The sequence below is a fragment of the Fictibacillus solisalsi genome (assembly GCF_900103485.1).
GTDB classification, from domain to species: Bacteria; Bacillota; Bacilli; order Bacillales; family Fictibacillaceae; genus Fictibacillus_C; species Fictibacillus_C solisalsi.
Window position 1 is genome coordinate 840735 of sequence record NZ_FNHW01000001.1, and the last position, 56127, is coordinate 896861.

The window sequence follows — 56127 nt, forward strand, 5'->3', positions numbered from 1 at the left end:
CTTGATAATAAACTTTAAAAATCATTTTTTCGTCTCCTTACCGTGCTAGTATTAACAATATCTTCGTTCTATTATAAATGAAATAAGCATGTTTTTCATGTTTTTTTCATTATTGGCACGATGACTGCGGTAATACAGGGGATTTTTACGATTAACGGATGCAAAATGCGCGTTTATTTGGATTGAGGCAAGGATATTCATGAATGAGTTTTTTTAATCTGTTGATGATTCGCCGTTTCCTTTTCATGTGGCTATAACCGTCCTTTTTTTATAGTTGGTTATAGTATGCCGCCTGTTTTTTTCAGGTTGCGAGGAAAATAGTGGAATAAAATAAAGAAAAACCCTGTCACATGGACAGGGTTTTCTTTATGCACGGTTGAGGATCACAGTGGTTGGGGGTGTAAAAGGATTCTCCTTACTAATACGATCATAGAACATTATGCCGTCAAGGTGATCAATTTCATGTTGAAACACAATGGCGGGCATCCCTTTTAATTTTATATCGACTTGTTCGCCTTTTATTGTTGTTCCTCTGACGGTAACTTTTGCGTAACGCGGAACGTACCCGGGAACATCCCTGTCAACTGAAAGGCAGCCTTCTCCACCCTCGAGATAGGTCACTTTTACGGAGTGGCTGACAATTTTCGGATTGAAAAGAGCGTAACTGTATAATTCACCTTGTTCATCCTCCGTATGGACTGCGATGATCCGTTTGGAAATTCCGATCTGCGGGCATGCGAGCCCCACACCTGGCCGAAGGTTGTACTTTTGAGCCACCTCCGGATTCTGACTGTTTTTTAAGAACTCAAGCATTTCTTTCGCAATTTGAATATCCTCTTGCTGAGGAGGAAGTTCAACGTTTGTTGCCCTTTCGCGAAGAATCGGGTTGCCTTCTCGGACAATATCTTTCATGGTTAGCATAAGTTTTCCTCCCATTATGGTGATTTCTTTTATTCATATGACAATCGCTTTTTCTGTATTCTACCATATTTATGCGGCTAAAACGCTAGAAAAAGGAAGTGAGATGGCTTATTTCATGGGAAAAGCCTGATTTGAAACAGATGAATACAGAAAGTGATACAGTGCTTTATAATATAGGTGTAACAGCTATGGTGCAGAAAAAATAATTCAATAACTTACTTGATATTAAACAATTGACGGTCAATATACGAAGGTGTAAACTAATGATGTGTTTAAGATGATTGTATTACTCTGGTTTCAAAAAAATAGTAATACAGTTTATGAAAGCCCTTATATAAATGAAGGATGTACAAGTACAATGTTTACCCAGGATTAAATAGGGAAACAGCAATAATGATTTGTGCATCGGGACCATTCAAGGCTTTTTTATAAACCATGTCATGTATATGGTAAACTTTGGGCAATCTAATAGAAGCGCCTATTACATACATGGCGGATAACATTGGTGTAAGGAAGGAAGAGGTGAAGGTTAATGAGTTTGATTGAACAGGTTGAAAAACAATTTGAAACCTTTCAGATCTTATCAGAAGACGGGAAAGTAGTTAATGAATCTGCTATGCCTGAACTTTCAGATGAAGAATTACAGGAATTAATGACACGTATGGTATATACGCGCATTTGGGACCAAAGAGCAATCTCCTTAAACCGTCAGGGACGTTTAGGATTTTATGCGCCGGTTGCAGGTCAAGAGGCTTCCATGCTTGGATCCCAATTTGCGCTGGATAAAGAAGACTGGATTCTTCCAGGATATCGTGATATCCCGCAAATCGTGTTTCACGGACTCCCATTATATCAAGCTTTCCTATATTCCCGCGGACATTTCCAAGGCGGTCAAATTCCGGAAGGCGTAAATGTTCTTATGCCGCAAATTATCATCGGCGCACAGATTATCCAAGCAGCTGGTGTTGGTGTTGGACTTAAGAAAAAAGGCAAAAAGAATGTTGCTATTACCTACACAGGTGACGGTGGAGCTTCCCAGGGTGATTTCTATGAAGGTTTGAACTTTGCTGGAGCATACAATGCACAGACGATTTTTGTTGTGCAAAATAACCGTTTTGCAATCTCTGTACCAGTAGAAAAGCAATCCGCAGCAAAAACAATTGCTCAAAAAGCGGTTGCAGCCGGTATCGAAGGAATCCAGGTAGATGGAATGGACGTACTCGCTGTGTATTCTGCAGTCAAGCAGGCACGTGAACGCGCATTAAACGGAGACGGTCCAACATTGATTGAAACTCTTACTTACCGTTATGGTCCGCACACAATGGCAGGAGACGATCCTACACGTTACCGTACAGAAGACCTTGACAACGAATGGACAAAGAAAGATCCTCTTGTTCGTTTCCGTACATTCCTTGAAGGAAAAGGACTTTGGTCTGAAGAGCAAGAGAATAAAGTAATTGATCAGGCGAAGGAAGACATTAAAGCTGCAATCAAAAAAGCTGATGCTGCTCCAAAACAGAAAGTAACTGATCTAATCGGCTTTATGTTCGAAGAGCTTCCTCACAACCTTAAAGAGCAACTTGAAGAATACAAAGCAAAGGAGTCGAAGTAATATGGCTCAAATGACCATGATTCAAGCAATCACAGATGCAATGCGCACTGAATTGAAAAACAATGAAAACGTTGTTGTATTCGGTGAGGATGTTGGTCAAAACGGCGGAGTTTTCCGTGCGACAGAAGGCCTTCAATCCGAGTTTGGCGAAGATCGTGTATTCGATACTCCGCTAGCAGAGTCCGGAATCGGCGGTCTGGCGATCGGCCTTGGACTAACTGGTTTCCGTCCAGTTATGGAAATTCAGTTTTTCGGTTTTGTTTTTGAGGTAATGGATTCCGTGGTGGCTCAGGCTGCTCGTATGCGTTACCGTTCCGGAGGAGTGTACAACTCTCCAATCACAATCCGTTCACCATTTGGCGGCGGCGTAAAAACTCCTGAGCTTCATGCGGACAACCTTGAAGGTCTTGTGGCTCAAGCTCCTGGTGTTAAGGTTGTTATTCCGTCAACACCATACGATGCAAAAGGTTTGTTGATTTCCGCAATCCGTGACAACGATCCGGTTGTATACCTTGAGCACATGAAATTGTACCGTTCTTTCCGCGGCGAAGTTCCAGAAGAAGAATATACAATCGAAATTGGAAAAGCTGACGTAAAACGTGAAGGCAAAGATGTTTCCATCATTACTTACGGTGCAATGGTTCACTCTTCTCTAAAAGCAGCAGAAGAGCTTGAAAAAGAAGGAATCTCCGCAGAAGTGGTTGACCTTCGTACAGTTAGCCCTCTTGACATTGACACAATCATTGCTTCTGTTGAGAAAACAGGACGTGCCATTGTTGTTCAAGAAGCACAGAAACAAGCAGGTGTAGGTGCAACTGTTGTTGCTGAAATCAATGACCGCGCCATCTTGAGCCTAGAAGCTCCTGTACTTCGTGTCGCTGCTCCTGATACGGTATTCCCGTTTGCAGCAGCAGAGGACGTTTGGCTTCCTGATTATAAGGATATCGTTGAAAAGGCAAAGACAGTTTATAACTTCTAATGCTAAACAACAGGTCTGGAAAAGAAATCTTTCTGATTTCTTTTTCGGCTTTTTATCCAGATAAACATGATTAATTTTTTACTATAGGAGGCGTTGTTAGTGGCATTTGAATTTAAGCTTCCCGATATCGGTGAAGGTATCCACGAAGGCGAAATTGTTAAATGGTTTGTAAAAGCAGGGGATGAAGTCAAGGAAGATGACATCCTTCTTGAAGTGCAAAATGATAAAGCAGTAGTTGAAATCCCTTCTCCAGTAGATGGGAAAATTCTTGAAGTAAAAGTTGACGAAGGAACCGTCTCTGTTGTTGGGGACGTGCTCGTAACGATCGAATCTGACAGTGAGCCACCTCCATCTGCACATGGTGATGATACTCCGGAGCAGCCTAAAGCTGAAGAAGAGAAAAAGCCTGCAGCTGCTGAACCTGAACAAAAAACAGAAGCGGCTAAAACAGAACCATCTGCTGATGAATCTGTGGATGAAAACAAGCGTGTAATCGCTATGCCTTCTGTTCGTAAATTTGCACGCGAAAAAGGCGTTGATATCCGCAAAGTATCCGGTTCTGGAGACAATGGCCGTGTTATGAAAGAAGACATCGAAAAATACTTGAGCGGTGAAACGGCTACTCAAGATCAGGAAGCTGTAACAGCACCTTCTGAGGCACCTGTTGCGAAGGAAGCACCAAAAGCAATTCCTGCCGGTGAAAATGAAACGCGTGAAAAAATCAGAGGTGTACGTAAAGTCATTGCTAAAGCAATGGTGAACTCCAAACACACGGCTCCACACGTGACATTGATGGATGAAATCGATGTAACTGAGCTTGTGGCACACCGTAAGAAGTTCAAGCAGGTTGCAGCTGATAAAGGAATCAAGCTTACGTACCTTCCATATGTCGTAAAAGCATTGGTTTCTGCTGCCCGTGAATTCCCGGCAATTAACGCATCCATTGACGATGCAAATGAAGAAATCGTTTGGAAGCATTATTACAACATTGGAATCGCTGCTGATACAGACAACGGTCTAATGGTTCCTGTCGTAAAAGATGCTGACCGAAAATCCATCTTTAAAATTTCAGCAGAAATCAACGAGCTTGCTGTTAAGGCTCGTGACGGGAAACTTTCTGCTGATGAGATGAAAGGCGGATCTGTTACGATCTCCAATATCGGTTCAGCAGGCGGACAATGGTTTACTCCGGTTATCAACCATCCGGAAGTTGCCATCCTTGGAATTGGCCGAATTGCAGAAAAAGCAGTGGTGAAAAACGGGGAAATTGTCGTAGCACCTGTGCTTGCGTTATCATTAAGCTTTGACCACCGTTTGATTGATGGTGTAACAGCTCAAAATGCAATGAATCATATTAAGCGTTTATTGAACGATCCACAACTACTAGTAATGGAGGCGTAGAGAAATGGTTGTAGGTGATTTTCCGATTGAATTAGACACACTCGTAATTGGTTCCGGCCCTGGGGGATATGTGGCTGCGATCCGTGCTGCACAGCTTGGCCAAAAGGTTGCTGTTGCAGAAAAAGGTGAAATGGGCGGCGTATGCTTGAACGTTGGATGTATTCCTTCAAAAGCTTTGATCAATGCTGGACACCGTGTAGAACATGCCAAGCATTCCGATGACATGGGAATTTCAGCAGAGAATGTAACTGTTGATTTTGGCAAGGTTCAAGAATGGAAATCCGGTATTGTGAAAAAGTTGACTTCCGGAGTTCAAGGTTTACTTAAAGGAAATAAAGCGGAAATCATTCGCGGGGAAGCTTATTTCGTTAATGAAAACACTGTACGCATCATGGATGAAAAATCATCTCAAACATATACTTTCAAAAATTGCATCATTGCAACAGGTTCTCGTCCGATCGAAATTCCTGGATTCAAATGGAGTGACCGTGTCATTTCATCAACAGGAGCACTTGCTCTTCAGGAAGTTCCTAAAAAGATGGTAGTTATCGGCGGTGGATACATCGGTATGGAGCTCGGAACTGCTTTTGCAAACTTTGGCACGGAAATTACGGTGCTTGAAGGAAGCAAACAAATCCTTCCTGGCTTCGAAAAACAAATGAGCCAAGTGGTATCAAAACGTCTGAAGAAAAAAGGCAATGTAGAAGTGTTTACACAAGCTCTTGCCAAAGGCGTTGAAGAAACAAAAGATGGAGTTACAGTAACAGCTGAAATCAAAGGTGAAACAAAAACCTTTGAAGCAGATTATGTATTGGTTACTGTAGGACGCCGTCCAAACACAGAAGAACTTGGCCTTGAACAAGTAGGCATTGAAATGACTGAGCGTGGATTAATCAAGATCGATAAGCAATGCCAAACAAATGTTAAAGGCATTTATGCAATTGGTGATATCGTTGAAGGACCTGCTCTTGCTCATAAAGCTTCTTATGAAGGTAAGATTGCGGCTGAGGCGATCAGTGGCCATCCTTCTGAAATCGACTATCTCGCCATTCCGGCTGTAGTATTTACAGATCCTGAATTGGCTACCGTCGGCTATGATGAAAAAAGCGCAAAAGAAGCTGGATTTGAAGTAAAAGCTTCCAAGTTCCCATTTGCTGCAAACGGACGTGCTCTTTCCATGAACGAAACTGATGGCTTCATGAAACTGATCACTCGTGCTGAAGATGGATTGCTTCTTGGTGCACAAATCGCAGGTGGTAACGCCTCCGATATGATCGCTGAACTTGGACTTGCGATTGAAGCTGGAATGACAGCAGAAGACATTGCAATGACCATTCATGCTCACCCAACATTCGGTGAGATTTCCATGGAAGCAGCGGAAGTTGCTCTTGGTTCTCCAATTCATATTGTTAAATAAAAGTTCTTATAGAAAAAACCTTCCCGCTTGGGAAGGTTTTTTGTTTGTTTCATAAAAAAAGCGGTCCAGGGTATCCAGGAGCCGCTTTTTATCCTGTTTTATGGGTTGAATGCAGCTATGAAGCATAAAGTGGATAGGGGGGATGTCTATGAAAACCTTTAGTAAACTGTCTTTGCTTCATGTCCTCTTATGGGCAGGTTATTTTACAGTTATTGAACTGTCTCAACACGATAGGTCATTTTTTGAAGTGATTTTATTTTTCATGTTTTTGTACTTCTCTTATTTATTATCTGAACGTGTGTGTGAATCCACATCTTCAGCGCTAAAGAGTACAATATGTTCTTCCTTTTTGTTTCTTGCTACTAAAATATCAATGTTGTCATTTGCACTTTTGCTCTGCTTGCCATATTTGGGCGAGGTTTTCACTCAGTATTATACAAATTAGTACATCATCTATTAATACAAAGGCACTCGTCTGCAGAACTTCAGACCTCCTGAACAGGGCAGAATGGCAGATACTACATCCTGTTCATTACCCGGATGAGTTTTGCTTTGTGGGAGACTATAGCTTTTACAAGGCGTTTATTATTTTCTTTTATAGTAATACATAATTCTCCCATTAAATAAATGTAGTTCAGCATCCAGATGCTTGGCGAGGAACTTGCAGAATTCATTTGCTTTCCCTTTATCTCCATGGGTAAACCCTTCAGGAAGAGTGATTTGTATGTACGAAGCAGATGAATCATTTTCCGGGTCCTGATCTACTCCAACCATAATGTATTTAAACCGTTCTTTTTCCGGACTGCTTAAATAAAACCATTGGCCTTTTGCATGGCTTTTCTCTTCAATGGTATAGGGAAAAGCGGATTCCCCGTATTGCCAACCCAGCTGGGATCCGGTTTTACAAGTAATGTCTTTGTAATAGCGGAAAAGATCTTTAACTTCCTCGATCGTAATGGTTTGGTACTTTGAAGCCGGTACTAATTTAATATAAGCATTTTCCTGCAATGTAAATCCCCGCCTTCCTGTAAATTCTTCATTAATCAGCATAGTAAATCCCTATTAAGTTTATCATTATTTTAAATATTTTGACAATACGGGTTTATGAGTGGAGACAGAGGGGAAAAAGATATAAATTGGAAGATGTTATAAAACACATTTCAGCGAATATAGTTGTGATATATTGCAAGCATAGCAGCCCGCTTTACGAATGAATTTAAAGGAGGGGTTACTGTGGAAATTTTTGAAAAGCTATACGATGAACAAGAGAATGTGGGAGTCAGATTCGTTGGTTTTACAACGGAAGATGTTCGGTATGATTTTGGAATTGTTCACACGAATATGTTTTTCGGAAAGCCGCTGGTCATCTGTATGCAGACAGGGCGTTCTGCACTTTTAGATGCCAATGACTTGCAAAATTATGAATACTTGCAACGGGTATTCCAAATTCATTCTTTAAAAGAAGCAAAAGATCTGTCCTTATTTTTTGAAGAGTCGGTTCCCCACATACCTGCTTCAGAACAATACGATTAATTATCCTAATTAATGAATGTGTCACACTAATTAAGGGTTGACAAAATTAATGTGACATAATAATATGGATTTAAGAATAACAGCGCTTACATGAAAAGGAGATGTTTTGTGATGGGAGAAATCATTTGCCAAACATGTGATAACACTATCGAACATTTTGAAGACGAAAAAGTAACGAAACTATATTCCAATAAATGCCCGAACTGCTCAAATACAAACGAAGAAAAATAAGAAAGATAAAGGACCCGGCTTACGAGAAGCCGGGTCCTTTACTACCGAAAAACACCCGGATGTTTATCCGGGCGTTTGTACTTAGCGAATCGCGATATGCTCTTTAATGACTTTGATCATTTTTAATTCCGGATCTTCGGGCCCTTGTACAGGGAGACCGGCCTCAATCGTTTCTTTAACATAATTCAGGTTCTCTTGGGTGATAATTTCGCCCGGAATGAAAATCGGAATACCAGGAGGATACACCATCAGGAACTCAGCGATGATTCTTCCAGCGGATTCTTCAAATGGAATACTTTCCGTATCAGCATAAAAGGCATCGCGCGGTGACAAGGCAAGAACCGGGATATCGGGAACGTGGACCGGCAGTGGCTGAACCGGCTTACCGCCAGGAATTTTCCCGAAGTGTTCAGCCATTTCCTTTAATGCCTGAATAAGGACCATGATATTTCTTTCGTGGTCTGCGGTTGTTATCAAACAAAGGATATTATACAGATCGGAAAGTTCTACTTCGATGTTATGTTCCTCGCGGAGCCACACTTCTGCATCGTAACCTGTGATGCCAAGATCTTTTACTGAAATCAGCAGTTTTGTTGGATCAAGGTCATAGGTTGCTTCCTTTCCCAGTATTTCTTCTCCCACGCAGTATAGGAGGGGAATCTGATTGATTTTCTCTCTTGCCTCATTAGCCAATTTAATGGTTTTCTCAATAATGCTGTAACCTTCGGTAGCAAGACGTTTACGGGCTGTATCGAGTGATGCCAGCAGAATATAAGAAGTGGACGTGGTGGTTAGCATACTTAGTATGGTTTGCACGCGTTTTGCCGAAATAAGCCCTTCTTTTATATTCAGTATTGAACTTCCGGTCAATGAACCGCCTAACTTGTGAACAGAGGTCGCGGCCATGTCTGCTCCAGCCTGCATGGCTGACAGAGGCATTTTATCGTGGAAATGAATGAGTACACCATGAGCTTCATCCACGAGAACAGGAACATGATAGCTATGGGCAATGTCCACAATCTCGCTTAGGTTGGCTGAAATGCCATAATACGTTGGATTGATGACAAGAACTGCTTTGGCATCGGGGTTTTGCTCAAGCGCCTTTTTCACACTCTGAGGAGTTATACCGTGAGAGATTCCTAAATCCCTGTCAATTTCAGGATGAATGAAAACAGGAGTGGCTCCTGAAAAAACGATCGCTGTCATGATGGATTTATGCACATTGCGCGGGACGATAATTTTATCTCCCGGCGAAACAACGGACATAATCATTGTCATAATGGCGCCGCTTGTCCCCTGGACAGAAAAAAACGTATGATCCGCTCCGAATGCCTGGGCAGCAAGATCCTGCGCCTGCTTAATCATTCCTTTAGGCTGGTGAAGATCATCAAGTGGTGCAATATTGATCAAATCAATGGATAATGCGTTTTCACCGATAAAATCCCTGAATTCAGGATCCATTCCCTGGCCTTTTTTATGACCGGGAATATGGAATTGGTAAGGGTTACGTTTGGCATGTTCTTTCAGGCCGGTAAATAAAGGAGTTTCGTGTTGTGACAATTCAGACACCTCATCTATAATGAACTTAATACATTTTATTCGTACATAGTAAAACAAAAGACAGTATATCAGATTCTAACAGTTTTGTATGCAAAGAAAACCAAAAAAGATGGATAGGGGAGAAAAAGAGGATGAATACGAAAATCACGGAAATGCTGGGCACACGATATCCCATTATACAAGGAGGCTTGGCCTACCTTGCATATTCTAGGCTTGCTTCCGCCGTGTCCAATGCCGGGGGCCTAGGACAAATCACCGCCATGTCACTTGATACTCCTGCTCATTTAAAAGAAGAAATCAGAAAAACAAAAGAAATGACGCCGTTTCCTTTCGGGGTGAATTTTGCCATCGGTCAGCATGGCCGCCCCTACGGGCATATGGTGGAAGCTGCAGTTGAAGAAAGCGTCCCGGTCATCAGTATGACAGGCGGAAACCCTGCGGGAATTTTTCGGATGCTAGAAGGAATATCCGTTAAAAAACTAGTTCTTGTGGCCTCAGTCAGGCAGGCTGTTAAAGCAGAACAGCTTGGTGCGGACGCAGTTATGGCAGTCGGTCAGGAAGGTGGGGGGCATATTGGCAGAGACGATATCGGAACCATGGTCCTCATACCGCAGATTGTCGATGCGGTGTCGATTCCGGTTATTGCATCAGGCGGAATAGGGGATGGCAGAGGTTTGATGGCAGCGTTGGCCCTTGGAGCGGAAGGCATTGAAATGGGTACTAGGTTTATTGCCACAAAGGAATGTGAGCACGCCCATCCATCTTATAAAGAGGCACTTGTTAACGGCCATGAAACGGATACGGCCGTCATAAAACGAAAACTGGGGGCGCCTGGAAGGGCTGTCGCCAACAGCTGGACCAACCTCATTCTCACACGTGAGGAAGAGGGTGCTGCATATGAAGATTTGAAGGACCTGATTAGTGGGGAGCGGAATAAAAGTTATATCTATGAAGGAAAAGCAGATGAAGGATTTGGGTGGGCCGGCCAGGTAATGGGAAGAATTCATGATGTTCCTTCAGTGAAGGAACTGATGGACAGAATAATAGGTGAGGCAATCGATATACGCAGTAAATGGGCAAAGGTTGGACTGGAAAAATAAAAAACAATCTACCCAAACATTTTTTTTAGCCAACAATATAATGGTGGTAAGAAGAGGAGAAACCTTCTCCCCCTCTTGCCAAATCAACCTTCTTGGGAATATATTTTCTTTTTCAGCTGATACAGAGGCATAAGGGTCTGGAAAACAGAATCCGCTTTATGGATAAACGTGTCACCGTCCATCCGTATAGCTTCCTCTTTTGGAATATGTATTCCACACAGAAGTTCAGCTTTTTTTACATTAGCCAAGGAATTAATAAAATCAGAAAGTTTGCCGTTTTTCACATCAAGGTGTGAAAAGGCATCTGGCTTCATGTGATCTTGTGACCAGACAAAGTTATCAGGGATATTCTTATTTATTGAATCCATCTCTTTTTTTAATAACGCTGCAAATTCCTTTTTTACGGGAGATTCATAAATGACAGCAAACCAGATGAAAATATGGGTTTCAAAAAGCCCGATCTGGAAATGAGGAAGCTTTTTGTAGCCGCGGTTGCTGCTTGAGAAGGCCACCCACGTATCATTGGGAGGATTGACGGTTCTGCGGGCATGTTTAGCCACATGATAAAACATTTCTTCTCCAGTGGATGATGAAAGTTCCGCAGCAAAGTGTTTTCCCAGCTCCTCCAATTTCGGTCTGACCCGTTCGATCAGTTTCTCCATTCTCGCCTCTAGGCCATCAATGGCAAATACAGAAAAATCTTTCTCATTAAATCCATCAAATTGCATTGTCTTTCCTCCTGCTAAAAAAACGTAATTGTCATTCAGGTTAGTAGTTTACCACAGTTCGCAATATATGCTACTTTTATATAATTTTATTTTAAAAAGAGAATAAGGTTGCATTAAGCCAAAGTGAATCATAAGATAGAAGACAATATCCAAAATCAGAATATTTAGTATTCTCACAAAAGAAAGAAAGGATGTGGAAAGTGTATGAAACAAGTCATTCAAACCTTAAAACGAACGGATGCAGAACGCAGAATCCCTGTATTAAAACTTGAAATCGACTATGAATTGTCCACCCTTTTCGATGCGCTGCAAAATAAAAACACAAAACAAATCAATGAGTCGAAGCGCAAGCTGGAGAAATTACGTCAAGAGCTAGTGAGACTAGAGGCATGATCACAACTGACACAGGGTGAAAAAACGAACCTGATCTTATGCAGGGTCGTTTTTTTTGGTGTGGGGGCAGCCTTCTTTTTTCAATAAGCATTGTTTGGTTATGTTGGGGGCAAGTAGTGGTAACATATAGTAAAGGAAACACGAGACAAGGAGTGGATATAAAAATGGATAGCGCAAAGCTGACAGAACTTTATGAAACGGCAAAAAGCTGGGTGTTTGAGGCTGGTGAAGTCATTAAGCGTTCGTTTTCAAGCGAATTAAACATTACATACAAATCACATGCTGCGGATCTTGTGACGGATATGGATAAGGGGATTGAACAGTTTTTTATTGATAAAATAAAAAATAAATACCCGGATCATGAAATTTTAGGTGAAGAGGGTTATGGGGACAAGGTTAAAAACCTCGACGGCACAGTTTGGATTATTGACCCGATTGACGGTACAACAAACTTTGTTCACCAACAATTGAACTTTGCCATTTCGGTCGGCGTGTTTCATGACGGAGAAGAAAAGCTGGCGTTCATATATGATGTCGTTCGCAATGAGCTGTTTCACTGCAAGGCGGGGGAAGGGCTGTATCTCAATGAAGAAAAATTGCCGCGGCTGGAAGAAACCACACTTGATAAGTCGGTGATTGGCCTGAATGCGACATGGATTACCCCAAACCCGAAAATTGATCATCAGCTCCTCTTGCCATTGGTCAGAAAATCACGTGGAACACGATCGTATGGAACTGCAGCCATTGAGCTTGCATATGTGGCATGCGGACGCCTGGATGCATATGTGACATTGAGACTGTCGCCATGGGATTTTGCTGCTGGCTATATTTTAATTAAAGAAGCAGGCGGGATGATCTCCGATGTAAATGGGAAGGCAGTCAATGTGCTCGATAAAACAAGCATTTTCGCAGCAAAGCCTTCCTTGCATCAGGAAATTCTTGGTCTCATTTCACCAGGAACAAGTACAAATGGACAGTAGGCCGCTTGTCAAAGAAGATCTTCCTTTTTTTAAGAAAATGATTCTCTCTTCTCCTCGCTGGCTGAAGGAAGAAGGGCTGACAGGTAACGAAAGTGAATATGAGCTTGAAACCTATATGAAAACGTATGATCAGACGGGTGGGGAATGGCTGATCTGGGGTTTAAACGGAGAAAAAATAGGAGCAACGTATCTTGTATACGCTGCTCCTTCTAATGGAAAGCCGTGGCTTGGTACCCTTCTTGTTGACCCTGAAAAGAGAAACCAGGGTCACGCCCGGGAAATCCTGGCTGAATGCTGCAGAAAAGTGGAAACCCTAAGTTCTGTTCTTTTTTCTTCCGCACCTGTCTTAAACCAGGACTGGATTCTATTTTTAAACAGGAACGGTTTTGAGCAAATAGGTCTGGAAAAAGATGAAAGCGGAAAAGAATATATTAAGTTCGCTAAAACAGTTTCTCCGGCTTAAGCGTTGTTTCTTTCTCTGAACTTTTTTTTCAAAGAAAAGCCAAAGCCCATAAGGAAGAAGACAGCGACTATAGCTATAATGGCGATGAGCCAGCTGTTTTGTCCTATTGCCACACCGAGAAGTGCAATACTGAACGTCGTTAATACGGCGATCACTAAAAAAATGATATTTTCAACTTTCATGATAAACCCTCCAATCCTCCGCATTATATGTATAGTGTAACTAATTTTTCAAAAAAGAAAAAGATTGTTGTACTTTGTGGTATAATAGTAAAGTTGAAAACCAATAACCAAATTGAGAAAAAATATCCAGACTGGCACTGGGAATTTTATAAATAAAAAGATAGGATCTTTAAGGAGAGATTACTTTGGATTTAAGAACAGACATTAAGAACATCGCGATTATCGCGCACGTTGACCATGGGAAAACAACACTCGTGGACCAAATGCTTCATCAGTCAGGAACATTCCGTTCGAATGAACATGTAAATGAACGGGCTATGGACTCCAATGACCTTGAGAAAGAACGTGGGATTACCATCCTTGCTAAAAATACAGCCATCAATTATGAAGGTACACGTATTAACATTATGGATACACCAGGACACGCCGATTTCGGTGGAGAAGTTGAACGTATCATGAAAATGGTGGATGGTGTCCTTTTGGTGGTTGATGCCTATGAAGGATGCATGCCGCAAACCCGCTTTGTTTTGAAAAAAGCGCTTGAGCAAAAACTTACTCCTATTGTGGTCGTAAATAAAATTGACCGTGATTTCGCACGTCCTGAAGAAGTGGTTGATGAAGTGATCGACTTGTTTATCGAATTAGGTGCTGATGAAGACCAGCTGGAGTTCCCGGTTGTATATGCTTCAGCCATTAACGGTACCGCAAGCAATGACCCTGGTCAGCAGGATGAAAACATGAAAGCTCTCTTTGATTCCATCATTGAGAATATCCCTTCTCCAGTTGATAACAGTGCTGAACCGCTTCAATTCCAAGTCGCACTGCTGGATTATAATGACTACCTTGGTCGTATTGGAATCGGCCGTGTATTCAGAGGAACCATGCATGTCGGCCAGTCGGTATCACTTATGAAGCTTGATGGGTCACTGAAAAAATTCCGTGTAACCAAAATATTTGGTTTCTTGGGGCTAAAGCGCGTTGAAATTCAGGAAGCTAAAGCGGGAGACCTTGTCGCTGTTTCCGGAATGGAAGAAATCAATGTCGGCGAAACGGTTTGTCCTGAAGGCCAGGAGGAAGCACTTCCGGTTCTTCGCATTGATGAGCCTACGTTGAAAATGACCTTCTTAGTAAACAACTCCCCATTTGCTGGACGTGAAGGGAAATATGTAACAGCTCGAAAAATTGAAGAACGTCTTCGTTCCCAGCTGGAAACAGATGTATCTTTACGAGTGGATAACACAGATTCCCCGGATGCATGGATTGTCTCAGGACGTGGTGAATTGCATCTTTCCATCCTGATTGAAAACATGAGACGAGAAGGCTACGAACTTCAAGTTTCAAAGCCGGAAGTTATCGTACGAATGATTGATGGCGTTCAGTCTGAACCGGTAGAACGTGTACAAATTGATGTGCCTGAAGAATACACCGGAGCGGTTATGGAATCCCTTGGTGCCCGAAAAGGTGAAATGTTAAATATGATCAACAACGGATCTGGTCAAGTAAGACTTGAATTTATGGTTCCAGCTCGTGGATTGATTGGTTATTCAACTGAGTTCCTCTCCCAAACCCGTGGATATGGAATCCTGAACCATACATTCGACAGCTACCAGCCCATTCACCAGGGACAGGTCGGAGGACGCAGACAAGGTGTTCTTGTATCAATGGAACACGGTAAAGCCAGCCAGTACGGTATTCTTAACGTAGAGGACCGCGGAACGATCTTCGTTGAACCAGGAACTGAAGTTTATGAAGGAATGGTCGTCGGAGAGCATACTCGTGAAAATGATATTACAGTTAACATTACGAAAGTGAAGCAAATGACAAACATGCGTTCCGCTAACAAAGACCAAACTGTAAGCATGAAAAAACCGCGTGTTATGTCCCTTGAAGAATCATTGGAATATCTGAACGAAGATGAATACTGTGAGGTAACACCGGAGAGCATCCGTCTTCGTAAAAAAATCCTTGATAAAAATGAGCGTGAACGAATGGCCAAGAAGAACAAACTAGCCAATCAAAATTAATGATGTTTCGGGTGGGGTGTAAGTGATGAATGATAAAAAAGTCATGTCTGCGACGGGTGAAGATTCTTCCCCCATCGCTCTTCTTTTAGGAATTAATGAACATCCAGTTGCAGGATTCTTTTTGCTTTATTTGGTGATCACACTGTTGACAATTCTAGTCTATAAGCTCGGATTTGCCAAAAAGCTTCCTCCATTGAAGTCAGCAGTTATATATGTTCTGTTGGTGCTTGGATGTTTTCCGCTCACGTTTTTTGGAATCGGACTTCCGGTAGCCGAAGGGCTGCTATGTGCAGCAGCTGTGCTTATCATTTATAAAATCCGTCTGCATCAAAGCAAACGCAATAAAGCCGAAAACCTTTAAGGAGAAAAATTATGACCTTGCAGGACGCGCTTTACAACTGGCTGAGTATCAAAAAAGTAGCGGAGCATCGACCAGAAGATCAAGCTGCAAAAGATACCCTTCAGTTTTTTGACGAGATTTTGCGTGAAGATCACCATGTGTCAATCCTTTCCGTTCATTTGCAGGAAGAGAACTATGAAGTGGGATACATGATTGAAACCACCCACTACAAAAAATCATTCCCCCGTGACTACATTAATGCTTTATGGGAATCCATTGAAGCAGAACCAAAATATAATTAAAAGAAAAACGCCCTGATTATGGAAAACGATCCATGTCACGGCGTTTTTTTCTTTTGAATCAGACGTCCCAAAACGACGGCATACAGCACATGCCCCGAAAACCAGAACAGGATGGCCGCCCAGTCATTCACAGCAGGTGTGGTGGTGACCGAAACAAGAGTCAGGGGAAAGTATAAAAAGGCAGCGAACAGGCTGATCGAAAAGGCAACCGGAAGGGCTCCCCATGCAAGGCCGCAGCCGAGAAAAAGGGCGATTACCCCTATCACACATGAGACAAGCAAATGCACTAAAAACTGGGACCATTCTGAAGAGAAAGCCGGAAGAAGGAATGGAAGGAAATCAATATTGGTGAGAAGAGTGTAAACACGTATACCCGTTAACAGTTGTACACCCAGAAGAAAAAGGCCCAACACACAGCCAGAAAAAAAGCCAGCCCACAGGCCGGCGTCAACTGATTTACCATTCATTTTCTTTGGCAGGTGTCCGGTACAAAAGAAAATTTCCGGTCGCTATTCTTTTATTGGTTTTATCAGTAATCCGTTCTTGGCACTTTTCACACATAAAGGTATGGATCGGCCGGTTTCTCAGCCGCTTGGCGAGTGAGGATTGATCTTCAATGGATTGAATCGTATCACACAATACACATTTTACACGCATAATTAAATCACCTCTATTTTTTGGTGCTGTCATTATTATAGCAAATAATGGGCGCTACGCACCAATCATTCTCTGAATGGTCCGAAAACAAGAGTTTTAAATGCTATCGGTTCTTTTTTCTGTAATTTCCCTTGATTTCTTCTAACTTTATTGCTGTGTTCATACATTAGATTATAGTCCGTCCGGGAGGGCCCATGCTGCCCCCGGCCCTGCAATACGCATTACCTTTCCTTTTTTTATTTAACACTGCCCATTCTTAACCAATAATGTCAGGAGGCTGTGTGGATTGGATAAAATATATGTCCTTGATACTAACGTTCTTTTACAGGATCCCCATTCTATATTTTCATTTGGCAATCACGAAGTGGTAATCCCGGCAATTGTACTAGAGGAAGTGGATTCGAAAAAAAGATACATGGATGAAATCGGAAGAAACGCACGTGAAGTATCAAGGCTGATCGACAAGTTAAGAATTAAGGGGAAGCTTCATGAAAATGTTCCGCTGGAGAATGGCGGTACGTTGCGCGTGGAACTGAATCATAAATCGTTCCAGAGACTTCAGGAAACCTTCTCAGAACATACAAATGATAACCGGATCCTTGCTGTTACGCTGAACTTGGCAGTTGAAGAAAAAGGAAAGGAAAATGGGAAAGAGGTTATTCTGGTCAGTAAAGATGTTCTTGTAAGAGTAAAAGCTGACGCCCTCGGCATTCAGGCGGAAGATTTTTTAAGTGATCGAGTGGTGGACAGGGATGAACAAACGTACCTTGGGTACAAAGAAATTTATGTAGCAAGCGAAGTGCTCGATAAATTCTACGAAAAGCATGAACTGGCTACGATCGAAATTGCCAATCATTCCTTCTATCCTCACCAGTTTCTGATTATGAAAGATCTGTACAGAAGCTCAGTTTCAGCCCTGGCAAGGGTGGAGGATAATGGCAAGAAAATCAAACCCCTTCTGTTTGACGGGGATTCAGTATGGGGGATCAAGCCGCGAAATGTCCAGCAAAAGATGGCGATTGAATTGCTTTTGAGAAAAGATGTGCACCTGGTGACGCTGATCGGTAAGGCGGGAACGGGGAAAACACTCTTAACACTGGCAGCGGGCTTGCTTCAAACCGAAGACCTGAAGAATTATATTAAACTGTTTATTGCAAGGCCAATCGTTCCTGTAGGGAAAGATATTGGATATCTCCCGGGAGAAAAGGATGAGAAGCTGAAGCCGTGGATGCAGCCTATCTACGATAATCTGGAGTATTTGTTTAATGCGAAGAAACAGGGAGAGCTTGAAAAAATATTGGCTGGAATCGGCTCCATTCACGTCGAAGCGTTAACCTATATACGAGGCAGAAGCCTTCCAGATCAATTTATCATCATCGATGAAGCGCAAAATCTGACCAAGCATGAGGTGAAGACCATCCTGACAAGAGTGGGTGAAGGAAGCAAAGTCATCCTGTTGGGAGATCCAAAGCAAATTGATCATCCATATTTGGATGAGTTTACAAACGGACTTACGTATGTAGTTGAAAAATTCAAAGACCAAAGCATTAGCGGTCATGTAAGACTCGAAAAGGGTGAACGATCCAGCCTGGCGCAGCTGGCAGCCGATTTACTTTAATCCGGATATTAAATAAACCTGATGCAGGTGCATCAGGTTTATTTAATAATAAATTTACGGATATTTTTTATTGGGTTATCCTTGTTTCTTCCATCTCCATAATAAAAATGGACCGGTCCGTCTTCTCTTAGCGGTTTTCCTTCTAGAGAGAATCCCAATATAGCCTTCATGCCCTCTTCCAACGGCAGTTCCACATTTTCATCATCTGACTGCACTTCAAGGACAGTAGCATTGGCATCAGGTTCGGCATTTTTAATAAAATGGGACAGGGCAATGGCAAATGTACCGGTTGAAATCGTTTCTTTTAACGATTTATTGGGTTTGTTTTTCTTTTCTGGAGGTGCAGAGCCTTCTATCAATTCTCTGTCCCAATGGGAGGATACTGCTTTTAAATATTTTTCCTCTTCGGTTTCCAGATCTTCATCGCGGTCAAAATAAGTGGTCAGGTCAAACTTTCTCTCATCGAAAATAAAAACACCCGGATCAATGGCAAGTTTGTATTTTACGTTTCCCGTCATTTCCAGAACAAAATCCATAGTACCAAGCTCCTATATGTTGTATAGTAATGTTATATGCATATTCATTCTAACATGAATAAGCATAATACGGTAATTTGTTGATTTTTTGCCTGTGTCGCGCTATATTAAAGAGTAGAAAGCCAGAGTAGAACGGAGGGATTATATTGTCACCTGAGATGGCAACAGGACATCGTGAAAAGGCATTTGAACTGTTACAGGCGGATGCAGCGAAGATTCTGAAATTAATCGAAGTGCAGATGGAAAACCTGACAATGCCTCAATGTCCCCTCTATGAGGAAGTGCTGGATACCCAGATGTTCGGACTCTCCCGGGAGATTGATTTTGCAGTAAGGCTGAACCTGGTGGATGAAGAAGATGGAAAAGGTTTGCTAGAATCACTCGAACGCCAGCTAACCGCTTTGCATGAAGCATCCATGCGGAAATAATAAATGACTCAAACCGTCGGCGAATGGTTTGAGTTTTTTTATTTTGAGGCTGCAATATGTGTTAAACTATTTTTAACTTCATCATACAGTGGAAAAGCGTAGAGCAGGTACGAAAACTGTTAGGGAAAAGACTACATAAAGGATGTAAGCGCATGTTAAAGAAAATGTTTCGCCACTATGACTATTCACTCGTCATTGCTATTTTGCTGTTGTGTGCAATCGGGCTTGTCATGGTGTACAGTGCAAGTATTATTGTGTCGATTAACCGGTTTGGCTATGAAAGCAACTTCTTTTTTATACGGCAGCTTGTCTTTCTCGTTGCTGGTTTGTTTTGCTTCTTGGTCGCAATGATCATTCCCTACCAGCTATATAAAAAAATGATCATTCCTATCGTTTTTGGGTCAATCGCGCTATTGGTAGCTGTTCTTTTTATTGGCCGTACAACAAACAATGCACAGAGCTGGATATATATCGGGAGCATTGGATTCCAGCCTTCGGAATTTGTCAAACTCGGGCTGACGATTTATCTGGCAGCGATTTTTTCAAAGAAAAAGGACAAGCTCGAAAATTTTGCAGCGAGTGCTCCGCCCATCAGTATATTCGGGGTTATTTTTATACTGATTATGAAGCAGCCTGACCTGGGGACCGGTATGATCATAGCGGCTACAACAGGAGTTATTATCCTAAGTTCTGGAATGAAGCCCGTTCACAAGCTGTTGTTGATCGTTTCGGCAGTTCTGATTATCGCTCTGGGATCACAGGTTTTGACAGATGAACAAAAATCGAGGTTTACTGCTGCCTATGCGCCTTTTACAGATCCTGAAGGAAAAGGATTTCAGCTTGTAAACTCATATCTCGCAATTGGCCATGGCGGAATTTCAGGCACAGGACTCGGACAAAGTATTCAAAAGTACGGGTTTTTACCTGAACCGCAAACTGACTTTATTATTGCTGTCATTGCGGAAGAACTCGGCTTTTGGGGTGTGGCAATTGTTATTGGATTAATCGCCTTTGTTGTGATCAAAGGGTTTATTACTGGTTTACGCAGCAGGGATACCTACGGCAGTCTGCTTGCGTTTGGCATCTCGGGAATGGTGGGCATTCAGGCGACTGTAAACCTGGGGGCTGCCATCGGCCTGCTCCCGGTAACCGGTGTCCCGCTGCCGTTTATTTCATATGGTGGTTCATCTCTAGTATTGCTGTTAATTTCCATGGGGATTCTCGTCAATATATCCTGTCATGTGAATTATAAAAGAAAGCATCAAAAGCCGGAACAAGCACCCGTAAAAGGAGATTTGCGAGCGGTGTAATTCCGGGAAAAAGAGGGAGAGATACCGATGTCACAAAAGCCGATCAGAAAAATACTCGTCGCCAACCGCGGCGAGATTGCGATTCGTATTTTCCGTGCCTGCACGGAATTGGGGATACGGACAGTAGCGGTATATTCAAAGGAAGATTCTGGGTCTTATCATCGCTATAAAGCAGATGAAGCCTATTTGGTCGGAGAAGGAAAGAAGCCGATTGATGCTTATCTGGATGTTGAAGGCATTATCGGCATTGCAAAAAAGAATGGGATAGATGCTATCCATCCCGGATACGGCTTCTTATCCGAGAATATTCATTTTGCAAAACGCTGCGCCGAGGAAAATATCGTTTTTATTGGGCCCAAAGAAGAGCATCTGATCATGTTTGGCGACAAGGTGAAAGCAAGAGAAGTGGCGGTCAGTGCCGGGCTGCCGGTTATACCGGGGAGCGATGGCCCGGTAGGCAGCCTGGATGAGGTAAAATCTTTTGCTAAAGTTCATGGATATCCTGTTATTATTAAGGCCTCGCTCGGAGGCGGCGGAAGAGGCATGAGAATTGTCCGAAGCGAAAATTCACTTGCCGAGGGCTATGAACGTGCGAAATCTGAAGCAAAAGCGGCATTTGGCGAGGACCAGGTATATGTTGAAAAGTTTATTGAAAAGCCAAAACATATCGAGGTTCAAATATTGGCGGATTCGTCAGGCAATATCGTCCACCTCTTCGAAAGGGACTGTTCCGTTCAGAGAAGACATCAAAAAGTGGTAGAGGTTGCACCAAGTGTTGGTCTCGATATCAGTCTGCGGCAAGAAATCTGCCGTGCGGCAGTTCAGCTCATGTCGCATATCAGCTATTTAAATGCTGGAACGGTCGAGTTCTTGGTAACCGGCAGCGGTGAATTTTATTTTATAGAAGTGAACCCAAGAGTTCAGGTTGAACATACGATCACGGAAATGATTACTGGGGTCGACATTGTTCAATCACAAATCTTGATTGCCCAGGGGAACCAGCTGCATGGCGACATAATTGGTGTCCCGAGGCAGGAAGAGATCGCCTGTCATGGATTTGCCATCCAGTGCAGGGTTACAACTGAAGATCCGTCCAATCAGTTTATGCCCGATACAGGGAGAATCAATGTGTACCGGTCAGGCGGCGGATTTGGGGTCAGACTTGATGCAGGAAACGGATTTCAGGGGGCTGTGATCACCCCCCACTATGACTCATTGCTCGTTAAGCTCTCAACATGGGCACTTACCTTTGAACAGGCTGCAGCCAAAATGTTGAGGAATTTAAAAGAGTTCCGGATCAGGGGGATTAAAACCAACATTGAATTTCTTGAAAATGTCGTAAAGCACGAGTCATTCCTTTCAGGCGATTATGACACTTCTTTTATTGACACATCGAGCGAGCTGTTTATTTTTCCAAAGAAAAAAGATCGCGGAACGAAGATGCTCAGCTACATAGGTTCCACGACCATTAACGGTTTTCCCGGCATTGAAAAAGTGCAAAAGAAAGCTTTTCATAAGCCCAGTGTGCTATCTGATTCCATATCAGACACGTTCCCTGATGGAACGAAGCAAATTCTTGAACAGAAAGGTGCCGAAGGGCTCGCTCAATGGATTCAGGAACAAAATAATGTTTTACTTACCGATACGACGTTTCGGGACAGCCACCAATCTCTCCTGGCTACAAGAGTAAGAACGCACGACCTTCTTCAAGCGGCAGAGCCGACTGCAAAACTGTGGCCCGCCATGTTTTCCATGGAGATGTGGGGAGGAGCGACGTTTGATGTTGCGTACCGTTTTTTAAATGAAGATCCATGGGAAAGGCTTTTGAAGCTTCGTGATAAGGTTCCCAATATTTTGTTTCAAATGCTTCTGAGGGCATCCAATGCAGTTGGCTATAAAAACTACCCCGATAATGTTATTGAAGAATTTGTTGAAAAATCAAGTGAAGCAGGTATTGATGTTTTCAGGATATTTGACAGCCTAAACTGGGTCGAAGGCATGACCGTTGCCATCGATTCGGTGAGAAGAAGCGGAAAGGTTGCAGAGGCAGCAGTATGCTATACCGGAGATATCCTCGATCCCGGCCGTACCAAATATAATGCACAATATTATATTGATTTGGCGAAGGAGCTGGAGGCATCAGGGGCCCATATTCTCGGCATAAAAGATATGGCAGGTCTGCTTAAGCCACAGGCTGCCTATGAGCTTGTTTCACGATTAAAGGAGAATGTGGGGATTCCTATCCATCTCCATACCCATGATACGAGCGGAAATGGCATTTTTACATATTCCAAAGCCATTGATGCCGGCGTTGACATTGTCGATGTTGCAATCAGTTCCATGGCAGGAGGCACCTCACAGCCGTCAGCCAATTCATTATATTATGCGTTGTCCGGCCACGATCGCCAGCCAGTGGCCGATATCAATAATTTGCAGCGATTAAGTTCCTATTGGGAGGACGTCCGCCATTACTACCAGGGATTTGAAAGCGGTATGAACGCTCCCGATCCGGAAGTTTATGAGCATGAAATGCCTGGCGGTCAATTCAGCAATTTGAAGCAGCAGGCTAAAGCAGTGGGGCTGGAAGAGAAATGGGACCTTGTCAAGCAAATGTACAGGCGTGTAAACGATATGTTTGGTGATGTGGTTAAAGTTACACCTTCATCTAAAATTGTGGGTGACATGGCCTTGTTTATGGTTCAGAACCAATTGAGCGAGGACGATGTGTATGAACAAGGAGAAAAGCTTGACTTTCCGGATTCTGTTGTAGAGTTCTTCCAGGGTTACATTGGACAGCCGTACCAGGGCTTTCCTAAAGAGCTTCAGCAGCTGATCTTAAAAGGAAGGGAGCACATTACCAAGCGCCCTGGAGAATTGCTTGAAGCGGCGGACTTTTTGGATATTAAGGAAACCTTGTTCCATAAACTTAACCGGCAGGTCACAAGCTTCGACGCAATATCGTATGCGCTGTATCCAAAGGTGTTTTTGAAACGGGAAAAAATGTTTGACCAATATGGTGATCTCTCTGTCCTTGACACCCCAACCTTCTTCTATGGAATGAGCCTGGGTGAAGAACTAGAGGTGGAAATTGAAAAGGGGAAAACACTGATCGTCCGTCTGGTTTCTATTGGTGAGCCACATCTCGATGGTACGCGAGTCGTTTATTTTGAATTAAACGGCCAGCCGCGGGAAGTCGTAATTAAAGATGAGAGCGTAAAATCTGCCGTTGCAGTGAAGCAAAAAGTCGATCCGGCAAATCCTGCTCATATTGGTGCAGGAATGCCCGGTACCGTCGTAAAGGTACTGGTGGAAAAAGGGGAAAAAGTTAAAAAGGGGGATCACTTGATGATCACCGAAGCCATGAAGATGGAAACCACAGTACAAGCTCCATTTGATGGTATTGTAAAAGAAATTTATGCAAGCAACAGTGAAGCAATAAGTCCTGGAGATTTATTGGTTGAGCTGGAAAAATAATTCAGAATTCCTAAAAGAAGCTGATGAAGAGAAGGTTATCTTTCTCCTTGTCAGCTTCTTTTTTGGGGGAGCGCGAAAAACGACAAGAAAATTCACAAATTTGTTAAAATTTAAACATATGCCAATCGCTCCCAGATCATAGATATGATAGGGAGCCTGAGGTGTCCGGGATGAAGTATACAAACCTTCTAAATTGTTTTATAATGATTTTGAAACCTGTCTATCATATCACACCATTATGTGATAATTTTCGACATTATGTGAAAAAAGATAGGCATTTTACATATTGATTTCCGTTTCATTACTATTTAGAATAAAATATGGCATTTTAAATGGATAATTTTGAAATGGATGGAAACTTACCTGTAAAGGAGGTGTATGCGGTGAGCAAAACGGAAACAACTCTTGGGGCAGCTGACAAAGTGGTGAAACCGAACCCTTTAACCGAAGCAAATCCGGCAGGTACGTGGAGAGACTATCTTACCCTTGCGAAAATGGGTATTGTAATCTCGAACCTCATTACCGTCTTTGCAGGATCCTTCCTTGCAATCAAGTACAACCATCTTCTGTTTATGGATAAGCTTGTTGTTCTATCATTGGCTGTATTGGGTTCCGCCCTTATCATTGCCGGGGGGTGCTGTCTCAACAATTACATAGACCGTGATATCGACGGCCTGATGGAACGAACGAAGGAAAGACCGACAGTAACCGGGAAAATAGAAGCAAACCAGGCGTTGTGGATGGGAATTATTTTATCTGCCCTGGGCGTCATCTTCCTTGCAATGACAACGCTAACAGCTGCAGTTTTTGGACTGATCGGACTTTTTGTATACGTGGTTGTATATACGATGTGGCTGAAAAGAACCCATTCAATCAACACGGTGATTGGAGGAATTTCCGGTGCAATGCCTCCGTTGATCGGGTGGGCGGCAGTAGACCCGGGTCTCGCTCATACGGCATGGATCCTGTTCTTGATCCTGTTCTTATGGCAGCCTCCCCATTTTCTTGCCCTCGCCATGAAGCGTTGCGAAGAATACAGAAAAGCAGGTATTCCTATGCTTCCCGTTGTGTCGGGATTTAAAATGACAAAACGCCAGATGGTCTGGTATGTATCCGCTTTAATTCCAGTCTCTCTTTATCTTTATCCATTTGGCAAAGTGTACACCATCTTAGCTGCCATCATGGGTTTGTGCTGGCTGGCCCTTGGTTTATCCGGACTCAGGTCAACGAATGACATCAAATGGGCAAGACAGATGTTTGTCTACTCGCTCAATTATTTGACGATTCTCTTCGTGGCTATGATTCTCGTGAACATATGATACTGGATTTTGATGAGCAATCCCTTGTTGGAAAAATCCAGATCTTAAAGACCTTTTACATAAAAGGGCTTACATTTTTCTTGCTATTTGCTGCTTAATGTAAATGAGACATTCGACGTTTATGCTAAGCAGGTAATAGATATAACAGCTGAACTACAACGAGAAAGTGGGGTTTTATGAAGTGATGAGAAAATTGCTGCGTAAAGGGCGGCTGGTTCCTTTGTTTGCAATGTTGGCGCTTCTCTTGATGGGTTGCGGTGATCCAACGCTTTCTGCGCTTTTGCCGCAGGGTGAAGTTGCTGACAAGCAATATTCATTAATGGTTCTCAGCTTGGCAATCATGATCTTTGTTTTGTTGGTCGTATTTGTAATTTATGTATTTGTAATTATTAAGTTCAGAAAGCGCAAAGGTGACGATACCATCCCTGAGCAAGTGGAAGGGAATCATTTGCTTGAAATTCTGTGGACAGCGATTCCAATTTTGCTGTTGATCATACTTGCCGTGCCAACGGTTATGCAAACCTTCGATCTCTCAGCAAAGGATAAGCCGAAAAAGGGTGAATTGGCGCTGAAAGTAACGGGCCATCAGTATTGGTGGGAGTTTGAATATCCGAAAGAGGAGATTATCACTTCCCAGGAACTTGTGCTTCCAGTTAACACCAAGGTCCATGTAGAATTATCTTCTGCTGATGTTATCCATTCCTTCTGGATCCCTTCACTTGCCGGAAAAACGGATACCAATCCTGGTGACGGCAGCAAAAACTACATGTGGATCGAGACAGGAAGCAAGGAACAAGTTTACAAGGGTAAATGTGCCGAGCTTTGCGGAGCTTCACATGCCTTGATGGATTTCAAAGTAAAAGTCGTGTCCAAGGATAAGTACCAGGCCTGGGTAAACTCTTTCAAAAAAGCCAGCGGAAAAGCTACAGGCAATGCTGCCGAAGGACAAAAGATCTTTGAAAAGAACTGCCTGTCCTGCCATGCCGTTGGAAAAGAGGGCGGAAACACCGGTCCTAACCTGACAGGGTTTGGTGACAAGCAGCGAGTAGCGGGTGTCCTCGAACACAACAAAGATAATGTTAAAAAATGGATTAAAGATCCACAAAAAGTAAAACCAGGCAACAACATGCCGAACGTGCCCCTTAACGATGAAGAAGTTGATGCAGTTGCTGACTATCTTCTTAGTCTAAAACTTCAATAGACATAGGAGCTGTTTGTAAAAAGGGAGGTAAAAAGGTGTCTACTCATGCAAGTCACAAAAAGAGAAGCGGGCTGATGGACTGGCTCACAACTGTCGATCACAAGAAAATAGGTATACTCTACCTAATTGCCGGGGGATTCTTCTTCATCATCGGTGGACTTGAAGCCATGTTCATGCGAATTCAGCTGTTTAAACCGGAAAATGATTTTGTCGCAGCTGAAACTTTTAACCAATTGCTTACAATGCATGGAACCACAATGATTTTCTTTGCGGCCATGCCACTTATATTTGCCTTTATGAACGCTGTTGTTCCATTACAGATCGGAGCAAGGGACGTAGCGTTCCCATTTGTTAATGCGCTCGGGTTCTGGCTGTTCTTCTTTGGGGGAGTTCTCCTGAACCTGAGCTGGCTGCTAGGCGGCGCTCCTGATGCAGGATGGACTGCGTATGCGCCTCTGTCTACGACGTCCGAAGGATCCGGTGTGGATTTCTACGTGCTTGGTTTGCAGATTTCCGGAGCGGGTACGTTAGTAGGAGGAATTAACTTCCTCGTTACCATCATCAACATGCGCGCACCAGGGATGACCTTCATGCGCATGCCGTTGTTCACGTGGACGGCATTTGTAACTTCAGGTTTGATTTTATTCGCGTTTCCACCCCTGACCATTGGATTGTTCATGCTTATGTTTGAACGGGTGTTTGATGCCAACTTCTTTAACCCTGACAATGGCGGTAACATTCTGATCTGGGAGCATATTTTCTGGATTTTCGGCCACCCTGAGGTTTATATACTGATTCTTCCATCCTTTGGAGCGATCAGTGAAGTGGTGGCAACCTTTTCTAGAAAACGCCTTTTTGGGTATAGCGCAATGGTATTTGCGACGGTGCTCATCGGTTTCCTGGGTTTCATGGTATGGGTTCACCACATGTTTACTGTAGGTCTTGGACCGGTAGCCAACTCCATTTTTGCTGTAGCGACGATGGCGATTGCAGTACCGACAGGTGTTAAAATCTTCAACTGGCTCTTCACCATGTGGGGAGGAAAAATTGTTTTCTCCACGGCTATGTTATGGGCAGTTGGGTTTATTCCTACCTTTGTTATGGGTGGCGTAACAGGAGTTATGCTTGCGATTCCGTCTGCTGACTATCAGTTCCATGACAGCTACTTTGTTGTTGCCCACTTCCACTACGTTATTGTCGGTGGGGTAATTCTGGGTCTGTTTGCCGGATTGTATTACTGGTATCCTAGAATGTTCAACCGTGTTCTTAATGAAACATTAGGGAAAATTCATTTCTGGACGTTTTTTATCGGTTTCCACCTAACTTTCTTCCCCCAGCATTTCCTGGGATTAATGGGTATGCCGCGCCGGGTATTTACATACCTTTCCGGACAGGATCTTGACCAGTTAAACTTTATCAGTACGATTGGTGCATTCCTGATGGCAATTGGAACCATTGTATTATTTATCAATGTTATCATTTCAACTTCTAAAAAATACGCACCATCTTCTGATCCTTGGCATGGCCGTACATTGGAGTGGGCGATCCCGTATCCAACACCTGAATACAACTTTGCCCAAACTCCTCTGGTACGCGGTCTGGATGCATTCTGGGTTGAAAAAGCAGCAGGCAACAAAGGCATGACACCGGCAGAACCAGTGGGAGACATTCATATGCCGAACCCATCCATTCTTCCGTTAATCATGTCCATCGGTTTATTCGTAGCTGCATTTGGTTTAATTTATGACACAATGACAGTCGTTGTAATTGGGATGGCGATAACCTTTATCAGCATGTTCTTTCGTTCTGTTATTGATGACCATGGCTTCCATATTCATAAAGAAGAAGTGGAAGAAGATCTTAAGGGGGTTAAGCTATAATGGATGCTGGACAACGTTTAACGGATGCTAATTTTCCGGAACATCCCGAAAAAGCCACCCTTGAAGGAAAAAATAAGTTTCTAGGATTCTGGCTATTCCTCGGCGGTGAAACTGTTTTATTTGCCACATTGTTTGGTACGTATCTGGGTTTGCGCCATATGAATATGGATGGGCCATCCACGGAGGAGCTGTTCAAGCTCCCTACCGTGTTCCTGGCAACCATGCTTCTTTTAACGAGTTCATTAACAAGTGTGTATGCCGTGCTTGCCTTAAAACAAAATCGCGTGCGTACCCTTCAAAAATGGTTTATTATCACGCTAATTCTGGGGCTTGGCTTCCTCGGACTTGAAGTTTATGAATTTATGGAATATGTGCATGAAGGGCATACTTTTACGAGCAGTGCCTTTGGTTCTGCCTTTTACACGCTGGTCGGGTTCCATGGAGGACACGTGGCGTTTGGATGTCTCTGGATCATCACACTGCTAATCCGGAACTGGAACCGTGGAATCACCCTTGTTAATGCACCAAAGTATTATTTGTTCGCCTTATACTGGCACTTTGTTGATGTCGTGTGGGTATTCATCTTTACGGTAGTGTATCTTATGGGGAAGGTGGGTTAACCTATGGCTGATCATAACAACACTGAAACCAATATTCACCGCAATGAAGCACTGCAGCGTAAGCTTGCGTTCAAGGAAGAAAGAAAGCATCACAACGTTTCATTCATCATGATGATTCTTTTGACATTGGTTGCTTTTTACGCCATTTGGAGTGATAAGGTGGCAGATTCGTTTGCTGTATTGTTTATTCTGGTGCTCGCTGTTGTTCAAGTATTCTTCCAATTGTATATCTGGATGCATTTGAGCCATAAAGGACATGATTTCCCGCTATGGGGAATGTTCAGCGGTATATTAATCGCTGCCATTACGGTGGTAGGCATTGCAGGAATGATCTGGACTTCCTAAGACGAAAAATGGCTGCTGATTCGGCAGCCATTTTTTATAACTATCGAATATCCCTGCTTTCCGTGGGAAAGGAGTTGCTATAATGAACCATCATATGATGGCACCTGAAAAACTGAGCGATTTCAGTTTTTACAATCTGTACCGGCCGGATATTTTTTTGATAATACTGGTCATTGGCATTTTATATTACCGGTTTTACGGCGTTCGAAGCAGTAAGATAAAAGCCACCATGCTGCAAAAAATATTCTTCACTGTGGGGCTTGTTTTTCTCTATATTTCTAAAGGAAGTCCGCTGAACGTGATTGGCCACCATTATCTGTTTAGTGTGCATATGCTGGAAATGGCCATCAGCTATCTTGTTGTCCCTCCGTTTCTTATCTTGGGGATGCCCCATGATTTTTATTTAAAATGGATGAAAAGGGACAACAAGTTCATCAGACTTATTCATTTTATGACCCAACCGCTGATTGCCATTCTTGTCTTTATCGCATTGTTTTCTATTTATCATATGCCGGTGATCTTTGATGCTATCATGGCAAACGGCCTGTTAATGTTTTTCAGCCATTCACTATTGTTCATAACCGCGTTTACGATGTGGTGGCCGGTACTTTGTCCGGTGGAAGAACTAACCACTCTGTCCGAATTGAAAAAGGTAGGGTATGTGTTTGCCAGTGGAGTCCTGTTGACGCCTGCCTGTGCCCTCATTATGTTTTCGAGCCATGTGCTATATGACACATACGCTCATGCACCTCTGCTTTTTTCATTCCTGCCACCGCTTGAAGATCAAAATTCTGGTGGGATCTTAATGAAAGTTTTGCAGGAAGCGGTTTACGGTACCGTGCTCGGCCATATATTTTACAAATGGGTGAAAAAAGAGCGGGCAAAAGACAAAGAAGACCTGGTGAAGATCAAGTTGACTGCTGCGGCCAAAAATTCCTAAGGATAACCGGGTGACCGGTTATCTTTTTTTGTGAAAATAAATGATTTTAACGCAATGATGTCGAAATAGTTGGTAATCACGAATAGGAGGAGAAACATTGATCAGGAATCTTCAACGCAACGAATTATTGGATTCAATTGAGCTTTCACAATACGCATTCAGGTACTCCTTAACTCCTGAGGAGATTGAAAAACGACTGTCAAATACTGACCCGGATACGGTTTACGGTGCATTTGATCAAGAACAACGATTGCTGGCAAAGTATCATCTGTTGCCATTTGACGTGTATTTTTCTGGAAAAGCAGTAAAAATGGGTGGGTTGGCAGGGGTTGCCACATGGCCTGAAAATAGAAGGACGGGACTGGTCAGAAAGCTGCTGGCGCATGCATTACAGGCAATGAACCAATCAGGAATCTACCTTTCCATGCTACATCCTTTCTCGGTCCCTTTTTACCGGAGCTTCGGTTGGGAACTCACCTGTGATTACAAAAAGTACAACATACATAAAAAGCAGTTTCCTTCCTTTGTAAGAGTGGATGGCAAGGTGGTGCGGCATGGTCCTGAGGATTGGATGATGTTAAAGCCAGTCTATGAGAAATTTGCAGCTCGATATAATGGCACGCTGAAGCGCACCGAGGTCTGGTGGAAGAACAACATATTAGCCAAAAAACAGATCGCAGTTTATAAAAACAGCAGAAGTGAAGCGCTCGGCTATATTGTTTATTCCATTAAAGAAAATGAAATGGAAATTAAAGAATTTGTCTTTCTGGACAAAGAAGGATTTAACGGGTTGTGGAACTTTATAGGTAACCATGATTCGATGATTGATAATGTGACCATTGTGGTTCCGCCAGACGATGAAATGGGGTATTATCTGGGGGACCCTAAGATCCATCAAGAACAGCACAGCTATTTTATGGGGCGAATTGTGAACGTCCTTGAAGCATTGAAAGATTATCCCTTTATGTGCAAGAGCAATGAAACCTTGTTTCTTCATGTAAAAGACCCGGTTGCCGAGTGGAATGAAGGATCATATGCCATTTCTTTTCAGGAAGGAGAAAAATCGATAAACTTTTTCCCGGTGAAAACAGGAAATTCTTCCTGCACGTTGACACCTCAAAGAGGCATATCCCTTAACATACAGGAACTGACCGCTATTCTGTTCAATTATAAAACGCCGGATCAGTTGCACCGATTTGGAAGAATTTCAGGAAAAGGCGAAGACATCAAGCTGCTGCAATCCATTTTGCCGGCACAGACCCCGTTTATATATGACTTTTTTTAAGGAGATCATTCCAATGACAATAAGAGACAGTGCAGTCCATGCTGCAAAAAAATTTATTGAGCAATACTTTCCTGTGGCAGAGATTGTATTTTTGGCCGGAAGCATTGTGAGAGGTGAAGCAACTGAAAGCTCAGATTTGGACATTATTGTGTTTGACGGGTCCCAGGAACATTCATATCGAAAGTCATTTGTCGAATTCGGCTGGCCTATCGAAGTGTTTGTCCACAGTTTTCATACGTATAAAGACTTCTTTAAGGAAAACAGGGACCGTGCACGCCCCTCGCTTCCTCAAATGTGTGCAGAAGGTATCATCCTTAAGGATAACGGTCAGGCGGCTTCCATTAAAAATGAAGCACTAGCCCTCTTGAAGAGAGGTCCGCTGCCATGGAAATCGAAGGAAGTAGATTCGGCACGGTATGAAATCACCAACTTGCTGGATGATCTAGAAGGTTCAACCAGCCCGGCAGAAGATTTATTTACGGTGTCCCGGCTCGCGGCCAAAATTCATGAGTTCGTTCTCCGTGTCAACGGCTGCTGGATCGGGGAAGGGAAATGGATTGTCAGGGCGCTAAAGGAATTTAATGGAGAGTTTGCGGAGAGCTTTGTTTCAATCTTTGATGAATATTACAAGACCCGTCAAAAACACCAGGTGATCGGATTCGCCGATAATGTGCTCAAGCCATATGGAGGACGGCTGTTTGAAGGCTATTCAATCGGAAAAAGCAGACCAAAAGAGTAACCCCTCCCAGCCGGGAAGGGTTACTCTTTTTCTGTTTGCATCGCTCGGTTATCGTTCTTATTGGATCTCTTCAGCAACCAGGTTGCTGGCAAGAAAACTTACTGGATCTCTTCAGCAACCAGGTTAATGGTTTTTTTACAATGGTCTACGATATTCTTTGGGAACTCCTCATCATATTCCACACCGTGCGGGTAATAGTGTTTTCCAAGGTATGGGTCGCCGAGTTCAATTTTTGCATAGGGGCGTTCAATCTCACCTTCGGCTACGATGCAAGGGAAGCGCAAGTAGTAAACGTCTCCATTTGTCATGTCTTCAAATTTATAATCGTATGTAATTCTTTCATAATCCCATTGTCCAGCCCGGACGATGCCATGGTTGTTCATAATATGTTCCAGGATTGAAAATTGGACAACTTGCCCTTTTAGGCCACTTTCTTCAAATACCATTACACTACCTCCCAATGTTCATGTAAACCTTTACTTTTATATGATAGTATGAAATTCTGGAAGATGCAATCGTTGTCAAAATATTTCCCCTTTATCCATCCTTGCATAATTTTTCTTCAGCAGATCATACTACATGAGAAAAATTGAATGGGAGGATTTCCTTTTGAAAACTTTAAGAGACATAATGACCACAAATGTTGATACTTGTTCGCCACAAGACAACATTTATGAAACTGCAGTTAAAATGAAGCAGGATGATGTAGGAGTTATTCCAGTATGTGAAGGGAAAAAGCTTCTTGGCGTCATTACCGACCGCGATATTGTTATACGCGCTGTGGCTGAAAAGAAACAGGGATCAACGAAGGTGACTGATGTAATGAGCAGCCAGCTCATAACCGGGTCTCCCGATATGAGTGTAGAAGAAGCATCCGAGTTGATGTCACGTGATCAAATTCGCCGTCTTCCGATCGTTGAAAACAGTGATTTGGTCGGAATTGTGTCTTTGGGGGACATCGCGGTGCATAAACAATCAGATTCCAAAGCCGGTGCTGCTTTGAGTGAAATTTCCGAGCAGAGAGACCAGCTCCAATAATACACGTGCTTAAAAAAACACCCTTAAAAGTGGGTGTTTTTTTCGCTTTAATGGACAAAATCCCTTAAAGTACAGTACAGTTAGGAAAGGTATGTATTTGAAGGGAGTACAGCTTTTGAAGAAAACAGCAATTCTGACGCTTTTGGGTTTACTTGCAATTTTTTTCTTTTTGGATACCCGTGAACAGCATCCCAATCATTCACCCGAAGATACCAAACAGAAGATCCCAAAGGAAAGCATCCAAACATTACGAGTTGAAAAATCCACTGTCGCCAACTTTATGGGCAAAAGCAAGGACTACTTAAACGACCGTCTTGGCCCTGCTGACAGAGTGGAACCTTCAGGCTATGGCTACGACTGGTATGTTTACACCAACACAGGTGGCTATTTACAGGCCGGTGTTAAAAACAATAAAGTGGTCACGGTTTTTGCCGCAGGTAAAGGAGTACCGGTAAAACCTTTCAAAATCGGACAGTCTGTCACTTCCATCCTTAAAAAGTTACAAGTTAAAAGTGAGATAACCGTAAAGCAGGGTGATGATTTTTTTCGTTTTGAACTGTCGGAGGAAGAAATGAATACCCGCCCGCTCATTCCGTTAAATGATATTTATGCCCAGCTTTATTTTGATAAATTTTCTCAGAAATTGTTTAGTATCCGATATATCGATAAAGAAACGCTACTTGCACAAAGACCATACTCTGTTGTTTACAGAGGCAGCCTGGAGCCTCAGCCTGAATTTAAGGGAAGCATGAAGCGTGAAATCGAAAAAGGGCAGGAGCAGCAGATTCTTGATCTTACAAATGTGATCAGGGAAGACCATGGACTTAATCCCTTGCATTGGGATGCTAAAACAGCCAAAGTCGCCTATCTTCACAGCAAAGAAATGGCGCAGCTTGATTATTTTTCCCATATTTCCCCAAAAGCAGGAGACTTATCTGACAGGCTGAAAGATGGTGGTGTGAATTACTCCGGGGCCGGAGAAAACATCGCAGCCAAGTATACGGACGGTCTTGCAGCAGTGGGTGGATGGCTCAACAGCCAGGGGCACCGTGAAGCTCTGTTAAATGAGAATTATACAGAACTCGGTGTTGGTGTATATGACAGCTACTATACCCAAAATTTTATCAAACCATAAAGTAAGGAAAAGCCAATTGGCTTTTCCTTACTTTTTTATGATAAAAAATGTGCCTGTAGACAAGGAAACGAGCTGTTCTTGATCGCCATATACCTTTGCTTCAGTCACGATCACATTTTTGCCATGGTGAAGCACCTGGGCAACACAGCGCAGAAATTTTCCTGTTCCGGGGGAAGTATAATTGATTTTCATTTCCGAAGTGACGGCTGCTGAATTTTCGGGAAGTGAAAGATTGGCAGCTGTTCCCATTGCAGTGTCCATTAACGTTGCCGTTAAGCCACCATGAACGATTCCGATGGTATTGTCTAAAAAAGGGGTAACGGGTATCGTGACTTCCACAGTGCTTTCATTCAGCTTCCTAAGCTGCATATCCATCAGGCTGGAAATATACGTTGAATATGCATTTTCCCTTTTCCTCTTCAAGCCTTTCATAATCCCGGTAAGCACCACTTTTTCTTCCTCTGATGCTTCATTCCAATAGGCTTCCATTTCGTTCATCAAATCCATGTTCTAACCCTCTCTCTCTGTCTTGCAGCGAACTGTTGCTCTTTTATATTGACATAAATGGAATCGCTTCACAATGAGGGACTCTGCAAAAAAATAGGCGCACCTTTTTATAGGCGGAACTGTATCATGTAATAGGTGAATTGGAGTCGTTGAAGGACAGCCGGGGGTGAGAAGATGAAAAAGGACGTTGAGGCATTTCGAATATTTGTTCAGAAGCATCCTAAGCTGATTAGAGAAGTCCGTTCAAATACGCGTTCGTGGAGGGATGTGTACGAAGATTGGATCGTCCTTGGAGAGCACCATGACATCTGGAATGAATATAAGCCTGACCAAAAAAGCCAGGAAGAGTATACTCATTTTAGAGGACTGAAGGAGCGAAAGCAGAAGCAGGAGCCGGACGCTTCAGAAACAAAAAAAGAGATCACCGTCGGGGACCTTTTTAGCATGTTCCGGGATATCAATGTAAGTGAGATCGGCCAGCATTTAGCGCAGTTCAGCGGTGCAATCGAAGGGATTCACCAGCTATTAAAACAATTTCAAGGTTCCAAAACGTATGATAGCCCGTCATCCACATCCAAAGACAATTATTTTTCATCGTATAAAGACTAATGGGGAGTGTGACCAATGAGGAGAGAGATCATTGATTATCTGCACAGCCGGCCGGACTTGAAGTTTTTTATGAGGGAGCAGCCTAAATGGTACAGGGATCTTTCAAGGAACCCCATGCTTTTAGAAGTCATGGTAAAGGAAGCGGATGTTTTCTTTGGAAGGACTTTTGGCCAGCGGATCGATAAGTTTCACAATCAGGTGAAAACCGTCGGGCTTATGATGGATTTTTTAAGCATGATGGGAAAAGGAGAAGACCTATAAAGGATTAGGCTTCTCCTCAAACATAAAAGCATGGCTTACTGTGAAGCTTCTGCCTTTAACAGGTATTCATATATTTTTTTCTCGGGAGAAACTTCAAGGTGGTTAAATGCTTGGTTTCCGAAAAGTACATTAAATTCAAGGATATAGTACTTGTCACCGGCGGCTACAATATCGAATCCTGCATGATTGACATTTAGCGCTTTGGCTGTCTGTCGGACAAGCTCCAGGGCTTCTTCCGGAATTTGGTCAAAGGAGATAGAACCTCCCTGGCTGACATTGTTGTGAAAACCGTTGCTTCCGATACGCCAATAACTGCCAATGATTTCATCTCCTACGACACACACACGAAGGTCACGGTCGATCGGCAAATATTCTTGAACATACAGAATATCGTTCGCTTCTGAATAGTTGTAGAAGTCCTCTTCATTGTTCACAAGAAAAACGCCTCTTCCCATGGAGTTTCTGATTTCTTTGGCTACAAATGGGAAAGGGAAGGTTTCCAGAATGTTTTGTCTGCTATCTTTTGAGTTGCCGAGGATCTCGGTATAAGGCACATTCTCCGGACACACTGTCCACAGAGCCCTCGTCATTTCCATTTTGCTGTAGCCCAGCTGGATGCTTTCAATGCTTGGGAAAATTCTTTTTTTCATTCCATAGACCAGGGAGTTGACTTGCCAGTTTTCGGGAAATAAAAGAACATCCGCTTGTTTTATCTTTTCAAGTTCTTTGAACATATGATCGGGTTTTACATATTGGACGTTGGGAATGCCAATCGTCCGGAATGGGTTAAACGTTACAAGTTTCATTCTTGTCCTCACTCTCAATATCATACAAACGAGAGTATTATACGTTTTTTCTGAGATCGGAGTCAATCCTGAATGTCATTTTCCTTTTAACTTGTTTCATATTCAGTTATAATGATAGAAATATTTATAGTTGAGTAAACCCCATCAAGGAGTGAGAGGATGCTGGGAACAGTATTAGACGTAAGTCTTTTGGATGAATCTTATTTTCTCGGGAAAATGATAGCCGAATCAGAGGCTGCCATTCAATACCGGGTGACTAAATATAAACTGGAACAAGATACGGAAGCACAAAACCTGATCAAGGAATTCAACAAGGTGAAAGAACTGTATGAAGAAGTTCAGCGGTTTGGAAAATACCATCCGGACTATAAAACGGTATCCACCAATGTGAGGTTGTTAAAACGGGAGCTTGATTTTAATGAAACCATCTCCAGCTTTAAAAAAGCCGAGAAGGATCTGGAAAATCTGTTAAACGAATGCAGCTCGCTCATTGCGGGCAGTGTATCTGAACATATTAAAGTTCCCACGGGGAATCCCTTTTTTGATTCAAGAAGCTGTTCTGGCGGATGCGGAAGCGGAGGCGCATGCAGCTGCGGATAAGAGCTCAAATCGAGCTCTTATTTTATGTGGCTGATTGGTAGCGTATACAATCTTCACAGAGATTGCCGCAGCAAAACATTTTTTCCTGAGGAACCAGAAAGCGGAAACGGTAAACAAACAGGAAAGCTTCTTTTCGTACGTAAATCATTTCCGCATTGATCCTTTTTCCTTTCATGGCATAAATGGCTTCCTGTTTGATCATTTCTTCAATCATCTTTTCTGAGATAGTGCCACTGGTCAGGATATAAAGGAACGGAAGCCCGGCAACCAGCTTTTTTTCAATGGATACGATAGAGTCTGCCTGGCGGAAAGCGGTAAGAAAACGAAACCATATATCATCCAGGTTCATTTTTGCTTTCTCCTTTCCAATCTGGGATTAAATTGCAGGACGCTCTTAATCATGCTAGACTAAAATGAAAAGATGGTGTTAAAGGAGTACATTATGATAGGTAACCGAATGGGTCTTGCGGTTTATTTGCATTCTCTGAAATTTTCCAAGCAGCTAAGGCGGTATGGAAATGTCCATTACATTTCAAAACGAATGAAATATGCCGTCATTTATTGTGATGCTGCAAAAATTGAAGAAGTAGCCAACAAACTGGAATCCCTCCATTTCGTTAAAGAAGTAAAGAGATCCCACAAGCATGAAATTAAAACAGAATACGAAAGCAAAATCCCGGATAAAGCTAAGGAATACGATTATAAAATGGGATTATAAAAAGTGATGACCCACGTGTTTTGGAAGGGGTCATCTTTTTTGCATGAGAGATTCTTAAATTAACGGGGGAATCAGGTAATTCAGTCGCAAGATGCCCGTAAGGTAATGATAGTAGAGCTCTTTTTCCTGAAATTCGCCGGAAGACTTAACATCAAAGGTGATAATGTCCTTTTCTAAGTACCTGGATAGTTCTTCAAACAGCTCATAGCGTTTGGAGGGAACAGGAACGCCTTCACGGCAGAGGTAAAGCGGCTGGAAGTTACCTTCTGGGGCAGGGTGAAGGACAACGAGTAGGGATGCTTGAGATCGTCCGTTTATATCAGTTTTCAGGCAGAGTAATTGGCTGATTCTTTTTTGGTTGGAACGGGCAATCTCTAACAGTTCGTAAATATCGGAATATCCTTCACCAAGTTCAATAAATCTCTGGATCATAAGAAAATAAAGCCTCCTTCATGTTAAAACTGTATCACAGAAGGTACAGGCTGAAAAGGGTATGGAAACGGGACATCTAAAGATAAAAAAAACCCCGCAGATCGTCTGCGGGGTGCCTTATGGATTAGTAACAATCACTATCGTTAAGGCGATGGGAGAGGAGAAACCGGAGGAAGAACTTATGGGGAAGTAAGTCTTCTCCGCGGTTGGCAACAACATCTTAGGGATGTTGTTATCTTTAGTATGACCGGACGGGCATTTTCTATACGGGTAGCAGTGTTTATTCTGAAAAATTTGTGATAGGATAATGAAGAACTAAAGACAAGTAATTATGAACGGTAAGGTGTGGAAAAATGAGAGTCATTTCAGGTGAATGCAAAGGACGGCCTTTAAAGGCAGTACCGGGGCAAGGAACGCGGCCTACAACTGATAAAATCAAAGAATCCCTTTTTAATATTATTGGCCCTTATTTTGAGGGCGGTCTCGGACTGGACTTGTATGGTGGAAGCGGCGGTCTCGGAATTGAAGCGCTGAGCAGGGGAATGGACAAGATTATATTTGTGGACCGCGATGCAAAAGCAACAGAAGTGATTAAAAGTAATCTGAAAGCATGCGGTTATGAAGAACAAAGCGAGGTTTATAAAATAGAATCACATCGTGCATTGAAGGCCTTGAAAAAAAGAGAATTCGCCTTTGATCTGGTCTTGCTTGATCCGCCCTATGCGAGACAGCGTATCGCTGAGGATATCGAAAAACTCGATGAATACGGTTTATTGAATCGTGATGTACAGGTGGTGGCTGAGCATGACCCTTCTGTCCGCTTGCCAGAAGCGATCGGAAATTTAAAGAAAGTTAGAGAAGAAAACTACGGCAGTACGACGATATCGTTATACCGGCTGCAAGGTCAGTGAATACAAAGAAGTTATGCTTGAAAAAGAGATTATGAGGTGGTTGCATTGATTAAGAAAGCGGTGTGTTCGGGAAGTTTTGATCCTGTTACCCTAGGTCATTTGGACATTATCAAAAGGGGAGCCAACGTGTTTGATGAAGTAATCATCGTGGTTGCTAACAATCAGGGCAAAAAGCCGCTGTTTTCTGTGGAAGAGAGAATTGCATTGCTGCAAGAAGTTACGAGAGACCTTCCTAACGTGAGGGTTGATTCGTTCAGCGGGCTTTTGATTGATTATGTAAAAAGTATAGGGGCCAATGTTATTTTGCGGGGACTCCGGGCGGTTTCGGATTTTGAATATGAAATGAAAATCGCTTCGATCAACAAAAAACTAAATGAAGAAATTGAAACTTTTTTTATGATGACAAACAATCAATATTCCTTTTTAAGCTCCAGCATCGTAAAAGAAGCGGCAAAGTATCATGCATCTGTAGCCGACCTTGTTCCACCTGTTGTCCAAGATGCGTTGAAAGAAAAGTTTGGCACCCCCCGTTAATGAAAACGGGGGTGTTTTTTCTCTTTTGAGTGTTTGAGGCCCCACAGGAATATGGAAAGGATAAGAGTGGTAAGTGTCAGCAGGGAACCTATTTGCAAGAAATAATGGTAATAATGAGACCAGGGATACTGCTTTAGATGTCCGTCCGCCCAGACTGCGATGGCCGATTTTGAATGTGGGGAGAGAAGCACCGGAAAAAGAATGGCGGACAGAGCCGCAGCAAAAACACCATGAAGGAGTCTGGCCAGAAAGAAAGGCCTAAACGAGATATCGGTCTCCGATAATATACTTGCCACCTGAGCCTGAACCGAAAATCCGCTGAATGCCAGGATAAAACTGACGACGATACATTGCTGCATCAAAAAGGACGGACTCTGACTCGCAAGCTTGCTTCCCATTGTAATTTCAAATAATCCTGAGATGAATGGATAACTGAGAGAGCCCGAAATGGAAAAGACGGAAAGACCTTTCTCAAGGAAATTGGAAAAAAGCGGGGTAATTGACAGAAGGCTCAATACCCGATTGATCACTGAAAACAAAATAACAAACCCACCGATCATCAAGAGAGTAGAAATGGATGACTGAACCGCGTCTCCCAATAGCTTGCCGATCGGCCGGCCATCTGCAAGCCTGGCTTCGTGCATTTTTTGTAATGCGCGAAATGGCTGAATCCTGTGCAATGGGACAGAAGTGTCCTTTTCTTTTGAACGTTTCTTGCCATGAAACCTCATGGCAAGCCCGACAAGTATATTTCCCACATAGTGGCTCAAAGCAAGAACAATTCCAAGAGAAGGATTATTGAAAAAACCAACCGCAACCGCGCCAAATATAAAAAGGGGATTTGAACAGTTCGTAAACGAGACGAGACGCTCTGCTTCAATGGTTGTAATCTGCTTTTCCTGCCATAATCTTGCGGTCAGTTTGGCCCCTGCAGGGAAGCCGGATGAAAGGCCCATCGCCCATACAAAACCTCCGGATCCTGGAACTTTAAATAAAGGACGCATGAGAGGTTCGAACAGCACACCAAAAAAATGAACCACTCCAAATCCGATGAGGATTTCAGATAGAATAAAAAAGGGTAAAAGAGAAGGGAAAACAACATCCCACCACAATTTTAATCCATCCAGTGAGGCGCCAAAAGCTTCCTTAGGAAATATCATCACTGCACCTGCAAGGATAATCGCCGCGACCGAAAGAGCGATCGATTTATAAAAATTCCATTTCACGTTGATTCCCCCGATCATAAAGAACAAGCCCTGACCTTGCATCCCTTGTCCATCTATATATTTATACGTATAGCTTAGGATTTTAGACCATATCTTAAAAAGGACAACAGTTAGGAGGTAACCCAAATGCGCAGGCCAATTGTCGGTTTGGCACTAGGTTCAGGAGGAGCACGGGGCTTTGCACATATCGGTGTGATCAAATCGCTTCGTGAGGCGGGCATTCCCATTGACATGATCGCGGGAAGCAGCATGGGTGCACTTGTGGGAGCGATGGTGGGAATGGGCCATAATAATGAAAATCTCATAAAAATGGCAACTTTGTTTAAAAGAAAGTATTATATGGATTATACAGTCCCAAAAATGGGTTTTGTTTCAGGCAAAAAAATCAAGGAATTGATCCGGCTCCTTACACAAAATAAAAGGATAGAAGACACCATTATTCCGCTTTCCATAGTAGCTACGGACCTGATCAAGGGCGAAAAGATCGTTTTTCGAAATGGACCGATTGCTGAAGCGGTCCGGGCCAGCATCTCTATACCGGGTATCTTTGTTCCCGAAAAAATAGATGGAAGGCTGCTGGTCGACGGGGGTGTCATTGAAAGGGTACCGGCTGCAGTTGTCAGGGAAATGGGTGCGGATATCGTGGTTGCTGTGGACATTTCCCATTTTAAAGCGCAGCCTGAGATGACTTCTATTTTAGACGTGATTGTACAAAGCATCGATATTATGCAAAGAGAAATTGTGCGGTATCATGAAATCTCTGCTGATATTATGGTGCGGCCCATGGTTGAACAATTCAGTTCCACCGCATTTAAAAATGTGAATGAAATCATATCGATCGGGGAAGAGGCTGGAAAAAGCAAAATTGAGAGCATTAAGCATAAAATTGAGACCTGGAAGGAGAACAATCATGAAAGATACACAGAATCCCCGGAAGATAGGATGGGTCAATAGACTTTCACTGATTGGCATCATCATAATTGCCCTTGTGATTGGCTTATATCCATTACCCTACTACGTAACATCACCTGGCAGTGCTAATGAACTGGCACCGATCATCCATGTCAAAGGCGGGGATAAAGAACAAGGAAGCTTTATGCTGACCACTGTCCGAATCGGCAAAGCCAATATTCCGCAGTATTTGTATGCAAAAGTTAGTGATTACAGGGAACTTCTTCCCGCTAATAATGTCAGAGCAGAAGATGAAACCGACGAAGAATACAATCAGCGCCAGCTGCAAATGATGCAGGACTCCCAGCACGCTGCTACCGTCGTTGCGTACAGGAAGGCCGGTAAGAAGGTGGATATCATCAGCAAAGGTGTCTATGTTACCGGAATCATTTCCGGCATGCCTGCCGAAGGGAAACTGAAGGTTGGAGACGAAATTGTGGAGCTCGAAGGGAAGCCGGTTAAAACAACAGAGGATCTTTTGAAACGGTTGGCCGATAAGAAAGCGGGAGACAAAGTAAAACTGAAGGTACTAAGAGGCAAAAAAACGCTGAACCGTACGGTAGCGCTCGAAAAATTCCCGAAAAAGCTGAGCCAGAATAATGAAAAACGGGCGGGAATTGGCATTACATATCCTGTGACAGACGTAGAGATCAAGGTAGATCCGCCAATCAATATAAAAACGAGCGAAATTGGGGGACCATCGGCAGGGCTTATGTTCTCTCTTGAAATTTTGAACCAGTTAACTGAGGGAGATATGACAAAGGGCCATAAAATCGCGGGTACCGGTACCATCAACATCAATGAGGAAGTTGGTCCGATTGGCGGCATCCAGCAAAAAATTGTTGCTGCTGACAAAGCGGGAGCTGAAATTTTCTTTGCACCGGTGAGCGACAATAATTATAAAGATGCCGTAAAGGCAGCCAAAGATATTAATACGTCCATGAAGATTGTCCCTGTTAAGAAAATGGACGATGCTCTGGATTATTTAAAAAAATTAAAAACCAAAAAATAAGGGTCAAATGAATTGACCCTTGCTTTTTTGAAAGCGTAAAGGGGGGGTACTGTATTCCTCCTTTATTTTTTTTGTGACCACGGTTTGAGGATAACCGCTGAAGTAAACAGCTGATACACGCTTTTCCAGGTCGATCAACGGGTGCTGCATTTTGGAAAGGGTCGTAAGAACTGGAAGATTCGCCTGTTTTTTAACGGCATTTAAATAACGTTGCCCCACATCGCTCATTCCCAGTATCCGAAGGTAAGGAGGACCTTCCTTTAAAGCGGTCTCTGCATCGGGTCTTGAGATATGGTTCAGGATGTGAAGACACATGCGCTGAAGCCTGGTCCAGGTATATCGTTTCGTTTTTAAAGCGGCCATGAAAGAATGAAAAGAATCAGCGTGCCGGATGGTTTCCTTTAGCCGGTATTCCAAACCTTCTTCAACTTCATAAAGCTTTCTCAGTTCTTCTGCAGGAGTAGCCAGCAGCTTGTAACGCAAGAGAGGAAACAGGGAATCCCATGTCGAGAACTGTCCATTTTCTTTCAGGTAGTGTGAAAGGATCAAGGATGTATCAGAAGGAACAGCTTGTTCAATGGAAGAAACGCAAGGCTTCTGGGAGCTGTTCAAGGTTTTTCGAATGGCAGTGGCACTGGCAATTTGGTGGGCGTCCATGCTTTCTTCGTGGAAGGATGCACCAATGCGTTTGATGGTATATGCTTCCATCGGCACATGGCTGTTAACGATGGCTTTTACATATTCCATTCCCAATATATTGTTTGGCTGGGATAAATCCAGAGCAGCCGTATCCCATGATAAGGAACCGGCGGCAAGGGAGGAAGCTTTAGGAAAGGAGTATCCTTGTTTGCTGTAGGATTGGAACACTTCATCATATAAATCCTTTTGCTTCTCCAACGTGGATATCGTATGGTAAAATAAATCAATATTTCCGGACTCGCTACCAAAACAAAGAGCTCTTGCTCCTAAAGCCTGAAGCAGTCTCACCCCTGCATGTGCGAAAACCGGAGCAGGCGACACCGCGTACAAATAGGGTAGTTCTATAATAAGATCTGCGCCGCCCATAAGGGCTGTCTTTGCTCTTTCCCATTTGGACATAATGGCAGGTTCTCCACGCTGAAGAAAGTTGCCGCTCATGACTGCGATAATACAATCGCTTTCTGTTTGTTTTTTTGATTGTTGTAAATGATAAGAATGACCGTTATGAAATGGATTGTACTCAACGATGATGCCGCAAGCCTTCATGATCTGCCTCCTTGTTGATTGCTGTAATGGTACTTTTATTTTAACTTTAAATGCGCAAGCTTGAAAGAATATGCTGTAAAGATATTATGTTGACATTTCTCTTTATGGCCGATATAATTATTACTGTTGCCTTGAGGTGAAACGATATGAAATGGTCACTACAGGAATTAAAAAACTTTTATCGAAAACCGCTTGAATTTGATGAGTATGTTGATGCAAGTGAACTTAAGTCGCTTGATAAGGAAATACGCGATATACCGCCTGTTCATGTTAGCGGACATGCTGATGTAACACAGCAAAGAGCTACCTTTTACCTGAACATTCAGGGAGAAATGACGCTGCCTTGTGCGAATACATTAGCGGATGTCCATTTTCCATTTTCGATAAAAACAACCGAAATCTTTCTTCTTGATCCTTCCTATACGGTACCGGTGGATGAGGAGAACCTTCATACTGTAGAAGGTCACTTTCTCGATCTGATGCCCTATATACAAGAGCAAATTCTGCTTGAAAAGCCGATCAAGGTGGTTGCCGGGCCTGATGCGCCAGATAAAAAGGCACCGCCTGAGGGAGAAGGATGGCAGGTCGTTACCGAAGAAGACCGCAAGAAACGGATTGATCCGAGACTTGCTGATCTTGCGAAGTTTTTTGACAAAGACAAATCGTAAAAAATGGTGATCTGAATTGTTCAGACCCATACCTATTTTAAGGAGGTGGATAACATGGCAGTACCTTTTCGCAGAACTTCCCAAACCCGCCAAGCCAAGCGCCGTACACATTACAAGCTTGAAATGCCTGGTATGGTAAAATGTCCACAATGTGGAGAATACAAACTATCTCACCGAGTATGCCGTGAATGCGGTTCTTACAAAGGAAAAGAAGTAATCAGCAAATAATGAAGAACAGGAAGCCCTATGTGGTTTCCTGTTTTTTTATTTTTTTGACACAGTGGTGAACTCTTTGCTTGTTTAAAGGAGTTTTTCGGTTGAAAAACGAACTATATGGGTGAAACGAAGGGGGAATCTTTATGGCAAAAGTTCTGTATGAAATTAAGCAAAATTTAGGCTGGATCACCATCAACCGGCCCCACGTGAGAAATGCCGTGGATTTTGAAGTCATCCAGCTTTTGGATAATTACATAGAACAAGCACGCCATAATGGCGAAATCAAAATCCTGGTCATCAGAGGAGCAGGTCATGATGTATTCTGTGCAGGCGGTGATTTGAAAGCATTTTCCGGTCTGAAAACCGCAGATGAGGCATACAGCATGTTATCCAAGATGGGAAAGGTTTTGCAAAAGCTTTTTTACTTTCCAAAGCCAACAGTCGCACTTTTGAATGGGACAGCAGTTGGAGGAGGGTGTGAGATTGCCGCGGCCTGTGATCTGCGAATTGCCTCGGCAAATGCTAAGGTGGGCTTTATTCAAGGAACACTGGGGATTACTACAGGATGGGGAGGGGGCACCTATCTGATGGAAAGAATCCCGAAACTGCAAGCTCTTGATTTGTTATGGTCAGCTGGTAAAATTACTGCCAAACAAGCAGCAGAAAAAGGGTTTTTGCAGCATTTAATCAAAAATGGAAGCCTGGTTGAAGAATGCTGCAATTATTTGAACAGATACACAGAACATGCGGTTGAAGTGCTTGTGGCCTATAAAAAAGTATACCTGGACAGCCTGGAAGGGAGGAACATTGACAAAAGGGTGGAGGATGAAATAAAAGCGTGTGCCCATCTGTGGGAAACTGATGTTCATCACCATGCGGTTTCAGCCTTCTTTAATAATAATATATAAGCGTATATCACGGTCAATTTGCTAAGTATAGTATCCTGGCGAATGGGAAAACGTACGATGGAGACGTTCATCTTACTAGAACTAAAGTCTATCTTATCTAGTAATAGCATATCTATGTAAAAACGACATAAACAATGGAGGGATTAGGTTGACTGTAGTTCGCCAGGATGCTTGGAACCAGGAAGAAGATGTATTGCTAGCAGAAGTTGTTCTTCGGCATATCAGGGAAGGGAGCACTCAGCTTGCTGCATTCGAAGAAGTGGGAGAAAAGCTTTCAAGAACATCTGCTGCCTGTGGGTTCCGATGGAATTCGCTTATTCGAAAAAGGTATGAATCGGCCATTGCCATTGCCAAAAGGCAAAGAAAAGAAAGAAGTAAAGGCAAGAGTACCCACGAGGAAAGCAATGTCCACATGCTAGATCAAGCGGTAAAACAGGAAGACTATAGGGTTGCGAAAGAAAAGGTTTTGTCATTGGATGATGTTATTGTCTTTCTGAAAAATTTTAAATCTTCCGAAGAAAGGCGTTCCGATCAGGAACTGATTAAACTGCGGAATCAGGTAGAGGAGCTAAAGTCCCAAAATGCCCAATACCAGACCCATCTTCAAAAACTGAATCATGAATACAAGCTGGTATGTGAGGACTACAAAGCGCTCATTGAAATTATGGACCGGGCCAGGAAAATTGTCGGGACAGAGGAAGAATCCGGTTCTCTCATGTTTCAGGTGGAAGGACTTCAGAAACTGGAAAAATAAAAAAGATGGCGAACCCGCCATCTTTTTGCTGTCATGAGATTGGTTTTAATGTGTTTGTTCTGTAACACCTTTTGGAAAAAAGACATATGGATTTTCCCCACGGTCGCGTTCTTCATTATACGTTACCGCTTCGAAGTCCATCTTCTCCCAAAAACCGCTTGATTGCTGTCTGCCATTCGTTTTGACAGGAAGGTTAAATGACTGTGCGAATTGAACGAGCGCTCTACCATAGCCTTTGCCGCGGAATTGAGGCAGTACTTCAAGCTTCCACAATTCGAAATAATCCTGCGGAGGGTTAAAATAACGGTCGTAAGCAGCCTCAATTCGATATAAACTCATTCGGGCAACCAATTTGTCGCCAAAATAAATTCCGTAAAATGGAGACTCACTGTCATTTTCAATAATGTTGTCCTGAAGGTCTTCGAGCATCGACAATTCCTGTATGCCATATTCCTTGAACTGCTTGAACTCTTCAAGTGTTTTATAGTTGACTACCAGGCGTTTTACGGCGTACTTTTCTTTGGTGTTCATTTTCAGTTCCCCCTCTAATGACTCTGTTGAAGATCTCTCTTTTAGTATATACTAATTATGCTAAAAATTCTTTAAAAAAGAAATATTCGTTTTGTTGGCGCTTCCTCAAAAGGAATTTTGGTTGGTTTTGTCGAAATAGCTTATTTAGGCAGCGAAGGGAGGATATATAGTGAAAAAAATACTAATCGCAAACAGGGGAGAAATAGCAGCCAGGATTGTACGAACCTGCCAAGAGTTGGGGATAGAATCCATAGTGGTATATTCGGATGCAGACAAAGATTTGCCTTATGTACAACAGGCTACACGCTCCTATCATCTTGGGGAGCCTCCGGTTGTGAAATCCTATTTGAATCAGGACAAAATCATTGAGATTGCCCAAAAGGAAAATGTGGACGCCATCCACCCGGGTTACGGCTTCCTCTCTGAAAATGGAGCATTTGTTAAACAAATAGAAGAGCTCGGAATTACGTTTATCGGTCCGTCATGGCAAGTAGTAGAAGCCATGGGTGATAAGGTAGAGGCAAGACGGACGATGGAAAAAGCGGGGGTTCCGGTAGTGCCGGGAACGACTGATCCGATTAACAATGCAGAAGAAGCACTGGCCATTGCCGGTCAAATAGGCTATCCTGTGATGCTGAAGGCAAGCGCAGGCGGCGGTGGCATCGGAATGGTAAAATGTGACGATGAAGAGACCTTGAAAAAACAATTTGTGTCCAGTCAGCAGAGGGCCAAAATGTATTTCGGCAATGACCGTATGTTTATTGAAAAATGCATCAGTCCGGCACGTCATATTGAAGTTCAGGTGTTTGGTGATCAACAGGGCCATGTCATCCATTTGTTTGAGAGAGATTGTTCCATCCAAAGGCGTCATCAAAAAGTTATTGAAGAATCGCCATCACCGTATTTAACAGAGGAATTGCGCGAGAAGATGGGAAGAGCCGCAGTAAGGGCAGCTCAGTCCGTATCTTACACCAATGCCGGGACTGTCGAATTCATTGTCGACGAGAACGGGAATTTCTATTTTCTGGAGATGAATACCCGGCTGCAGGTGGAACATCCTGTTACCGAAATGACCACAGGCCTTGACCTTGTGAGGTGGCAGATTGAAGTCGCAGAAGGGAAACCGCTGGCACTCCTGCAGAATGAAGTGCAGCAGCAAGGCCATAGTATCGAATTCCGGCTGTATGCTGAGGATCCTGTGAAATTCCTGCCGTCACCAGGAAAGATTAAGGATATGCGCCTTCCAGAAGGGGAAGGGATCCGTATTGATGCGGGATATGAAAAAGGAAATACTGTTTCGCCTTACTACGATCCGATGATTGCGAAAATTATTGTAAGCGATTCCAACAGGGCGGATTGTCTCAAAAAGGCGACTGAATTCTTTGATTCGTTTTATTTGGAAGGTATCAAAACCAACGCCCCGCTGTTCAAAAAAATACTGGAAGATACCGATTTTCAACAAGGAAACTACACAACAGGATTTTTAATGGAAAAGCCCAAGTTGATTGAACAAAACCAATAAGAGTGGAGTGTTTGAACATGAAACAAGTAACAGCATCTATGGCAGGAACAGTATGGAATATCGCGGTTTCAGAAGGGGATCAAGTAACAGCAGGGCAAAGTGTGGTTGTTCTTGAATCCATGAAAATGGAGATTCCTATTGAAGCGGAGACAGCAGGTAAGGTAGAAGAAATAAAAGTAGCAGTTGGGGATTTCGTAAATGAAGGAGATGTGCTGGTCACTCTGGCCTGATAGGTTGGATATGAACTGAACGAGCGCTCACTCTTTTAATGCAAACGGAGGGATACCATGGATTCTACAAAAACAGATATGTCCTACGAAACACTCGTCAGCAAGATAAAGGAAGGCGGGGCACAAAAGTATCACGAAAAAAATGCTTCTCAAAATAAACTATTTGCCAGAGAGCGTCTTTCCCTATTATTTGATGAAGGGCAATTTTATGAGGAGGATGGATTGTTCGCCAATAATCAGGCTGGCGATCTCCCGGCAGATGGAGTCATTACGGTAACTGGAAAAATAAACGGACAGACCGTTTGTGCCATGGCTAACGATTCGACTGTCAAAGCGGGGTCATGGGGGGCACGGACTGTTGAAAAAATCATCCGCATTCAGGAAACCGCACAGCGCCTGAAGGTTCCGATGCTCTATTTGGTTGACTCGGCCGGTGCCCGGATTACAGACCAAATTGAGATGTTTCCCAACCGCCGGGGTGCAGGAAAAATATTTTACAACCAGGTGAAGATGTCCGGCATGGTTCCGCAGATCTGCCTGTTGTTTGGACCTTCTGCAGCAGGAGGGGCTTATATCCCTGCATTTTGTGACGTGGTCATCATGGTGGATCAAAATGCTTCCATGTATCTTGGATCACCGAGAATGGCGGAAAAAGTTATCGGTGAGAAAGTGACGCTTGAAGAAATGGGCGGAGCAAGAATGCATTGTACGGTAAGCGGGTGCGGAGATATTCTCGCAGCCGATGAAAAGGAAGCCATCGCTCATGCAAGAACCTATTTATCGTATTTTCCTGCTAATTATAAACACAAGCCGAAAATTACGGAGGAAAAACCCCCTTCACCAGGGAGGGAAATAGGCGAGATCGTACCAAAAAACCAGAACGTTCCCTTTGATATGTACGAGTTTATCAACAGGGTGGCGGATGAAGGCAGCTTTTTTGAAATCAAAAAACTCTTTGCAGCCGAACTTGTCACCGGCTTTGCAAGGATTAAGGGGCGGCCGGTAGGATTGATCGCCAATCAGCCGAAAGTAAAAGGCGGGGTGCTGTTTGTTGACTCTGCTGACAAAGCAGCTAAATTTATCACGCTGTGCGACGCGTTCAACATTCCGGTCCTCTTTCTCGCGGATGTACCGGGCTTCATGATTGGTACAAAAGTGGAGCGGGCAGGAATTATCCGCCACGGAGCGAAGCTTATTGCCGCAATGAGCGATGTGACTGTGCCTAAAATCTCCGTTATCGTGCGTAAAGCCTATGGAGCAGGTCTTTATGCAATGGCCGGTCCGGCGTTTGAACCGGATTGCTGTATTGCCCTGCCGACTGCGCAGATTGCTGTGATGGGGCCAGAGGCAGCTGTTAATGCTGTATACTCGAACAAAATCAATGAAATTGAAGATCCGAAAGAACGCGTGATGTATGTTCAGCAAAAGCAGCAGGAGTATAAAGAACATATTGATGTTTATAAGCTCGCATCCGAGCTGATCATCGATGATATTGTTGAGCCGTCTCTTCTAAGAGAAACGCTTTATCAACGACTTGTTTTCTTTGATTCAAAAGAAATGGTATTCAGCGAAAGAAAGCATCCTGTTTATCCTGTATAACTTATACGTTGCCCCTCTGCTGGTAAGCAGTGGGGCTTTTTTGTTAATGACGGGAATACCCCTTTGAAAGATTTAGCACACTAACTGAAATCTTTCTTTGTGCTAAGATGAAGAATAATACCTAAACGACAGGGGGCGGGCACAATGAAGGTTGCGGTCATAGGAGGGGGAGCCATTGGACTTCTTTTTGCGTCTTTTTTCACTCAAGAGGGATATGAGGTAACAGTATGTACAAGAACAAAAGATCAAGCAGATCTTCTAAATAAAGAAGGGATTAGCGTAAAAACGGGAACAGGGGAAGAAAAGAATTACAGTATCTGTGCAACCGTTCTGCATGAATACCATGAACCCCCGAATTATGTGATCGTTTGTGTGAAGCAGAATAAATTGGAAACCATTATAGGTGAATTTTGCCACAAGGAGAAATTTCAGGGGAGCACCCTGGTTTTTATCCAGAACGGCATGAACCATCTTGTAAAGCTGCCAACCTTGCCTCAGGACAACATCATTGCTGCTGTAGTGGAGCACGGGGTAAGCAAAATGAGTGAAAGCAAGATACACCATACCGGATGGGGGAAAGTGAAGGTATCTTCCTTCAGAGGAAGCATTGAGTTGTTATTTTGGGAAAGAATGAAGAAGTATGGTTTTGAAGTGGCGCCGCCAGAGCAATTGTCCGGAATTATGCAGGAAAAACTGGTCGCAAACAGTGTGATCAACCCAATCACTGCCTTGTTTGGCGTGAAGAATGGAGAAGTGTTGACTAATCCAAATTTGAAAAGACTTGCAGAAAGACTTTTTGAAGAAGCTTATCTTTCTCTGGGAAGAACTGATCGGCAGTCCCTCTGGTCGTATGTTCTGAAAATCTGCAGAAAGACTGGCAAAAACCGGTCATCCATGCTCAGGGACATAGATAATGGACGTGAGACAGAGATTGACGCAATCAGCGGCTATGTGCTGTCCCTGGGCAAAAAACAAGGGATGGAGCTCCCTTATACCACATTTGTTTATTACGGCATAAAAGCACTTGAGCAGAAGAACAAAGTGTGATCAGGTGATTGCCGCCTTTTTTTCTGCATACAGTGACAGTAAGAACATAACATGTGCTGAAAACGCGAGCATTTCATTTTGGTGGAGATACTGTAGTTTGCTATACTCTATAAGCAGTTGCATACATAGAGAAAGGACGTACTTTTATGAGGATTGATGAATTCCCTCTGCAAGATAAAAATCAAATAGCATCAACTTATTCAGCTGCTGCTCCTACAGTAAAGCACCTCTATGACTATCCACGGTTTTCCCAAGATATCATGGAACAAAGAATCCGGGATCTCAGCAGCCGGGAGTTTGAGCGTGAAAAATTGGCGAATTATCTTTCTGATTATAATTTTCAATTTTCCTGTTCAAAACAAACACTGCGAAACATTGATAAACTGAAAGATCCTAAAACAGTAGCAGTTATCGGCGGTCAGCAGGCCGGACTGTTAACCGGGCCTCTTCTTACTGTTCATAAATGCATCAGTATCATCCAGTTTGCCAGATTGCAGGAACGTCAGCTCGGAGTTCCTGTTGTCCCTGTGTTCTGGATTGCGGGGGAAGATCATGATTATGATGAGATCAACCATGTGAATGTCTTGAAAAATGGGCATCCGGAAAAAGTTTCATTGCCTCCTCTCAATTCGTTAAAAACGTCTGCCACATTAATGGAATGGGACTGCGGGAAAGCGGCCGACTGGGCTGAAATGGTGTTTAGGGAATTCGGAGAGACTGCTGAAACCAAAACGCTTCTTTCAAAGGTGAAAGAAATCTTTGCTTCTTCAAAAACTGTCGTTCATTCCTTTGCCCAACTGATTTCAGTACTGTTTGGGGAGTTTGGGTTAATTGTGGTGGATTCCGGTGAACCGCATTTCAAGCGGCTTCAGACTAGCATGCTGGAAAAAATGGTATCCCGGAACAAAGACCTTGATCAGGCATTTGTAAGAGGGATGGAAAAACTTGCCGAGCAGGGGCTGCCTGCACCTGTGGAGCTTCAGGAAAACAATGCCCATTTATTTATTTACCATAATCAGGAGAGAAAGCTGCTGTTCCGAAACGAAAACGGAGATTTTCACACGAAAAGCAATGAAGTATGGTATAGTGCCCAGGACCTTTTGGCATGTACAAAAGATAAGCCAGAGCTGTTCAGTAACAATGTGGTTACACGTCCTGTCATGCAGGAAAGTTTGTTTCCAACATTGGCTTTCATAGCAGGTTCCGGTGAAATCGCCTACTGGTCAGCTCTAAGAGAAGTATTTCATCTTTTTGGATTTAAAATGCCTCCGCTCGTTCCAAGGCTATCCATCACACTAATATCTGAGAAAAACGAGAAACAGATGCAAGAAACGGGGTTAACGCCAAGGAAGGTCCTTGAACAAGGAACCGATTCCAGTAAACAGGAATGGTATGAAAACCACAAGCCGTATGAAACGGAAAAGGTTTATGCCGATACAATTGCTGAAATGGAAAAGGCGCATGAACGGATGAGATCACTGGCAACCCAGATCAGCCCTTCCCTTCAAAAGGTCTCGGAAGTTAATTTAAACCGAATTAAAAAGGAACTCGCGTATTTACACACCAAGATGGACCATGCGCTGCGAAAGCAATTTGTGGAGCCTCTCTCGGTTTTTGATCAACTTCAAAATGACCTTGCTCCATCCGGTGTGCTCCAGGAAAGAGTTTGGAATGCTTTCCTTTATATCAACCGATATGGAAAAGGCTGGATCAGACAGCTTGCAAACGAAGACCTGGCGTTTAATGGCATGCATAAGCTGGTGTACCTGCCATAGTTTGGTAATAGAAAATTAAACATGATTATCCTGTAAAAAAATCCTGCTGCGACAGCAGGATTCTTTTTTTTGCCGGCGAATAATTTGGTAGTGGTGGAAAGTGGGGCGTTGTGGTAGAGTTAGGGGAGAAAGTGGGGGATGTCCTATGTTCATGGGTGAATATCAACATAACATCGATGAAAAAGGACGCATGATCATCCCTGCTAAGTTCCGTGAGAGCCTGGGCTCAACCTTTATTCTTACACGAGGTATGGATCAGTGTATCTTCGGCTACCCCCTTGAAGAATGGCAGGTTATTGAAGAAAAGCTGAAAAGTCTGCCCTTTACCAAAAAAGATGCACGAGCTTTCACCCGCTTCTTCTTTTCCGGTGCAGCAGAATGCCAGTTGGACAAACAGGGGAGAGTAAATGTAGCTCCACAACTCAGAGAGTACGCCAAACTAGAAAAAGATTGCGTAGTAATAGGTGTATCGAATAGAATTGAGATTTGGAGCAAACCAATTTGGGAGAACTATTTTGCAGCCTCCGAGGAATCTTTCGGTGAAATTGCCGAGAGCCTTATGGACTTTGACCTGTAACAGTACCCAAACTCTCTGACTACATACAAGGAAGGATAACAACATGTTTGACCATATAACTGTACTGAAAGAAGAAGCCGTTGACGCACTAAATGTGAAACCAGACGGAGTTTATGTTGATTGCACTCTTGGAGGAGCAGGCCACAGCGCATTAATACTCTCAAAACTGACTTCAGGCCACTTGTTTGCTTTCGACCAGGATGACACGGCCATTGACCATGCAAAAGCTGCACTTCAAGAATATGAAGGAAACTTCACCATCATCAAAAGTAATTTCCGCTACATTAAAGAAGAACTGCAGGAACGTGGTGTTAAAAAAGTGGATGGAATTCTGTTTGATCTTGGCGTCTCTTCTCCTCAATTGGATGAAGCAGACAGGGGGTTCAGCTATCAGTATGATGCGCCGCTAGATATGAGAATGGACCGAAGCGCAGCTTTATCAGCCCATGAAGTTGTAAATGAATGGCCGTATGAAAAGCTTGTTAAGATTATTTTTCAATATGGCGAAGAGAAGTTCGCAAAGCAAATCGCAAGGAAAATTGAAGCTGCCCGCAAGAATCATGAGATTGAGACGACCGGTGAGCTAGTGGAATTGATTAAAGATGCAATACCTGCACCGGCCAGAAGGACGGGAGGACATCCGGCAAAGCGAACCTTTCAAGCCATCCGAATAGCGGTAAATGATGAATTGAATGCATTCGAGGAAGCGCTTGAAAATTCTATTGAATTGTTGTCAGTGGGAGGCAGGATCAGTGTTATTACCTTCCATTCACTGGAAGACAGAGCCTGCAAAACGATTATTAAAAAGCACAGCACAGGCCCAGCATTACCGCCGGGGCTACCCATCATACCGGAGGAATACCAGCCGGTGTTAAAGAACATCACGAGAAAGCCGATACTACCACGTGAAGAAGAAATTGATGTCAACAGACGCTCACGTTCGGCCAAACTGCGGATCGCAGAAAAACAAAAATAAAGGAGAGTTATGGGTGAGTAATTTAGCGTATCAAACACAAAGACAACAAGAACCAAAACAAACATACGTGCAACAGCCTGAGGCACAGCCGAGAGTAAGAACCTCACGTGTAACAAAAGGGGAAAAGGTTCTATGGAGTTTTGCCTCCCTGTTATTGATTGCCGGGGCGATCTTTATGGTTTCCAACTATGCCTCCATCTACAAAGTGAACGCCAGCATTCAATCGGTTGAACGTTCAATTTCTTACGAGAACAAAGTGGTGGACGACCTAAAGCTCCAGGTTACTGAACTCAGTGCACCAGACCGCATTTTAAAAATCGCTAAAGAAAAGCTGGGGATGACCCTTAGCGATAAAAACGTAAAAGTGCTGGAAAATTAAGCGGGATTCAGGTGTTGAAAATGGAGAAAAAATTCAAATTCAATTGGGGAGCAGGGGCGATACTAGCTGTTTTTATCCTGCTCTTTTTTGTGTTGACGGGAAGGTTTTTCTATATTGCCTATACAAAGAATATAGAGAATGTCGATTTGGTCGCCTATGCAGAAAAAAAGTGGACACGGTATAAGACGCTGGATGCAAACCGGGGGACAATTTATGATCGCCGCGGCCAGCCGCTTGCTGAGGACATTCCATCTTATACGCTCTATGCCGTTTTGGATAAAAAGTTTCCACATATAAAGGATCCTGAAAAAACTGCGGAGCAGTTAGCTCCCATTCTTGATCGGGAGCCGGATGAAATTGAAAAAACCCTTTCCAAACAGAAACGGTTTGAAGTACAGGTCCCGGGAGGAAGACAGTTAAGTCACAGCAAAAAGGAAAAAAT

The 56127-nt window shown here is 43.1% G+C and carries 66 protein-coding genes (2 of these 66 running past the window's edge); 49 read left to right on the forward strand and 17 right to left on the reverse strand.

Features of this window, described 5'->3' with window-relative positions:
* Positions 1-25 carry the 5' end (the start) of a DNA-dependent RNA polymerase subunit epsilon gene (locus BLT53_RS04405; RefSeq protein WP_090233071.1) on the reverse strand. Its footprint begins 185 nt before the window's first position, so the window shows 25 of its 210 coding nt (coding positions 1-25); the start codon lies at positions 23-25; its stop codon lies beyond the left edge, outside the window.
* A 341-nt stretch (positions 26-366) separates the two neighbouring features.
* Entirely contained in the window at positions 367-921 is a 555-nt protein-coding gene (gene def / locus BLT53_RS04410) for a peptide deformylase (protein ID WP_090233072.1), read from the reverse strand.
* A gap of 532 nt (positions 922-1453) precedes the next feature.
* Between def and pdhA the strand changes: the two genes are divergently transcribed.
* The 4 genes from pdhA (at position 1454) to lpdA (ending at position 6330) form a co-directional block, all read left to right on the forward strand.
* Positions 1454-2533, forward strand: coding sequence for a pyruvate dehydrogenase (acetyl-transferring) E1 component subunit alpha (gene pdhA / locus BLT53_RS04415; RefSeq protein ID WP_090233074.1), 1080 nt, complete (start codon positions 1454-1456; stop codon positions 2531-2533).
* 1 nt (position 2534) lies between these two features.
* Positions 2535-3512, forward strand: coding sequence for an alpha-ketoacid dehydrogenase subunit beta (locus BLT53_RS04420; RefSeq protein WP_090233076.1), 978 nt, complete (start codon positions 2535-2537; stop codon positions 3510-3512).
* Positions 3513-3611: 99 nt separating this feature from the next.
* Positions 3612-4913 (forward strand): dihydrolipoamide acetyltransferase family protein, encoded by a 1302-nt coding sequence (locus tag BLT53_RS04425; protein WP_090233077.1) that lies wholly within the window; start codon positions 3612-3614, stop codon positions 4911-4913.
* A gap of 4 nt (positions 4914-4917) precedes the next feature.
* On the forward strand, positions 4918-6330 hold the full coding sequence (gene lpdA / locus BLT53_RS04430) for a dihydrolipoyl dehydrogenase (protein WP_090233079.1): 1413 nt from the start codon (positions 4918-4920) through the stop codon (positions 6328-6330).
* Positions 6331-6915: 585 nt separating this feature from the next.
* Here the strand turns inward: lpdA and BLT53_RS04435 are convergent.
* A complete protein-coding gene (locus tag BLT53_RS04435) occupies positions 6916-7338 on the reverse strand; it encodes a DUF1885 family protein (RefSeq protein ID WP_170834393.1) in 423 nt (140 codons plus the stop codon).
* Positions 7339-7563: 225 nt separating this feature from the next.
* Here BLT53_RS04435 and BLT53_RS04440 point away from each other — a divergent pair, with 225 nt between their 5' ends.
* Both BLT53_RS04440 and BLT53_RS04445 read left to right on the forward strand, forming a co-directional pair.
* Complete coding sequence (locus BLT53_RS04440) at positions 7564-7863, forward strand: DUF3055 domain-containing protein (protein ID WP_090233082.1); 300 nt, start codon at positions 7564-7566, stop codon at positions 7861-7863.
* A 111-nt stretch (positions 7864-7974) separates the two neighbouring features.
* The gene (locus BLT53_RS04445; RefSeq protein WP_090233083.1) at positions 7975-8094 is read left to right on the forward strand and encodes a GapA-binding peptide SR1P; all 120 of its coding nucleotides are present in this window, start codon (positions 7975-7977) and stop codon (positions 8092-8094) included.
* A gap of 81 nt (positions 8095-8175) precedes the next feature.
* Here BLT53_RS04445 and BLT53_RS04450 read toward each other — a convergent pair whose 3' ends face one another.
* Positions 8176-9654: an aminotransferase class I/II-fold pyridoxal phosphate-dependent enzyme gene (locus BLT53_RS04450; protein WP_090233085.1), complete on the reverse strand. Its 1479-nt coding sequence runs from the start codon at positions 9652-9654 to the stop codon at positions 8176-8178.
* A gap of 113 nt (positions 9655-9767) precedes the next feature.
* Between BLT53_RS04450 and BLT53_RS04455 the strand changes: the two genes are divergently transcribed.
* The gene (locus BLT53_RS04455) at positions 9768-10754 is read left to right on the forward strand and encodes an NAD(P)H-dependent flavin oxidoreductase (RefSeq protein ID WP_280138819.1); all 987 of its coding nucleotides are present in this window, start codon (positions 9768-9770) and stop codon (positions 10752-10754) included.
* 83 nt (positions 10755-10837) lie between these two features.
* On the opposite strand, the gene BLT53_RS04460 is transcribed toward BLT53_RS04455, so the two are convergent.
* On the reverse strand, positions 10838-11482 hold the full coding sequence (locus tag BLT53_RS04460) for a YktB family protein (RefSeq protein WP_090233088.1): 645 nt from the start codon (positions 11480-11482) through the stop codon (positions 10838-10840).
* A gap of 204 nt (positions 11483-11686) precedes the next feature.
* On the opposite strand from BLT53_RS04460, the gene BLT53_RS04465 reads away from it, so the two are divergent.
* The 3 genes from BLT53_RS04465 to BLT53_RS04475 all read left to right on the forward strand — a co-directional run bounded on the left by BLT53_RS04465 (position 11687) and on the right by BLT53_RS04475 (position 13318).
* Entirely contained in the window at positions 11687-11875 is a 189-nt protein-coding gene (locus tag BLT53_RS04465) for a hypothetical protein (RefSeq protein ID WP_061969159.1), read from the forward strand.
* A 164-nt stretch (positions 11876-12039) separates the two neighbouring features.
* Entirely contained in the window at positions 12040-12855 is an 816-nt protein-coding gene (locus BLT53_RS04470; protein ID WP_090233089.1) for an inositol monophosphatase family protein, read from the forward strand.
* Positions 12845-13318: a GNAT family N-acetyltransferase gene (locus tag BLT53_RS04475; protein WP_090233091.1), complete on the forward strand. Its 474-nt coding sequence runs from the start codon at positions 12845-12847 to the stop codon at positions 13316-13318. The genes BLT53_RS04470 and BLT53_RS04475 overlap by 11 nt, the downstream gene beginning before the upstream one ends.
* On the opposite strand, the gene BLT53_RS04480 is transcribed toward BLT53_RS04475, so the two are convergent.
* Positions 13315-13500 carry a DUF5325 family protein gene (locus tag BLT53_RS04480; protein WP_090233092.1) on the reverse strand — a complete coding sequence of 62 codons (186 nt, stop codon included), beginning with the start codon at positions 13498-13500 and terminating at the stop codon, positions 13315-13317. The genes BLT53_RS04475 and BLT53_RS04480 overlap by 4 nt on opposite strands.
* A gap of 185 nt (positions 13501-13685) precedes the next feature.
* Between BLT53_RS04480 and typA the strand changes: the two genes are divergently transcribed.
* Genes typA through BLT53_RS04495 form a run of 3 tightly spaced genes read left to right on the forward strand, consistent with a single transcriptional unit; the run spans position 13686 to position 16166 of the window.
* Positions 13686-15524: a translational GTPase TypA gene (typA, locus tag BLT53_RS04485; protein ID WP_090233094.1), complete on the forward strand. Its 1839-nt coding sequence runs from the start codon at positions 13686-13688 to the stop codon at positions 15522-15524.
* A 43-nt stretch (positions 15525-15567) separates the two neighbouring features.
* Positions 15568-15885, forward strand: a complete 318-nt coding sequence (locus BLT53_RS04490) for a YlaH-like family protein (protein WP_244520462.1) — start codon at positions 15568-15570, stop codon at positions 15883-15885.
* An 11-nt stretch (positions 15886-15896) separates the two neighbouring features.
* A complete protein-coding gene (locus tag BLT53_RS04495; protein ID WP_170834235.1) occupies positions 15897-16166 on the forward strand; it encodes a hypothetical protein in 270 nt (89 codons plus the stop codon).
* Between the two features lie 35 nt (positions 16167-16201).
* Here the strand turns inward: BLT53_RS04495 and BLT53_RS04500 are convergent, their stop codons facing one another.
* Together BLT53_RS04500 and BLT53_RS04505 are read right to left on the reverse strand one after the other, a co-directional pair.
* Positions 16202-16633 carry a hypothetical protein gene (locus BLT53_RS04500; RefSeq protein ID WP_090233098.1) on the reverse strand — a complete coding sequence of 144 codons (432 nt, stop codon included), beginning with the start codon at positions 16631-16633 and terminating at the stop codon, positions 16202-16204.
* On the reverse strand, positions 16623-16823 hold the full coding sequence (locus tag BLT53_RS04505) for a YlaI family protein (protein WP_090233099.1): 201 nt from the start codon (positions 16821-16823) through the stop codon (positions 16623-16625). Before BLT53_RS04505 ends, BLT53_RS04500 begins: the two co-directional genes overlap by 11 nt.
* Positions 16824-17109: 286 nt before the next feature.
* Between BLT53_RS04505 and BLT53_RS04510 the strand changes: the two genes are divergently transcribed.
* On the forward strand, positions 17110-18441 hold the full coding sequence (locus BLT53_RS04510) for a PhoH family protein (RefSeq protein WP_090233101.1): 1332 nt from the start codon (positions 17110-17112) through the stop codon (positions 18439-18441).
* Between the two features lie 38 nt (positions 18442-18479).
* Here the strand turns inward: BLT53_RS04510 and BLT53_RS04515 are convergent, their stop codons facing one another.
* A complete protein-coding gene (locus BLT53_RS04515; protein ID WP_090233102.1) occupies positions 18480-18977 on the reverse strand; it encodes a molybdopterin-binding protein in 498 nt (165 codons plus the stop codon).
* A 146-nt stretch (positions 18978-19123) separates the two neighbouring features.
* Here BLT53_RS04515 and BLT53_RS04520 point away from each other — a divergent pair, with 146 nt between their 5' ends.
* The 11 genes from BLT53_RS04520 to BLT53_RS04570 all read left to right on the forward strand — a co-directional run bounded on the left by BLT53_RS04520 (position 19124) and on the right by BLT53_RS04570 (position 32518).
* Positions 19124-19405 (forward strand): Fpa/YlaN family protein, encoded by a 282-nt coding sequence (locus BLT53_RS04520; protein WP_061969177.1) that lies wholly within the window; start codon positions 19124-19126, stop codon positions 19403-19405.
* Between the two features lie 152 nt (positions 19406-19557).
* Positions 19558-20715, forward strand: coding sequence for a putative lipid II flippase FtsW (gene ftsW / locus BLT53_RS04525; RefSeq protein WP_090233103.1), 1158 nt, complete (start codon positions 19558-19560; stop codon positions 20713-20715).
* A gap of 27 nt (positions 20716-20742) precedes the next feature.
* On the forward strand, positions 20743-24189 hold the full coding sequence (gene pyc, locus BLT53_RS04530) for a pyruvate carboxylase (RefSeq protein WP_090233105.1): 3447 nt from the start codon (positions 20743-20745) through the stop codon (positions 24187-24189).
* 383 nt (positions 24190-24572) lie between these two features.
* Positions 24573-25508, forward strand: a complete 936-nt coding sequence (cyoE, locus tag BLT53_RS04535; protein ID WP_244520355.1) for a heme o synthase — start codon at positions 24573-24575, stop codon at positions 25506-25508.
* A gap of 184 nt (positions 25509-25692) precedes the next feature.
* Complete coding sequence (gene coxB, locus BLT53_RS04540; protein ID WP_090236696.1) at positions 25693-26709, forward strand: cytochrome c oxidase subunit II; 1017 nt, start codon at positions 25693-25695, stop codon at positions 26707-26709.
* A gap of 35 nt (positions 26710-26744) precedes the next feature.
* Positions 26745-28589: a cytochrome c oxidase subunit I gene (gene ctaD, locus BLT53_RS04545; protein WP_090233107.1), complete on the forward strand. Its 1845-nt coding sequence runs from the start codon at positions 26745-26747 to the stop codon at positions 28587-28589.
* Positions 28589-29209 carry a cytochrome c oxidase subunit 3 gene (locus BLT53_RS04550; RefSeq protein ID WP_061969188.1) on the forward strand — a complete coding sequence of 207 codons (621 nt, stop codon included), beginning with the start codon at positions 28589-28591 and terminating at the stop codon, positions 29207-29209. The genes ctaD and BLT53_RS04550 overlap by 1 nt, the downstream gene beginning before the upstream one ends.
* Before the next feature lie 3 nt (positions 29210-29212).
* The gene (locus BLT53_RS04555; protein WP_090233109.1) at positions 29213-29554 is read left to right on the forward strand and encodes a cytochrome C oxidase subunit IV family protein; all 342 of its coding nucleotides are present in this window, start codon (positions 29213-29215) and stop codon (positions 29552-29554) included.
* A gap of 82 nt (positions 29555-29636) precedes the next feature.
* A complete protein-coding gene (locus tag BLT53_RS04560) occupies positions 29637-30494 on the forward strand; it encodes a cytochrome c oxidase assembly protein (protein WP_090233110.1) in 858 nt (285 codons plus the stop codon).
* Positions 30495-30591: 97 nt separating this feature from the next.
* Complete coding sequence (locus BLT53_RS04565; RefSeq protein WP_090233111.1) at positions 30592-31779, forward strand: GNAT family N-acetyltransferase; 1188 nt, start codon at positions 30592-30594, stop codon at positions 31777-31779.
* 13 nt (positions 31780-31792) lie between these two features.
* Entirely contained in the window at positions 31793-32518 is a 726-nt protein-coding gene (locus BLT53_RS04570) for a nucleotidyltransferase domain-containing protein (RefSeq protein ID WP_090233112.1), read from the forward strand.
* A 98-nt stretch (positions 32519-32616) separates the two neighbouring features.
* Here the strand turns inward: BLT53_RS04570 and BLT53_RS04575 are convergent, their stop codons facing one another.
* The gene (locus tag BLT53_RS04575) at positions 32617-32964 is read right to left on the reverse strand and encodes a YugN family protein (RefSeq protein WP_090233114.1); all 348 of its coding nucleotides are present in this window, start codon (positions 32962-32964) and stop codon (positions 32617-32619) included.
* Between the two features lie 163 nt (positions 32965-33127).
* Here BLT53_RS04575 and BLT53_RS04580 point away from each other — a divergent pair, with 163 nt between their 5' ends.
* Together BLT53_RS04580 and BLT53_RS04585 are read left to right on the forward strand one after the other, a co-directional pair.
* The gene (locus BLT53_RS04580) at positions 33128-33556 is read left to right on the forward strand and encodes a CBS domain-containing protein (protein WP_090236698.1); all 429 of its coding nucleotides are present in this window, start codon (positions 33128-33130) and stop codon (positions 33554-33556) included.
* Between the two features lie 115 nt (positions 33557-33671).
* Positions 33672-34691, forward strand: a complete 1020-nt coding sequence (locus BLT53_RS04585) for a CAP domain-containing protein (protein WP_170834236.1) — start codon at positions 33672-33674, stop codon at positions 34689-34691.
* Positions 34692-34718: 27 nt separating this feature from the next.
* On the opposite strand, the gene BLT53_RS04590 is transcribed toward BLT53_RS04585, so the two are convergent.
* Positions 34719-35198, reverse strand: a complete 480-nt coding sequence (locus tag BLT53_RS04590; protein ID WP_090233116.1) for a PaaI family thioesterase — start codon at positions 35196-35198, stop codon at positions 34719-34721.
* 174 nt (positions 35199-35372) lie between these two features.
* Between BLT53_RS04590 and ylbD the strand changes: the two genes are divergently transcribed.
* Together ylbD and BLT53_RS04600 are read left to right on the forward strand one after the other, a co-directional pair.
* Positions 35373-35807, forward strand: a complete 435-nt coding sequence (gene ylbD / locus BLT53_RS04595; protein WP_090233118.1) for a spore coat protein YlbD — start codon at positions 35373-35375, stop codon at positions 35805-35807.
* A gap of 15 nt (positions 35808-35822) precedes the next feature.
* On the forward strand, positions 35823-36068 hold the full coding sequence (locus tag BLT53_RS04600) for a YlbE-like family protein (RefSeq protein WP_090233119.1): 246 nt from the start codon (positions 35823-35825) through the stop codon (positions 36066-36068).
* 35 nt (positions 36069-36103) lie between these two features.
* On the opposite strand, the gene BLT53_RS04605 is transcribed toward BLT53_RS04600, so the two are convergent.
* Positions 36104-36874, reverse strand: a complete 771-nt coding sequence (locus BLT53_RS04605; protein WP_090233120.1) for an ATP-grasp domain-containing protein — start codon at positions 36872-36874, stop codon at positions 36104-36106.
* Between the two features lie 159 nt (positions 36875-37033).
* On the opposite strand from BLT53_RS04605, the gene BLT53_RS04610 reads away from it, so the two are divergent.
* Positions 37034-37474, forward strand: coding sequence for a YlbF/YmcA family competence regulator (locus tag BLT53_RS04610; RefSeq protein ID WP_090233122.1), 441 nt, complete (start codon positions 37034-37036; stop codon positions 37472-37474).
* A gap of 22 nt (positions 37475-37496) precedes the next feature.
* On the opposite strand, the gene BLT53_RS04615 is transcribed toward BLT53_RS04610, so the two are convergent.
* Positions 37497-37823, reverse strand: coding sequence for a hypothetical protein (locus tag BLT53_RS04615; protein ID WP_090233123.1), 327 nt, complete (start codon positions 37821-37823; stop codon positions 37497-37499).
* Between the two features lie 93 nt (positions 37824-37916).
* Between BLT53_RS04615 and BLT53_RS04620 the strand changes: the two genes are divergently transcribed.
* Complete coding sequence (locus BLT53_RS04620; RefSeq protein ID WP_061969216.1) at positions 37917-38192, forward strand: YlbG family protein; 276 nt, start codon at positions 37917-37919, stop codon at positions 38190-38192.
* A gap of 54 nt (positions 38193-38246) precedes the next feature.
* On the opposite strand, the gene BLT53_RS04625 is transcribed toward BLT53_RS04620, so the two are convergent.
* Positions 38247-38624 carry a DUF7147 family protein gene (locus tag BLT53_RS04625; RefSeq protein WP_090233124.1) on the reverse strand — a complete coding sequence of 126 codons (378 nt, stop codon included), beginning with the start codon at positions 38622-38624 and terminating at the stop codon, positions 38247-38249.
* 61 nt (positions 38625-38685) lie between these two features.
* Here BLT53_RS04625 and BLT53_RS25590 point away from each other — a divergent pair, with 61 nt between their 5' ends.
* The 3 genes from BLT53_RS25590 (at position 38686) to coaD (ending at position 40069) form a co-directional block, all read left to right on the forward strand.
* Positions 38686-38817, forward strand: a complete 132-nt coding sequence (locus BLT53_RS25590) for a hypothetical protein (RefSeq protein ID WP_280138792.1) — start codon at positions 38686-38688, stop codon at positions 38815-38817.
* 160 nt (positions 38818-38977) lie between these two features.
* Entirely contained in the window at positions 38978-39535 is a 558-nt protein-coding gene (gene rsmD / locus BLT53_RS04630; RefSeq protein WP_090233126.1) for a 16S rRNA (guanine(966)-N(2))-methyltransferase RsmD, read from the forward strand.
* Between the two features lie 45 nt (positions 39536-39580).
* A complete protein-coding gene (coaD, locus tag BLT53_RS04635) occupies positions 39581-40069 on the forward strand; it encodes a pantetheine-phosphate adenylyltransferase (protein WP_090236704.1) in 489 nt (162 codons plus the stop codon).
* Here coaD and ylbJ read toward each other — a convergent pair.
* On the reverse strand, positions 40066-41337 hold the full coding sequence (ylbJ, locus tag BLT53_RS04640) for a sporulation integral membrane protein YlbJ (protein ID WP_244520356.1): 1272 nt from the start codon (positions 41335-41337) through the stop codon (positions 40066-40068). The two genes, coaD and ylbJ, sit on opposite strands and share 4 nt — an antisense overlap.
* A gap of 84 nt (positions 41338-41421) precedes the next feature.
* On the opposite strand from ylbJ, the gene BLT53_RS04645 reads away from it, so the two are divergent.
* Positions 41422-42249 carry a patatin-like phospholipase family protein gene (locus tag BLT53_RS04645; RefSeq protein ID WP_090233127.1) on the forward strand — a complete coding sequence of 276 codons (828 nt, stop codon included), beginning with the start codon at positions 41422-41424 and terminating at the stop codon, positions 42247-42249.
* The gene (locus BLT53_RS04650) at positions 42206-43258 is read left to right on the forward strand and encodes a SepM family pheromone-processing serine protease (protein ID WP_090233128.1); all 1053 of its coding nucleotides are present in this window, start codon (positions 42206-42208) and stop codon (positions 43256-43258) included. The genes BLT53_RS04645 and BLT53_RS04650 overlap by 44 nt, the downstream gene beginning before the upstream one ends.
* A gap of 3 nt (positions 43259-43261) precedes the next feature.
* Here the strand turns inward: BLT53_RS04650 and BLT53_RS04655 are convergent, their stop codons facing one another.
* Positions 43262-44503 (reverse strand): nucleotidyltransferase, encoded by a 1242-nt coding sequence (locus BLT53_RS04655; RefSeq protein WP_090233130.1) that lies wholly within the window; start codon positions 44501-44503, stop codon positions 43262-43264.
* A gap of 146 nt (positions 44504-44649) precedes the next feature.
* Between BLT53_RS04655 and BLT53_RS04660 the strand changes: the two genes are divergently transcribed.
* From BLT53_RS04660 to BLT53_RS04675, 4 genes are all read left to right on the forward strand, one after another.
* Complete coding sequence (locus tag BLT53_RS04660) at positions 44650-45171, forward strand: YceD family protein (protein WP_090233131.1); 522 nt, start codon at positions 44650-44652, stop codon at positions 45169-45171.
* A 54-nt stretch (positions 45172-45225) separates the two neighbouring features.
* Positions 45226-45399: a 50S ribosomal protein L32 gene (rpmF, locus tag BLT53_RS04665; protein ID WP_007202619.1), complete on the forward strand. Its 174-nt coding sequence runs from the start codon at positions 45226-45228 to the stop codon at positions 45397-45399.
* Positions 45400-45530: 131 nt separating this feature from the next.
* Positions 45531-46295 (forward strand): enoyl-CoA hydratase/isomerase family protein, encoded by a 765-nt coding sequence (locus BLT53_RS04670; RefSeq protein ID WP_090233132.1) that lies wholly within the window; start codon positions 45531-45533, stop codon positions 46293-46295.
* Positions 46296-46443: 148 nt separating this feature from the next.
* The gene (locus tag BLT53_RS04675) at positions 46444-47049 is read left to right on the forward strand and encodes an RsfA family transcriptional regulator (protein ID WP_090233134.1); all 606 of its coding nucleotides are present in this window, start codon (positions 46444-46446) and stop codon (positions 47047-47049) included.
* 45 nt (positions 47050-47094) lie between these two features.
* Here the strand turns inward: BLT53_RS04675 and BLT53_RS04680 are convergent, their stop codons facing one another.
* Complete coding sequence (locus BLT53_RS04680; RefSeq protein ID WP_090233135.1) at positions 47095-47580, reverse strand: N-acetyltransferase; 486 nt, start codon at positions 47578-47580, stop codon at positions 47095-47097.
* Between the two features lie 169 nt (positions 47581-47749).
* Between BLT53_RS04680 and BLT53_RS04685 the strand changes: the two genes are divergently transcribed.
* The 9 genes from BLT53_RS04685 to BLT53_RS04725 form a co-directional block, all read left to right on the forward strand.
* Positions 47750-49102, forward strand: coding sequence for an acetyl-CoA carboxylase biotin carboxylase subunit (locus tag BLT53_RS04685; protein ID WP_090233136.1), 1353 nt, complete (start codon positions 47750-47752; stop codon positions 49100-49102).
* A gap of 17 nt (positions 49103-49119) precedes the next feature.
* Complete coding sequence (locus BLT53_RS04690; protein ID WP_090233137.1) at positions 49120-49332, forward strand: acetyl-CoA carboxylase biotin carboxyl carrier protein subunit; 213 nt, start codon at positions 49120-49122, stop codon at positions 49330-49332.
* Between the two features lie 57 nt (positions 49333-49389).
* Positions 49390-50931: an acyl-CoA carboxylase subunit beta gene (locus tag BLT53_RS04695; protein WP_090233139.1), complete on the forward strand. Its 1542-nt coding sequence runs from the start codon at positions 49390-49392 to the stop codon at positions 50929-50931.
* 144 nt (positions 50932-51075) lie between these two features.
* The gene (locus BLT53_RS04700; RefSeq protein ID WP_090233140.1) at positions 51076-51978 is read left to right on the forward strand and encodes a ketopantoate reductase family protein; all 903 of its coding nucleotides are present in this window, start codon (positions 51076-51078) and stop codon (positions 51976-51978) included.
* A gap of 146 nt (positions 51979-52124) precedes the next feature.
* Positions 52125-53753, forward strand: a complete 1629-nt coding sequence (gene bshC / locus BLT53_RS04705) for a bacillithiol biosynthesis cysteine-adding enzyme BshC (protein ID WP_090233142.1) — start codon at positions 52125-52127, stop codon at positions 53751-53753.
* Positions 53754-53898: 145 nt separating this feature from the next.
* Complete coding sequence (gene mraZ, locus BLT53_RS04710; protein ID WP_090233143.1) at positions 53899-54330, forward strand: division/cell wall cluster transcriptional repressor MraZ; 432 nt, start codon at positions 53899-53901, stop codon at positions 54328-54330.
* Between the two features lie 43 nt (positions 54331-54373).
* Positions 54374-55306 carry a 16S rRNA (cytosine(1402)-N(4))-methyltransferase RsmH gene (gene rsmH, locus BLT53_RS04715; protein WP_090233144.1) on the forward strand — a complete coding sequence of 311 codons (933 nt, stop codon included), beginning with the start codon at positions 54374-54376 and terminating at the stop codon, positions 55304-55306.
* Positions 55307-55319: 13 nt separating this feature from the next.
* A complete protein-coding gene (gene ftsL, locus BLT53_RS04720; RefSeq protein WP_170834237.1) occupies positions 55320-55685 on the forward strand; it encodes a cell division protein FtsL in 366 nt (121 codons plus the stop codon).
* Between the two features lie 20 nt (positions 55686-55705).
* A protein-coding gene (locus tag BLT53_RS04725) for a penicillin-binding protein (RefSeq protein ID WP_090233147.1) crosses the window boundary here: on the forward strand, positions 55706-56127 show its 5' end (the start). Its footprint extends 1744 nt past the window's final position; 422 of the gene's 2166 nt are visible here — the first part of the coding sequence; the start codon lies at positions 55706-55708; its stop codon lies beyond the right edge, outside the window.

Bases quoted from the DNA above. Each gene is read 5' to 3' on its own strand.
- def (WP_090233072.1), bottom strand. From the start codon at position 921: ATGCTAACCATGAAAGATATTGTCCGAGAAGGCAACCCGATTCTTCGC.
- pdhA (WP_090233074.1), top strand. From the start codon at position 1,454: ATGAGTTTGATTGAACAGGTTGAAAAACAATTTGAAACCTTTCAGATC.
- BLT53_RS04420 (WP_090233076.1), top strand. From the start codon at position 2,535: ATGGCTCAAATGACCATGATTCAAGCAATCACAGATGCAATGCGCACT.
- lpdA (WP_090233079.1), top strand. From the start codon at position 4,918: ATGGTTGTAGGTGATTTTCCGATTGAATTAGACACACTCGTAATTGGT.
- BLT53_RS04445 (WP_090233083.1), top strand. From the start codon at position 7,975: ATGGGAGAAATCATTTGCCAAACATGTGATAACACTATCGAACATTTT.
- BLT53_RS04460 (WP_090233088.1), bottom strand. From the start codon at position 11,482: ATGCAATTTGATGGATTTAATGAGAAAGATTTTTCTGTATTTGCCATT.
- BLT53_RS04465 (WP_061969159.1), top strand. From the start codon at position 11,687: ATGAAACAAGTCATTCAAACCTTAAAACGAACGGATGCAGAACGCAGA.
- BLT53_RS04470 (WP_090233089.1), top strand. From the start codon at position 12,040: ATGGATAGCGCAAAGCTGACAGAACTTTATGAAACGGCAAAAAGCTGG.
- BLT53_RS04475 (WP_090233091.1), top strand. From the start codon at position 12,845: ATGGACAGTAGGCCGCTTGTCAAAGAAGATCTTCCTTTTTTTAAGAAA.
- BLT53_RS04480 (WP_090233092.1), bottom strand. From the start codon at position 13,500: ATGAAAGTTGAAAATATCATTTTTTTAGTGATCGCCGTATTAACGACG.
- BLT53_RS04490 (WP_244520462.1), top strand. From the start codon at position 15,568: ATGTCTGCGACGGGTGAAGATTCTTCCCCCATCGCTCTTCTTTTAGGA.
- BLT53_RS04495 (WP_170834235.1), top strand. From the start codon at position 15,897: ATGACCTTGCAGGACGCGCTTTACAACTGGCTGAGTATCAAAAAAGTA.
- BLT53_RS04500 (WP_090233098.1), bottom strand. From the start codon at position 16,633: ATGAATGGTAAATCAGTTGACGCCGGCCTGTGGGCTGGCTTTTTTTCT.
- BLT53_RS04505 (WP_090233099.1), bottom strand. From the start codon at position 16,823: ATGCGTGTAAAATGTGTATTGTGTGATACGATTCAATCCATTGAAGAT.
- BLT53_RS04515 (WP_090233102.1), bottom strand. From the start codon at position 18,977: ATGGATTTTGTTCTGGAAATGACGGGAAACGTAAAATACAAACTTGCC.
- ftsW (WP_090233103.1), top strand. From the start codon at position 19,558: ATGTTAAAGAAAATGTTTCGCCACTATGACTATTCACTCGTCATTGCT.
- pyc (WP_090233105.1), top strand. From the start codon at position 20,743: ATGTCACAAAAGCCGATCAGAAAAATACTCGTCGCCAACCGCGGCGAG.
- coxB (WP_090236696.1), top strand. From the start codon at position 25,693: ATGAGAAAATTGCTGCGTAAAGGGCGGCTGGTTCCTTTGTTTGCAATG.
- BLT53_RS04550 (WP_061969188.1), top strand. From the start codon at position 28,589: ATGGATGCTGGACAACGTTTAACGGATGCTAATTTTCCGGAACATCCC.
- BLT53_RS04555 (WP_090233109.1), top strand. From the start codon at position 29,213: ATGGCTGATCATAACAACACTGAAACCAATATTCACCGCAATGAAGCA.
- BLT53_RS04560 (WP_090233110.1), top strand. From the start codon at position 29,637: ATGAACCATCATATGATGGCACCTGAAAAACTGAGCGATTTCAGTTTT.
- BLT53_RS04570 (WP_090233112.1), top strand. From the start codon at position 31,793: ATGACAATAAGAGACAGTGCAGTCCATGCTGCAAAAAAATTTATTGAG.
- BLT53_RS04575 (WP_090233114.1), bottom strand. From the start codon at position 32,964: ATGGTATTTGAAGAAAGTGGCCTAAAAGGGCAAGTTGTCCAATTTTCA.
- BLT53_RS04590 (WP_090233116.1), bottom strand. From the start codon at position 35,198: ATGGATTTGATGAACGAAATGGAAGCCTATTGGAATGAAGCATCAGAG.
- ylbD (WP_090233118.1), top strand. From the start codon at position 35,373: ATGAAAAAGGACGTTGAGGCATTTCGAATATTTGTTCAGAAGCATCCT.
- BLT53_RS04600 (WP_090233119.1), top strand. From the start codon at position 35,823: ATGAGGAGAGAGATCATTGATTATCTGCACAGCCGGCCGGACTTGAAG.
- BLT53_RS04605 (WP_090233120.1), bottom strand. From the start codon at position 36,874: ATGAAACTTGTAACGTTTAACCCATTCCGGACGATTGGCATTCCCAAC.
- BLT53_RS04610 (WP_090233122.1), top strand. From the start codon at position 37,034: ATGCTGGGAACAGTATTAGACGTAAGTCTTTTGGATGAATCTTATTTT.
- BLT53_RS04615 (WP_090233123.1), bottom strand. From the start codon at position 37,823: ATGAACCTGGATGATATATGGTTTCGTTTTCTTACCGCTTTCCGCCAG.
- BLT53_RS04620 (WP_061969216.1), top strand. From the start codon at position 37,917: ATGATAGGTAACCGAATGGGTCTTGCGGTTTATTTGCATTCTCTGAAA.
- BLT53_RS04625 (WP_090233124.1), bottom strand. From the start codon at position 38,624: ATGATCCAGAGATTTATTGAACTTGGTGAAGGATATTCCGATATTTAC.
- BLT53_RS25590 (WP_280138792.1), top strand. From the start codon at position 38,686: ATGGAAACGGGACATCTAAAGATAAAAAAAACCCCGCAGATCGTCTGC.
- rsmD (WP_090233126.1), top strand. From the start codon at position 38,978: ATGAGAGTCATTTCAGGTGAATGCAAAGGACGGCCTTTAAAGGCAGTA.
- ylbJ (WP_244520356.1), bottom strand. From the start codon at position 41,337: ATGCAAGGTCAGGGCTTGTTCTTTATGATCGGGGGAATCAACGTGAAA.
- BLT53_RS04645 (WP_090233127.1), top strand. From the start codon at position 41,422: ATGCGCAGGCCAATTGTCGGTTTGGCACTAGGTTCAGGAGGAGCACGG.
- BLT53_RS04650 (WP_090233128.1), top strand. From the start codon at position 42,206: ATGAAAGATACACAGAATCCCCGGAAGATAGGATGGGTCAATAGACTT.
- BLT53_RS04655 (WP_090233130.1), bottom strand. From the start codon at position 44,503: ATGAAGGCTTGCGGCATCATCGTTGAGTACAATCCATTTCATAACGGT.
- BLT53_RS04660 (WP_090233131.1), top strand. From the start codon at position 44,650: ATGAAATGGTCACTACAGGAATTAAAAAACTTTTATCGAAAACCGCTT.
- rpmF (WP_007202619.1), top strand. From the start codon at position 45,226: ATGGCAGTACCTTTTCGCAGAACTTCCCAAACCCGCCAAGCCAAGCGC.
- BLT53_RS04670 (WP_090233132.1), top strand. From the start codon at position 45,531: ATGGCAAAAGTTCTGTATGAAATTAAGCAAAATTTAGGCTGGATCACC.
- BLT53_RS04680 (WP_090233135.1), bottom strand. From the start codon at position 47,580: ATGAACACCAAAGAAAAGTACGCCGTAAAACGCCTGGTAGTCAACTAT.
- BLT53_RS04690 (WP_090233137.1), top strand. From the start codon at position 49,120: ATGAAACAAGTAACAGCATCTATGGCAGGAACAGTATGGAATATCGCG.
- BLT53_RS04695 (WP_090233139.1), top strand. From the start codon at position 49,390: ATGGATTCTACAAAAACAGATATGTCCTACGAAACACTCGTCAGCAAG.
- BLT53_RS04700 (WP_090233140.1), top strand. From the start codon at position 51,076: ATGAAGGTTGCGGTCATAGGAGGGGGAGCCATTGGACTTCTTTTTGCG.
- bshC (WP_090233142.1), top strand. From the start codon at position 52,125: ATGAGGATTGATGAATTCCCTCTGCAAGATAAAAATCAAATAGCATCA.
- mraZ (WP_090233143.1), top strand. From the start codon at position 53,899: ATGTTCATGGGTGAATATCAACATAACATCGATGAAAAAGGACGCATG.
- rsmH (WP_090233144.1), top strand. From the start codon at position 54,374: ATGTTTGACCATATAACTGTACTGAAAGAAGAAGCCGTTGACGCACTA.